The following is a 54191-nucleotide window of genomic DNA, read 5'->3' on the forward strand; positions in this document are numbered from 1 at the left end:
AAACGCTCGACTGGGACACCCCAGCCGAGCGTTTGCGTGATCTACTCACCACCTAGAACCCAAGGCGGTGTTGCGACGACCCCTTGAAACCGCCTTCTCCCGGGGCCTTTTTCGTTGGTCAGACGTCGGTGCGGTGGAAGTTCTTGAAGGAACGCGACGGCGTCGGGCCGCGCTGGCCCTGGTAGCGGGAGCCGTACTTGTCCGAGCCGTACGGGTGCTCGGCCGGCGAGGAGAGCCGGAAGAAGCAGAGCTGGCCGATCTTCATCCCCGGCCAGAGCTTGATCGGCAGCGTCGCGACGTTCGACAGCTCGAGCGTGACGTGCCCCGAGAAGCCGGGGTCGATGAAGCCCGCGGTGGAGTGCGTCAGCAGCCCCAGCCGGCCCAGCGACGACTTGCCCTCGAGCCGCGCCGCGACGTCGTCAGGCAGCGTGACCTGCTCGTACGTCGATCCCAGGACGAACTCACCGGGATGCAGGATGAACGGCTCGTCACCCTCCGGCTCCACCTGCCGGGTCAGGTCCGGCTGTTCCTCGGCCGGGTCGATGTGCGGGTACTTGTGGTTCTCGAAAACCCGGAAGAACCGGTCCAGCCGTACGTCGACACTCGACGGCTGCACCATCGCAGCATCGAACGGATCCAGCTGGACCCGTTTCGCGTCGATCTCGGCCAGGATGTCGCGGTCGGAGAGCAGCACGGTCGCACGTTAGCAGCGTGCTGCTCATCCGCACAGTTCACGAGGCGCGCAGGACGTCCTCATGGGCCACAGGTCCGTACCCGGTGACTGGTGGTGAATCGTCCGGAGCCCTCAGCTCTCCGGCGGAGACCGCACCACCAGACCGTGGGCCTGAGGCAACTAACCTCAGTTGGCCAGCTTGTTGAACTTCGACACCTGGGCGGCGAAGGTCTTCACCTGCGTCGGGGACCAGTCCTTGAGCAGGTCCTCGATCACCTTGTGCCGCTTCTTCCGGGCCGCCGTCAGCTTGCGCTTGCCGGCCGCCGTCAGCGTCAGCAGGGTCGCACGCGCGTCCGACTTGTCGGCCGCCCGCTTCAGCAGACCCTCCTCCTCCAGTCGCGCGCAGGCCCGGCTGACCGGACCCTTGTCCACCTCGAGCGCTGCCACCAGGTCGGCCATCCGCACCGGCGCCAGCTCTTCCACGTGGTTCAGCAACGCGTACTGTGCCGGCTCCAGATCCGGATGCGCCTCGTCGGACAGCGTCCGCTGCAGACCACGCAGCCGCCGCGCCAATGTGACGAGCTCCTTCTCCAGGTTGTCCACCGCGTCACTTGTGTCTGTTGCCACCGTTCACCCCTTCATAGTTGCCCCGCAACCATCTTGTCCGGTCCGTTCCAGGACCGCATCCTCACGTTGCGTCCATTGTTGCCCCCGGCAACACGTTCTAATCTGCCAGAAGATGACGAACCTGCCCAGCCCTGAACGCGTCCTTTGTCAGAAACTGCCCAAGAACCCCCCTGGCAAACCGCCCGCAGCGTGCTTTTCGATGCGTTCGGCACCAACTCCAGGGGTATCCCGTTGACGCCGCAGCAAACATCGGCCGGCGAGCGGCGGCGCCGGACCGGTCCGGCGCGCGGACCCGGCGTGGTTGTCCGCCCCCGAATCGGCTATGCTCGTCTCCGCTGCCGGGAGACCGGCACCACGCGGGTGTAGTTCAATGGCAGAACATCAGCTTCCCAAGCTGACAGTGCGGGTTCGATTCCCGTCACCCGCTCCAGATCAAAAACCCCAGGTCAAAGGCAACTTTCTGACCTGGGGTTTCGCCATCTCAGTGACCGGTTGCCCCCGCCGTGCCCGTTACGTGCCCGATGCCACCGGGAGATCGTCGTCCGGGTCGTCCCGCAGACCTTGAGCGACGAGTTCTGACATCGCCTTGGCTACGCCCTTGTGCCGTCCGTCGTTGGTGTGCAGATAGATGAGAGCTGCCCTGCTGCTGGCGTGACCCATGCGCTCCATCAGTTCCCGCAGGGTCGCGCCGGACTCGGCTGCCCAGGTGTTGCCGGTGTGTCGCAGGTCGTGGAAGTGGACCCGTCCGGTTAGACATGCTCCGTTGAGTCCCTTCCTCCAGTTCCGCTGGAACGTTGACCGACGCAACTGTGCACCCTTTCCTCCGATGAAAACGCATGCTTCAGGCGTTCGTTTGACATAGATGTCGAAGTGCACGCGCAGGTCCTGCATGACGATCTCCGGGAGGTACAAAGACGGCGGCCGGCCGCCGTCTTTGGTGGACTGATCTGCAGTTCACCGGTCGGCAGCTCGACGGCGGCCTGGCGAATCCTCAGCACCCCATTGACCAGATCGACATGTCGCCGCTGCAGCGCTGCCAGCTCGCCCCAGCGGAGGCTGCCCAATGCCGCTACCAGAATCAGGGCGCGAAACCTCGGGTGCATCGCGTCCGCCAGCTTGTAGACCTCGGAAGCGGTCAGCACCGGTCGCTCCGGACTGCGCTCCACAGCAGCTCCCTTGATGTAGCACGGGTTGGTTTTGATGAGTCGTCTTCGACTGCGGTCGAAAGAATCGACCGCAGCAGCCGGTACGCCTTGGCGGCTGTAACTGGTCCAAGGCCGCCGTCCAGTGCTGATTGCCGCCAGCCCCGCAGCATTGGCGCGGTGAGCTCACGGAGCGGCTTGGTGCCCAGCGTCGGGGCAATGTGGTTCCGCAGTAGACCGCTGTAAAGAACGAGCGTCTTCGACCGGAGGCCGGGTCGCTCTCGGATCCACTTCTGTGCGTAGTCTCCGAGCGGTCTCTCGCCTGCGGCCGGATCGATCCACTCGTCTTGAGCCAGCTCGGCTTCCCTCAGCGTCAGCCACCGAGCAGCATCCGTCTTGCTCGCGAATGTGTTCGGAGCTGGCCAGTCGATTCCGTCCGGGCCGGGATACCGCGCCTGGAACCGGCCGGACGGCAGCTTGCGGACACGTCCAAATCGCCTCTTGGCCGTCAGGCGGCGTTCCTTTCGAGAGCTACACGGATCGGCTCGACAGTGTTCTGTTCGATCAGCTCGCGGATCGCGGATTCGGGGATTCGCACCATCCGGCCGATGCGCACGAACCGGATGCGGCGCTCGGAGATCAGACGGCGGGGACAGCGGACTCCGCTGGTGTTGAAGGTGCCGAGCATGACCGCTGCCTCCTGTACGTCGAGCAGCCGGTCACTGTCACTCGTTGGGGTGGTCAACGTCGTTCTCCTCGGGGAGGTATTGGAGCTGTCAGTTGGTTGCGTCTGCTCATGCGCAGTCGGCGCGGTCGTTATCCTCGGCAAGATCCGGAACAGTCCTCGGGACCCTAGGCGTACCAGCCGTACCAGCCTCGTTTTGCCTGGTCAGGGTCGAGGAGGCTTGGGCGGTTGGTACGGCTTGAGTCGTACCAGGGGTGGAAGCCTCGTTGGGGCTGATCTGCGATAACGAGGCTGGTACGGCTGGTTCGGCTTCCCCACCGGAGGGTTTTGGCTCGGGGCAGTAGCGGTTCCATGCGTCGGTGAAATCGCTGCGGTGGTAGCCCTTGGCCTGCCCGGTCGGGAACCGGATGGTGTCGCTGCGGATCTCGAACTCGCGCAGCAGGTCGCCCATCCGCATCGCGGTGAGTCGGGCCGCGCCCATCGCTGCCCAGGGCGCTTCGGCGTCGCTGCGGAGCCGGTCGAGCAGGATCTGTGTCGGCAGCGCGTCGGCGTCTTGGAACGCGGTCCGGCAGTCGGCCAGCAGCCGAGTCGGAATCGATCCCTCGTCGCCCGCGTCACGGTCGCTGGTGAGCGCTACGGCGGCCTTCCTGGCGGCGCGGGGCCACTGCCCGCTTGCCAGGTCGGCAACGGCGATCATCGGCTCCCAGGTGTCAGCCGCGCGATCTTCGAGCGGCATGTCCGGGGTCGCGGCGCGCAGCGTCTTGATGTGGCCGGTGAGCCACTGGTTGAGCCGCTGCCGCAGCTCGTCCAGCTCGGGACCGTCGCGGCCGACGCGGTACGGTGCGACCTTCTCGACGGGTGCGCGGCGGCGCATTCGGATCACGGCAGCCCGGTCCTCGATCGTGTCCGGCATCGCCCCGATCCCTGCCAGGGCGGCCATCGCGAACGTGGCGATCTTCTCCACCGACCGGCTGCCAGCGTCGTACCGCAATGCTGGGCGGCCGCGCTGGTGACCGGCGTTGAGCAGGCCGCGCAGGTCTTCGTTCTCCCCGGCCTTGGGGCCAAAGATCGTGTCGGCCTCATCGATCAGCAACGTCGGCGGATCGCTCGGCGCGATACCGATGGATCGGTAGACCGCTGACGGGCTGGCGTTGACGGTCATCAACGGCCGGTGGCTCATCCCTTCCACCATGTCGAGCAGCCGGGACTTTCCGCAGCGTCGTTCGGGTGCCCGGATGACCAGCCGGAGCGCGCAGTTCCAGGCCGGTACGGCGTGCGCGGCGGCGATCCACAGCACGACCGCGATCGCGGCGGACGTGCTCGGCAAGACGACGTAGCGGGCGATGGTGGCGCCGACGTCGGCCAGCAGCTCGGCACCGTCGATCGGCTTGGGCGTGGTGTCGGTCGGGGTGATCATGCGGCGATCCCTTCGTCACGGAAGCCACCAGTGATGGCGGCTCGAATGTCGCGGGCGGTCTGCTCGGCTTGCTGCCCCACATCGGTCAGTGCGGCGATCGCGTCGGCGTGGGTGATCGCACCGGCCGCGACCATCCGGGCAACCCGCGGGGGCTGCGGATCAACGGTGCGGGTCGAAATCACCTTTGGGAGATGATGCCGGCGCGACCGGGCGAGGTGACGCTGGCTGTAGGTGGCCGGGCGGCCACGACCTGAACAGGGGGCACCCATCGTGGCAGATCGCAACTACACGCTGTTCGTCGCCGCGTACGACGACGAAGCCTCCGCACAAGCGGACTTCACGACCATCAAGGAGCTGGACGACACCGTCGTCATGGCCGCGGTGGTCCTCTCACGTGACTCCTCGGGCCAGGTGGAGGTCAAGGAGCACGGCGGCGGCTACGTCGCCGCCGGTACGACCCTGGGCGCGGTCGGAGGGCTCGTGGTCGGATTGTTCGCCCCGCCCCTGTTGCTTGCCGGTGTGGTCGGCGCCGGGATCGGTGCCGGTGCAGGGGCCATCGCCAAGCGTCACGCGGAGAAGTCAATCGGTGTGGACGCGGAGGAGTGGCTGCCTGCCGGTTCCTCGGCGATCGCCGCGGTCGTCGACGACCTCTACCTCGACCGTGTCGACAAGGCCGTCGGCAAGGCGACCAAGAAGGTCAGCAAGGCCATCGACAAGGGCGACTACGACGCCGTCGTCAAGGCCGTCAACGAGGGCGACGAGAAGGTCATCGAGGCCGCGGAGTCCTGATCCGGACCACACCGGCAGGGGGAGCACCCGCAGACGCTGAGGAGACGGTGCCGTGCCAGCTGAACCAGACGCCCCGCGGAGGCCCCGGGTTCTCGACAAGGGCCGGATGGAAGGATTCAGCGACGGCGTCTTCGGTTTCGCCGCCACACTGCTGGTACTGGATCTCGCCGTCCGTCCGCCGGGCACGCCTCTGGAGCAGGTGCTACGCGGCTGGCCCGGCTACCTGGCCTATCTCGTCAGCTTCCTGACCATCGGGGCCGCCTGGCTCCTGCACACCGCCATGACCGACCGGCTCAGCGGGACCGATCAGTTGTTCCTGCGGTTCAACCTGCTCCTCCTGCTCGCGGTGGTCTTCCTGCCGTTCCCGACCGGGCTCATCGCAGACGCGCTGCGGGACGACGACATGAACAGTGAACGCGTGTACGTCACCATGTACGGGCTCACCCTCCTGACCATCAGCCTGCTAGGTTCCGGCCTGGACGCCTACGCCCGGCGCGAGCACCTCTACGCGGTCAAAGCGGGCGAGGAACTGCGCAGCCCACGGCGAAAGTCCCTCCGGGGCGTCATCGCGTACGCGATCGCGATCCTCATCGGCCTCGCCCTGCCGATCCTGGCGGTGGCGATCTACTTCGGTATCGCGGTGTACCTCGTGGTGCCGTTCCGGGAGGCCGCACGAGTGCTGCGCAGACGTCATAGCACTCCCCAATGAGCACCGCTCACCGGACGTGACGAACGATCCGACGCCGACCACCGAACCACGGCGTGAACCACCGGTCAACAGCGGATAATTCGGACCGGGCGAGCCACTCGCCGCCCGTCAGGCTGAGCCGACTACGGCTGACAACTCTGTTCCCAAGCTGACAGTGCGGGTTCGATTCCCGTCACCCGCTCACTGCAGAACCCCGCAGGTCAGGAGCTGGTTTCCGAGCTGCGGGGTTCGTCTCTGTCCGGGCGCGGAAACGGACCGCGTGCCCGTGACCCGCCCAACATGACCTCCAACGCGCTGTCTCGATCGCGGCAAGCCGGATCGCCGCCAACTAAACAAGCGCTCGATAGTGGGCCACGTAACGAATGGAGTCCGCAGGGCGTCGGCTCAGACAGCTCGGAGCGTTTCCTGCAAGCCAGTCACTGCGCCTTCGCCCGGGAATCGCTGCCGCAACTCTTGGTCCAGCTCGCTCGCGATCATCCGCAGATGCACCTTGCTCTGGCGGCCGTCCTTCAGCCCCTCGACGCCAAGGTCAACGGCTTGCTCCAAGTCGCCCTCCCGCCCGGCGACGAACGCCAGTGTCAGCCTGCACTCGGACACCCGCATCGGGCTCAGCTCGGTGCCGTCAGGCGCGATGTTGTCGCGAATGACAGACGTCGCGTACTCACCGGCCTGGACGTTGTCCTCGGCCATGCGGTGAATGTCCATCGAGTAGTAATCCCACTTCGCGGGATCCACCTTGAAATGGTTGTCCGGCCGATCCGGGTAAGGCAGTACCGCGAGCAGATCACGGCCGGACTCCAGCAGCGTCGACAGACCCGACTCACCAAGCCGTGCCCGCGCCTTGGCCTCCTGGGCGAGGAGCTGCACCTGAACACTGGTGCCCTCAGCAACAGCCTGCCCGCGCCTCGAAGCCTCGACTGCATGCCGGAACCGGCCTTGTGTGAGCGCGAACCAGGCGGTCATCTCTTGACCCCATCCAACGATCTCCGGATGTCCGGCCTCCGCACCGAGCTGTGCGGCCGCTACACGCGTGGACTCCGCCGCCGTGCCCATCCCGAGGTCGTACTCAACACACCCCGCGAGCAACGCAAGCCAACCGCCGGCCACCAGGAGATCCGTATGCGCCCTCAGCCCAACGGGATGGCGTAAGAGGCTACCGACGTACTGCAGCCACTCGTGAGCCTCCTGACGCAGTTCCAGTGCATCGCGCCGGTTGTACTGACAGCACAGCTCCTCAACCGTCGAATGAAGCGCCTCGATCGTGTTCGGCGTCGTATCCGAGGACTGCAAGCGTGAGACCAGTTCGGCCGTCTGCCAGGGCGTCTCGTTGAGCTTCGCTGTCGCGTCCTGGCGGGCCGCAGCAATCAGTTCGCCCTTCGCGCGCAGGGCCGAGTCACATGCTCGCGCGACCTCTTCGGTCGCGGGCTTCCGGCCGTTCTCGATGTTCGAGAGGTAGGACCGGCTGACGTGCGTTGCTCGTGCCAGGTCACCAAGCGACCACCCGCGATGGTCGCGGTACTCCTGGAGGCGGCTCCCGAACGACATAAACCCCAGTGTCACCCACGCTCTGTATCCCTGTCTCCCGATGCTGAGGGATACGCGGGAATGATCGATCCGAGGGGCCGCGTCGATGAAGATCTGGACATGACCGAAACAACGCGGGGACCCGAGAGAGACACCGCAGGGTGGCCAATCCTGCGGGCTGCACAGGACATTGACTGCGATGGGAAGAACCCCACGAGCGGCCGGAGCTGCATCCTCGGTCGCCACCATGGTTACCACCGCGATGAGACCGGCGCAGAGTGGTTGGACGACTGATGCGCCGCAACATCCGCCGCCTCCTCAACCGCTACTCGCCCTGGCGACGCGGCTAAGACGAGGGTTTGACGGAGGCATCTGGGCAGCAGCCGAGTAGGTTGACCGGCTCGCGACCGCGCGCTCCGCCGCGATCATCACGCGCATCGACGTATGAAACCTCGCAGCCCAGATTCGCAGGGAGCTGCGCCCGTAGGCTGGTCAGGTCTCAACAGTTCGTCGCGCAGACCCTGGGGAAGGTGCCCCAGGGCCTGCTCCGGGTCGAGCGTCACGCCGACTTCTTGTCCTTCTGGACCGGCATCTCGTACTTGACGAAGTTGCGACCGACAGGAGTTGTCGCGAGCGCCTTCATGCTCGCGGCGTCGATCCAGTGGGTGTGGCGCTGCGCGTGAGCCGTCCGGTGGTGACAATTCTGTTCCCAAGCTGACAGTGCGGGTTCGATTCCCGTCACCCGCTCCATAGCCCTGGCACGCTCTATCGTTTGGCGGCATGAGCTACCCGCAGCAGCCGCCGCCGCCCGAGTTTCAGCCGGCGCAGTTTCAGCCGCAGCAGCAGTTCCAGCCGCCGGGTCCGATGGGGATGCTGCACCTGACCATCCAGGGCAGCGCGATGACGTCCAACATGATTCCGCCGACGGTGCACCTGAACGGCTACCCGGTGCCGGTCAAATACGGGCGGAACGACATTCCGGTACCTGCCGGACCGCTGCACATCGACATCCACTCGCAGTGGATTCGCGTCTACGGCAAGGCAGCGCTCGACTGCACGGTGCAGCCGAACCAGGCGGTACCGGTGTTCTACGCGTCGCCGTTCCACCAGTTCACCTCCGGAAGCATCGGCCACAGCCAGGTGAAGCGGAAGGGGATCGGCGCGCTCTTCGGCATGGTCGGGGCAATCGTCGCCGTGACCTTGCTGATCGCCGTGCTCGCGGCACTCGGATGATCAAACGGTTGACCCAGGCGGCAACTGTTGCCCGGGTCAACCGCTCGCTCGCCACGGAGAGCGTGGGCTTCTAAGGAAGCTCTAAAGCCGGCTGAAACCACACCTGAGGCCGCGTTGTTTGTCTGGTCCCCACAGCGCCGGTATCCGCCCGGCGCACCCAGGGGACGAAAGGACTCACGATGATGAAACGCCTACAGCTGGCCGTGGCCTCGGTATCGCTCGCGGCACTGGTCGCGACGGGTACGGCGTCGGCGGCGACGACCGGCTCCGATCCGAAGACCGGCGGCGCGAAAGCCGCTGCCGCCGCCAAGGCGGAGGGAAAGCCGAAGCCGGGCCGGAAGGCCGAATTCGCCGCGATGGCGGCGAAGCTCGGGGTGTCGGCAAGCCGGCTCGAAGCAGCATTCGTCGCGGCCAAGAGGTCGCTGGAGGGCTCGGCCAACGTCACGCCACAGGCATTCGCCGCGGCGGTCGCGGCCAACCTGGGGCTGCCTGTCTCGAAGGTCAGGTCCGTCGTCGAACCGGTGTTACTCGAGCCCGGGCGCACTCGCGGCGGCAAGGACCACAAGGCCGGACCGGACGGCAAGCGCGGCCACAAGGACAAGGGGGCGGACGCGCCGTTCGCGACCAACGCCGCGGCGGCCCACCTGGCCACGACGCTCGGCGTCTCTCGAGCCAAGGCCATGGCCGCCGTGCCGGACCGGCGCCCTGCTACGCCTGAAACTCCCGGTCTGCGCCGAGTACGCCGAGTTCTGAGCGGTCAGCTTCCGTAGACCTCGAGTTCGACGATGCGGGAGTAGGTGTGGTCGTTGCCATCGAGGCAGAGGACCCGTACGGCGTCGGCTTTCACGGGGGCGAACGTCGACGTGACGTGCCCCACGGTGTTGCCGCGGACCTGCGCGACGGTCTGCCAACTGCCGCCGACCCGGACCTGGATGTCCCAGTCCTTCAGCCCGTTGACCCGAGCCGGGTACTTCGCGGAGTCCAGCGTGTAGAGCTCCACCCGGTTCAGCGTGGCGGGCGCGGAGAGTGCGACGTCGTACGTGTCGGGGAAGGCGGCCCGGGTGCCGTCGTTCCAGCCGGTCAGGGTGTCCCAGTGCTCGGGGTCCTTGTCGCCGTCGACGGCGCCGCAGAGGGCGAAGTTGCCGTGCGTCGAGGATGCCGTCGCCTGTTCACCGAGGGCGAGGTCGTCACCGGCACCCTTCGCCGGCAGTGGGGTGACGGTGACCGGCACGTTCACGCGGGTCCGGTCGACCTCGACGCCGATCCGGTACGTACCGGGCTTGGCGTCCCGCGGGACCCGGACCTCGACCGGGGCGGTCACCGGCTGGTCCGGGGCGACCGCGGGCAGCCAGGACGAGAACAGAGTGCGGGACAGTTGCAGCGGACCGCTCGGGTCGAGCGTCAGGTCGGCGTACCGGTCCTGGCTGCCGGTGTTGGTCATGGTCAGGTTCAAGGTGCCGGGGAAGCACGGGAGCCCGACCACGCTCAGTTGCTCCGGGGTGACGCCGACCGTCACGTCGGAGGTTGCCTTTGGCATCGAACTGGAGCCGAGCAGGGCGGCCGCCAGGAGCGTGCCGGCGGCGACGACGGTCTGCCGGGGGATCCTCATCGCTGTACCTCCGAGATGCCGGGGCGGCCGTCCTCGACGAGGAGTTTGGCGCGGGTGCTGACGGTGCCGCCTTGGACGGACACCTTGTCGACGACGCGGTAGTCGGAGGTCCAGCGCTGCGGCGTGATGCTGCAGCTGACGTAGCCGCGCTGGAAGTTGCCGAACTTCATGTGCGGGTTCTCGCGCAGCAGTGTCGCGCCGCCGGCGTCCAGGTCCTCGCCGTCGATCCCGGACGTGATCGACGTACCGACGAACTCGGCGCCGACGGTTTCCGACGCCGGGTCGGTGAAGTCGAGTTTGAGGTCCGAGGCCACGCTGCGGTGCAGATCGCCGGCGATCGACACCAGGTTGCGAACCTTCCGTTGCGCGGCGCCACCGAGAATCCGGTTCCGGGACGCCTCGTACCCGTCCCAGGTGTCCATCGGGACCAGCACCTCCGGGCCGTCCTTGGTGTCCAGCCGGGCGATCGCGGTCTGGTGCGCCAGCACGTTCCACCGGGTCTGCGAGGCGGACCAGCCATCGAGCAGCCACTTCTCCTGGGCGTCGCCGGTGATCGTCCGCGCCGGGTCGGCGGTCTCCGGACCCGGCGCCTTCGTGCCGTCGCCGTACGCCTGGTCCGACCGGTACTGACGCGTGTCGAGCACGCTGAACTCGGCCAGCCGCCCGTACCTGATCCGCCGGTAGAGCTGCATGTCCGGCCCCTTCGGCAGTTGCGCGAGCCGCAGTGGCATGTGTTCCCAGTACGCGCGGAACGCGTTGGCCCGGCGTACCAGGAACTGGGCCGGTGGCGCGCTCGGGTGGGCCTCGTCGGCCCAGTTGTCGACCACCTCGTGATCGTCGAGCGTGACGACCCACGGCGCCCGAGCGTGGGCGTTCTGGAGATCCGGGTCCAGCTTGTACGCCGCGTAGCGCTGCCGGTACTCGTCCAGCGTCACGGTCTGCTGGGTGATGTACGGCTCGTTCGAGTGCGGCCGGATGCCGCGGTCGATCCCGAACTCGTAGATGTAGTCGCCGAGGAAGAACACCACGTCGTGCTCGCGCGCGGCCATGTCGGCGTACGCCGTGTACCAGCCCTCCCACCACGCCTGGCAGGAAGCGAAGGCCAGCGACAGTTCGGGCACCACCGCGTCGGCCGCCGGTGCGGTCTTGGTGCGACCGACCGGGCTGAGCTGCCCGTCGACGCGGAAGCGGTACCAGTAGTGCCGCCACGGCTGTAGTCCGCGGACGTCGACGTGGACCGAGTGACTCGCCTCGGGTCCGGTCCGCGCGGTCCCGTGGCGCACCACCCGGCGGAACTGCTCGTCCTCGGCGACCTGCCACTGCACCTCGACCGGTCGCCGATCCATCCCACCGAACGGCGCGAGTGGGTCAGGGGCCAGCCGTGTCCAGATCACCACCGCGTCCGGCAACGGATCGCCGGACGCGACGCCGAGGGTGAACGGGTCCCGCCGGTCGGGCCGGCCCGTCCATCCCGCGGCCGCGGATCTGATCTCCGGAAGACCTCCGGTCAACGCGAGCGCCGCCGCTGCTCCGCTGACGGTGAGGAAGTTGCGTCGTGTACTCCGCATCGGCATCCACCCACCCGATCATCCCGAGGTGATCACATCTGTAACGGGAGATTACGAGAAGTTCACACGAGGTGGTGGGAAAATGACCGATATCGGTCTACTTGGCGATCTTGCTCGCCGGCGGCGCGGTGATGCGCACCGGCTTGTTGTAGTCGGTCATCGACAGCTTCATCGAGATCCCCAGGTCCTCGAACCGCACCTGGCGGACCAGGTGCTGGGCGTCCAGTAGGAGCTCGTAGGACACCGTCTCCGGTGCGCCCGCGGGGACCGCCGTACCGGCTGTCTTCAGGGCCTTGGCGGTGTTGACGGTGACGACGTACCGCTCGAGCTTCTTGCCGGCGATCGTCTGCGTGCCGGTGTATCTCACGCCGACCAGCGCGGAGCTGAACGAGGAGAAGAGCTTCGTCGGGTCGCCGCTGTCGACCAGCGACCGGATCTGCATCGCGTCCGCGCCGCCGACCTTCTTGTACTTGCCGGTCGGTGAGAACCCGGGCGCCGACACGTAGAGCGTCTTGCCGACGAGCAGGATGTGCGCCTGCTGCCCACCGAGCGCCGCGCCGGTGGCGCGCACCGACATCGCGAGCGGCTTCGCGGTCTGTACGCCGTCCATCGTCATCACGGTGCTGCCGTTGGCCGACATCGTGCCGGTGATCCGCCAGGACTTCTGCTTGGTGAGGGCGGTGTTCATCGCCGGGACGAACGAGATCCGGTTCAGGTGCGCGGCCGGAGCCTGCTTGAGCGGCGCGGCCGTGGTGGGCTTCGAGTCAGTGACCTCAGCTGGTGCCGACGGGCGGTAGCCGGTGGGCTTTGCCTCGTGGTTGCAGGCGGCCAGCCCGAGAGCGAGTGGTACGGCGGCGACAGTGGCGATCGCGGCGCGGAGCTTCATGCTGTTGTTCCTCCCCAGGTGATGCAGCCGGAGGATCTTATGGTCTGGACCGCCTGGGGAGGAAGAGTTTTGCACCTAGTTGCAGGTCAGCTTTCCGCGCGCTTTACAGAGGCGAGGAGCAGTTGGGAGATGTCCTGGACCTCGACCTCTTCGCGGGCCGAGCCGTCGGCCTGCTTCGCGGTCAGCCCGTCGGACAGCATCACCCGGCAGAACGGGCAGCCGGTGGCGATCTTGTCGGCGCCGGTCTCGACCGCCTCGGTGGTCCGGTTCAGGTTGATCCGGGTGCCGACCTTCTCCTCCATCCACATCCGCGCGCCACCCGCGCCGCAGCAGAACGACTTGGTCTGGTTCCGCGGCATCTCGGCGTACTCCGCGCCCGGGATGATGTCGAGCAGTTCGCGCGGGGCGTCGTACACCTGGTTGTGGCGGCCGAGGTAGCACGGGTCGTGGTACGTGATCTTCTGGCCGTTGAGCGAGCTGTCGGCCGGGGCGACCGGGGTCAGCTTGCCGTCGCGGACCAGGCGGTTCAGCAACTGGGTGTGGTGGATGACGTCGAGCTCGACGCCCAGCTGGGAGTACTCGTTCTTCAGCGTGTTGAAGCAGTGCGCGCAAGTGGAGACGACCTTGCGGACCTTGGTCTCCTTGAAGACCTCGGCGTTCTGCATCGCGAGCTGCTGGAAGACGAACTCGTTGCCGGACCGGCGGGCCGGGTCACCGGTGCAGGTCTCACCGTCACCCAGGACGGCGAACGAGACGCCGGCGATGTTCAGCAGTTCGGCGACCGCCTGCGTGGTCTTCTTCGCGCGGTCCTCGAACGCGCCGGCGCAGCCGACCCAGAACAGGTAGTCGACCTCGTCCAGCGACTCGACGTCGGTGCCGACCTGCTTGACCTCGAACGGCAGGTCCTTGGCCCAGTCCATCCGGCCGGACGGGTTCATGTTCCACGGGTTGCCCTTGTTCTCCAGGCCCTTGAACAGCCCGTTGAGCTCGGACGGGAACGACGACTCGATCAGCACCTGGTACCGGCGCATGTCCATGATCGCGTCGACGTGCTCGATGTCGACCGGGCACTGCTGTACGCACGCGCCACACGACGTACACGCCCACAGTGCCTCTTCGTCGATCACCGCGACATCCGCGGGGCCGACCAACGGTTTGTCCTGCTCGGCGAGGACCAGCTCGGGCAGCGACTTGCGCGCGTCGTCGTCAGCGGCCAGCAGGTACGGCGCCTTCGCGTAGGCGTGCTCGCGCAGGCCCATCATGATCAGCTTCGGCGACAACGGCTTGTCGGTGTTCCACGCCGGGCACTGCGACTGGCACCGCCCGCACTCGGTGCAGGTGGTGAAGTCGAGCAGGCCCTTCCAGGTGAAGTCCTCGACCTTGCCGACGCCCAGCGCGGCGTCCTCGTCGAGCTCCTCGATGTTCTCGAAGTCGATCGGGGCGCCGTTGACCATGATCGGCTGCAGCGCGCCCAGCGCGGTACCGCCGTCGGCCTCGCGCTTGAACCAGATGTTCGGCCAGGCGGTGAACCGATGCCAGGCGACGCCCATCGTGGCGTTCAGCGAGATCGTGATCATCCACGCGAACGAGATCAGGATCTTGATCATCGCGACCAGGTAGACCGCGTTCTCCAGGCCCTGCTCGCTCAGTCCGCCGAACAGGCCGGTGCCGATGAAGAACGTCGTCGGGAAGTGGAACTTCGACGCGCCACTGAGCTCGTACTCGAGCCCGCGCAGCAACAGGATGCAGATCAGTACGCCGAGGATCGTGTACTCGACGTAGTACGCCTGCCAGGACGTCGAGCCGTAGAACCGCGACGAACGCGGGTGGTCGCCCTTCGGCAGGTGCATCAGCCGGTAGATCATCAGGCCGACGATCGAGATCAGGCCGGTCCAGGTGAGTGCCTCGCTGACCCACTCGAACACGAACCAGTGGCCGATCACCGGCAGCGCCCAATGCGGGTCGAACAGCTGCCCGAACGCGGTCACCAGGGTGAGGAACAGCCCGATGAACCCGAACGCCACGAACCAGTGCATCACCCCGATGTGGCTCCACTGCAGCATCCGGGTGTGGCCGAGACTCTCCTTGACCAGCGTGACGGTCCGGCTGCCCGGTTTGTCCGTTCGGCCGGCCGGCTGCCCGAGCTTGATCACAGACACGATGTACCCGATCGTCCTGCCGAACAGTGCGACAGCGACGAGCGTCACCGCGAGCGAGACGACGATGGCGAGGATCTGCATACCAGCGATGTTATTGGTTGGTTACTCGCGAGTCATGTCCATGCGGCGATCGTCACCCGCGTGTTCCACATCACCCGGTCAGCGACCGTGGCCGCCACGATCGCGCGGCGCCTTGTAGACACCCGCTTTTGCTGCGGCCTCTGGAGCGGTGACCGCTCCGGCCGCTCCGGCCGCGAGCGACGACGCCGGCCCAGCCGCCGCCGCAGCCGCCGCGCCAGCCGCAGCCCCGCCAGCCGCAGCCCCGCCGCCAGCCGCCCCAGCGCCGCCTGCGGCAGACCCGCCAGCCGCCGCCTCAGCGCCGCCTGCCGCAGCACCCGCTGCGGCACCGGCACCAGCCGCAGCGCCCGCACCCGCCGCGGTGCCGGCTGCAGCGCCGACACCCGCGGCGGGACCGCTCGTACCCGCTGCAGCGGCTGCTCCGGCCGCAGCTGCGGCGCGGTCGCTCGTCTGGGCGGGGCCTTCGTTGGCGTTCCGGAGCCGTTCCGCGAATTCCTCGGACATCTGGGGCTTGATCACGCCGCGGAGGTCGCTGATCCGGACCTGAACGTCAACCGGCGCGGGGTTCTCGATCGAGACGTTCGCCAGGCCGGTGCCAGAGTTGAACTGGTGCCTCTCCCCACCCGTGACCCAGGCCGTGATGGTCCCGCTGTCGGTGCGCACCTGACTGGTGTCCGCCGAGAGGTTCTCGATGTCGATGTGGCCTTCGCCGGTCTTGACCACCAGGTTGCGGGTGGCATCGCCGATCCGGACGCGGCTGCCCGTCGCCTCCACCTCGATGTCGGCGGCCCGGCCGATGACGACGTGGTCGTTGCCGTCGAACGGGGTCTGGTTCCGGACGACAACCTTGTCCGCGTAGCTGACCCGCACCGATCCGCCGACGGTCTCGGCCTGCACGTTGGTGGCCTCGTCGATGGTGATCGAACCGTACGTCGTCTTGACCGTCGCGGCAGCGAGCCCGCGCGGCCCGGTCGCCACGACGTTCGCGCCGTGCGTGGCGATGTCCAGCGTGCTGCCCGGCCGCACCACTGCCTCGACATCGACCGCCGACCCCGAGCGCGGATCGACGCCCGGCGTCTCGAGGTCCACCGTCAACTGCCGGTCGTCCTCGTCCCAATGCAGCTTCGCCTCGGCGATCGCGTCGGCCGACACACCGGTCGCATCGGCGGTGAGGATCCGGACCGACGGGTGCGTGCAGGTCGGGTCGACCCTGACCTGGACGGTTCCGTTCCGGTCGCGCAGCCCGACCTTCAGCGTGACCGGGCCTTCGGTGTCGGCGGTGCGTTCTCTTTCGGCCATTCGCCGAGGGTAGGGGGACGGGAGGTCACGATGAGTGAGATCTCGTCGTGAAGGAATCGACACAGAGCGTTACGGACAACTCGTTGCGGCCGTACTAGACCAATCCGTAAGTTTCCAACCACTGCAAACGCAGTACCTGTCAATCGGTTTCAGTGGGAGAGAGTCATGCGTGTTCGTCGAGGAATCGCTGCCGGCCTGCTGCTCACGACCGGTCTGGTCGTCCCGGCTGTCGCGACTGCGGCGCCGGCCGCGGCCAAGAAATGCGACACCAACGAGGTGAACTGGTACGCCAAGGGCGGCCACGAGGTGTACGTCGGGACCAACCTCTACAGCGACTGGATGGAGGGGCCCGGGCGGATCACGTACCAGAAGACGGCGACGTCGGAGTCGAACTCGTCCTGGACCGGTGATCTCGGGGTGAGCATCCCGTTGGTGATCGCGGAGATCCAGAACAAGTACGCGAAGACCGTGGGCAAGTCCCACTCTGTCACCGACAGCTGGTCGTACACGGCCGAGGTCCCGGCCAACAAGGTCCGGCGGCTGCATCAGCTCAAGCAGTCGTGGCGCGTTCAGGTGGTGCGCTGGAAGTACACGAAGTCGGACTGCAGCGCGACCAAGGAACTCAGCAACAAGACCGCCACCTTCCCCACCAAGAACAACGACTACATGTGGATCCTGGTGGGGCGGGAGTAAGGAACAAAGGCGGAGGGTGGGTGGTCGTGGATCCTGGTCGGGCGCGAGTGAGGGGTTAGTCGACGAGGCGGTTCAGTCGGGCGGCGACCGCGGCGTGCCGCGGGTCGTCGGCCGGCAAGAAGGCCTCGAGCGACTCGAAGATCTCCAGGTCCTCGGCGCCGGTCGACGTCTGCGCGAACGTCCACAGCGCGTCGGCGCTGCGGGCATCGAGGGCCGCGCGGCGCAACGTCGCGTCCAGTTCGTCGCGTTCGGCCCGGAGCGCGGGTGCGTCCGAGCGCGCGAGCAGCGGACCCCCGTACGCCGTCAGAGACTTCTGCAGGTCGCCGTCGCGGAGCGCAGTCTGTACGTCGGTCACGTCGCTGGTCACGTCCGCGATGATCCGGTACGGCTTGGTGTCGAGGACGCCGCCACCGAGCAGGTTCCGCAGCCGGTGCATCTCCGCGCGGACCGTGGTCGGGTTGCCCTCGTCGCCGTACAGCTGAAGCATCAGCTGCTCGGCGGTCAGCCCCGACGGATGCAGTAACAACAGCGCGAGTACTTCGGCCCGCCGCAGCGTCAGCGCGATCTCGCGGCCGCCGACGACCGCGATCGGCTGACCGGAGCCGAGGAGCTTCAGGCGCAACGACGGTCGCGAACGGCGGACCGGCGTACCGGGCATGCGGAGCAGGTAGCCCTCGTCGAGTCGCTCGACCAATCCTTCGCGGCCGTCGCCGAGATCGATGCGGTCGGCACCCTCTGGTACGACGAGGCGGTCGGGCAACCATTCGAGGGGCTGGACCGCGAGCACCCGGCCGGTCGGGGTGAGCAGTGCGCCGGGCGCGTCGCCGAGCGCCATCAGGTGCCGCATGTTGCGGGCGCGCAGCATCTCGTCGGCCGCGGCCATCCGGACCTTCAGCTGTCCCTCGGCGAGCTGCGCCGCCGCGGTCACCAGCGCGACCATCGCGGGATGGACGGTCCGCAACGGTCCGGAGACGTCGACCGCACCGAGCAGCTTGCCGGTGTCGGGATCGTGCACCGGCGCGGCGGCACAGGTCCATTCGTGGATCCGGCGGACCAGGTGTTCGGCGGAATAGATCTGCACAGGTTCACCGACCGCGAGCGCCGTACCCATCCCGTTGGTGCCGATCTGGTCCTCGGACCACACCGCGCCCTCCGACAACGCGATCCGGTCCGCCTGGCGTTTCACGTCCGACGCGCCCTCGCGCCACAGGATCGTTCCGCGCGCGTCGGTGATGATCATGATGTGCGACGCCTCGTCGGCGATCGTGGTCAGCGTCTGCCGGAGCACCGGAAGGACCGCCTGCAACGGATGGTTGTCGCGCAGCGCCGCGAGGATCTCGTCGTCGACCACGACCGGCGGCTGGTCGAGTTCGGGATCGACCGCGGCGGCGAGTGAGCGCTCCCAGGACGCGGCGACGAGCGGACGTGGCGCGCCCGGCACGCGGCCGCCGCCGAGCACCTCGTCGTACAACTCGCTCAGTCGGCGAGCCCGCTCCGGTTGGTCCATGACGCCTCACTTCGAGCCGCATCTGCAGTGTGCAACGTTCGTGCAACGTCCGGCTTACTAGCTTCGGGTCCAACGTCGCGGTGTCAAGGAGGACCTATGACGATCTTCGCAGCTCCCGGGCAGGATGGCAGCCCGGTCGCGTTCAAATCGCGCTACGAGCACTACATCGGTGGTGAATGGGTGCCGCCGGTCAAGGGCGGATACTTCGAGAACCCGACCCCGGTCACGGGCGAGAACTTCACCGAGATCGCCCGCGGGACGTCGGAGGACGTCGAGGCCGCGCTGGACGCCGCGCACGGTGCGGCGCCGGGCTGGGGGCGGACGTCACCGGCCGAGCGGGCCAACATCCTGAACAAGATCGCGGACCGGATCGAGGCCAACCTCGAACTGCTCGCGGTCGCCGAGAGCTGGGACAACGGCAAGGCGGTCCGCGAGACGCTGGTCGCCGACATGCCGCTCGCGATCGACCACTTCCGGTACTTCGCCGGTGCGCTGCGGGCCCAGGAGGGCTCGGTATCGGTGATCGACGACGACACGATCGCCTACCACTTCCACGAGCCGCTCGGCGTGGTCGGGCAGATCATCCCGTGGAACTTCCCGATCCTGATGGCGGTCTGGAAGCTGGCGCCTGCGCTCGCGGCCGGCAACGCCGTCGTACTGAAGCCGGCCGAGCAGACCCCGGCCTCCATCCACGTGCTGATGGAACTCATTCAGGACCTGCTCCCGCCGGGCGTGGTGAACATCGTCAACGGGTTCGGCGTCGAGGCCGGCAAACCGCTTGCCTCCAGCAACAGAGTGGCCAAGGTCGCGTTCACTGGTGAGACCACGACCGGCCGGCTGATCATGCAGTACGCGTCGGAGAACATCATCCCGGTCACCCTGGAGCTCGGCGGCAAGAGCCCGAACGTGTTCTTCGCCGACGTCGCCTCGTCGAAGGACGACTTCTACGACAAGGCGCTCGAGGGCTTCACGATGTTCGCGCTGAACCAGGGCGAGGTCTGCACCTGCCCGTCCCGCGCGCTGATCCAGTCGTCGATCTACGACGGGTTCCTCGCCGACGCGACCGCGCGCACCCAGGCCGTCAAGCTCGGCAACCCGCTGGACACCGACACGATGATGGGCGCGCAGGCCAGCAACGACCAGTACGAGAAGATCCTCGCCTACATCGGGATCGGCAAGGAAGAGGGCGCCCGGGTGGTCACCGGCGGCGGCAAGGCCGAGCTCGGCGGCGACCTGGCCGGTGGGTACTACATCCAGCCGACCATCTTCGAGGGCGACAACAAGATGCGGATCTTCCAGGAGGAGATCTTCGGTCCGGTCGTCGCGGTGACGAAGTTCGACGACTACGCCGACGCGATGAAGATCGCCAACGACACGCTCTACGGTCTGGGCGCGGGCGTCTGGTCGCGCGACATCAATACGGCGTACCGAGCCGGGCGGGAGATCCAGGCCGGCCGGGTCTGGACGAACAACTACCACGCGTACCCCGCGCACGCGGCGTTCGGCGGCTACAAGAACTCGGGCATCGGCCGGGAGAACCACAAGATGATGCTCGACCACTACCAGCAGACCAAGAACCTGCTGGTCAGCTACAGCCCTTCGAAGCTCGGGTTCTTCTGATCCGATGGTCGAGAAGGTGCTGCTCACCGACGAGGCGGCGGATCTGCTGCGTCGCCTCACCGACATGCACGGTCCGCTGATGTTCCACCAGTCCGGTGGCTGCTGTGACGGCAGTTCGCCGATGTGTTTCCCGGACGGTGAGTTCAAAACGGGGTCAGCGGACGTGCATCTCGGTGATCTGTCCGTCGACGGTCTGGACAAGCCGATCGGCTTCTGGATGTCAGCGAACCAGTACGAGTACTGGAAGCACACCCAGCTCACCGTCGACGTGGTGAAGGGCCGCGGCAGCGGATTCTCCGTGGAAGCCCCCGAGGGCGTCCGCTTCCTGATCCGCTCCCGTCTCTTCACCGACACCGAGTCCGCGGAACTGGGACTCCTCTGATCGAGTGCCGACCGTCCGGTGGCGTTGCCGGGCGGCCGGCACTCCTCCATGTCTAGGTGGTGATCACCAACGGCTGCCCGTGGTGGATGAGGCTGTCGACCGGGTGCACCGTGCCGTCGACGTGGACGGCTTGCAGGTCGAGATGGCCTGACTTGCAGTCGATGGTGAGAGTGGCGCCGGCCCGCGTCGCCACACCCCAGCCGGTGTTCGTCGTGAACGGGAAGTTCCAGTCGTCCGACGCTCGGCTGAGGGCCAGTGGCGCGAAGCTGACCGTGCTGGTGATTGCGTTGTAGCGGTAGCCGGTGAGGGCTTCCAGAACGGACCAGCCGGCGGCGTTGCGGATGTAGTGGTCGCCGCATTCGATCGGGTTGAACGGGTTGCGGCGCGTGCCGTCGTACCGAGCCCAGAGGCCTTGCAGGATGGACATTCCTTCGTCAGTGAGTCCTTCGTAGAGGCAGTGCGCCGCGACCTGGTACTCCGAGCCGGTCCACACCTCGTCGCAGTACCGCGTGGGGATGTCGGGGCGACCGCCGTGCGGCCAGGTGCACATCAGGAGACCGGTGTCGTCGCCGTCCGCGAAGACGCGGTACGGGTGGTCGAAGTCCTGGAAGCCGGTGCGCAGGTTGTGCCGTACGACGTTGCGCAGCGCGGTCTTCACGTGGTCCTCGGGGAGGACGTATCCGAGGTCGAGCTGGTGCGCCCACCACTGACCGATCAGCTGGTCAGCGAGGCACCCGTCACCCCATTGGAAGTCGCGTGTCTCGTCAGGGTCGAGGATCTGCCGGTAGTACTCGCCGGTGAACAGCAACTCGTCGTACGCCGTGCTGCCGGTCTCGAAGAGTGCCCTAAAGGATTTGGCGTCCTCACCGAGCAGCAACGCCATCTCCTCGGCGGCACGCAGCGCAGCAAGCCACAGCGTGCCCATGAACGAGTTGACGCCACAGAGGTCGATGTCGTGCGTGCTGGGCTGGATACCCCGCAGTACGCCGTCCCGTAGCCACTTGCCGTGGATGTGGTCGAGCAGCCGGACCACGTTAGGCCAACGGTGCGCCAGCCATTCCAGTCCGGCTCCTTGACGCACCTCGCGGTACGTCTTGAGTACGTTGCCCAGCATCCCGTCCAGCGCGGGCTCTTCCGGTCCGCCGATCACCACGTCCCACAGTTGCCTCATGTAGAGCGGTGCGCGCACCCGGTGCGGGATGTACCCTTCCGGTGCGTGCATCACGTCGTACTCCGTGTCGCGCATGTTCTGCTCGAGGGACGGGAAGAGGCGGGACAGCGTCTGCTCGTAGTTCCACACGTGTGTGCAGTTGAGCGGACACGAGCCGCCGTACCTACCGCCCCACATCACCGTCGACGCGCCAAGCACACCCTCAAACCCGAGTACGTCGCCCTGCGCTGTCTGAAAGACAGTCGGACTGCGTACGTCGGCCGCCAGTGCAGCGAGTCGGGTCCCGGCCTCACCCGGCAGACTGCTCGACTCGAACGCCTCAGTCCACCGAGCGGTCTGGTCCCGGAGCTCGTCCCACCGCGGCAGGAACGCCTCGGCCGCGGCGACCGCGTCGGGCGTGCGTGCGGTGTAGGCATTGCCCAGCCAGAACCGGCTGTGCCCGTACTCCGGATGCGGGCCGAACTGGTTGAAGTCGACATATCGGTTCGGGAAGTGCCACGCGATCAGGAACCGGACCTGCGTGGTCTCACCGGGGCCCAGGTCGAACGGCACCGCCAACCCACCGTTCCACGTGCTGCCCGGCGCGCTCGCCCCACTCGCCGGCGTCACCGGACCGTTGAGGAAGGCAACGAATTCGTCCGGGCGGGACCATTGCGGGTGCGCCAACGCGTCCGCGCCGTCGGTCGCCAGGACGAGCTGACCGGCACCCGGGTGGTCCGCGGGCAGCGAGCCGTTCTCGAGGACTAGCGCGGTCGACTCGCTGGTACGGCGGACGCGGTTCGTGTTGCCGCCGTACAGGCTGCACGCGACCCCGTCGATCGGGCTGACACCGTCCCAGCCGACGGAGTTCTGCAGCGCGGCAGCCAACTTGCCGTGGACGGCGATCTCGCCTGGGTTGCGGAGCGTGAAGGTGAACGCGACGACTGGCTGCGAGCTGGCGGCGGCGTCCGACGGCACCAGCGGGTTGAAGACGTCCAGACCGATCTCGATCGGGAGATCGGTGTCGTAGTCCACATGTGCCTGTGGATAAGTGGCAGTCACCTTCGTCGAACCGATCGGCCGGAGGAGCTCGTGCAGTCGTTGCTCGCCGGCGGGGACCACGTCGTCGGTCACCAGCGGAGTGTCGGAGGGATCTGCCGGCGGACCTTGCACCAGCCGGACCTCGTCCAGCGGCGGCTCGATGCGGGAGAGACGCAGTGCGAAGAAGCTGTCCGGTACGTGGCCCTCGTGGTTGCCGACGTTGTGCAGCTGCCACTGACGCAGCGCACCGTTGCCCGCGAGGGCGAGAGTGCCGGTACCGAGACCTCCCAGCGGCAGTGCGAAGTGTCGAAGGTTGTCACCGGTGTAGTGCATGGTTCTCCGTCCCATAGGAAGTCCAGGTGCCTGCGGAGGCGAACAACGCCACCGGACCGGGGGCGAGCAACAGCAGCGAGGCAGTCACGGAGGTACCGACGAGCACAGCGACGAAAGCCAGTGCGAGCACCCCCAGCGGTACGAGCGGTGCTCGCGAGACCAGGTGCAGTGCGGTGAACCAGAGCTGTTTGCCACGCAGTCCACCGCTCACACGGAGACTGAACGCGTAGCAGGAAGCCAACAGCAGCAGGACACTCGCACAGCAGCTCACAGCGAGCGGTACGGCGAAGACCGGGCCGGTGTGCAGATGCCAGTTGAGCAACGCCAGAGCGGCGACCGCACCGGGAACGATGGCCACGGCAGCGCCGGCCAGACCGTGCTGCTTGAGGTGCCGTAGCAACAGCAGTACGCCGCCGCGGTCGCGGCGCACCACTGAGTCAGTCGTCGCGATGACGGCGGCCCACACTGGCCCGACCAAGACTGCGAGCAGGAGAACGCTGAGCGGGGTGACCCCTGGCAGAAGCAGTACGACGACCGCGGACGCCGTACAGACGAGGGCTCCGGACGCGGCCAGCAGGGGGAGTTCGTGCCAGATGGCTTTGAAGGCTGTCGGTAGGTGGTCGGTCATGCGCGGAGGCCAGTCGACGCGATGGACGCGATGAACGAGCGCTGGAAGATCAGGAACAGCACCAGGATCGGCAGCACCACCATCGTGATCGCGGCGAACAGGACGACCGCCGGACCGCCGCCGACGGCGCCCTGCAGTGACACCAGGCCGACCGGCAGCGTCATCTTCTCCGGTGACGACAGGAAGATGTACGGCCAGAAGAAGTTGTTCCAGGACGCCTCGAACACGAAGATCCCGAGCGCGGTCAGGCCCGGCCGCGCCAGCGGCAGGATCACCCGGAACAGGATCCAGAAGTGCCCGGCGCCGTCCATGATCGCCGCCTCGTCCAGCTCCCGCGGGATCGACGAGATGTACTGCCGCAGGAAGAAGATCCCGAACACGTTCACCAACGCCGGAAGCCAGATCGCCACTGTCGTGTCGACCAGGTGCAGCCAGCGCATCATGATGAAGATCGGTACGACGGTCAGCTGCACCGGCACCACCAGCGCCGCCAGCAGCGCCGAGAAGATCTGGTCCCGCCCCGGGAACCGCAGCCGGTTGAACGCGTACGCCGCCAGCGCACTGGTGAGCAATGCGCCCGCGGTCGTGATCACCGCGATCTGCAGACTGTTCCACGCCATCTGTGCGAACGGGATCAGCCCCGGCACCTGCTGGAAGTTCTGCAGCGTCGGCGGACTCGGGATCCACCGCGGCGGCAGTTGGAACGCGTCGATCGGCTCCGACAACGCGTTCACGATCAGCCAGACCAGCGGCGCGATCATCAACACCCCACCGAGCACCAGCACGAGATCGAGCAGCTTGCCCTTCACTGGTGGACCCACCGTCGACTGAGGCGGAACTGGAGGCCGGTCACGATCATGATCACCACGAAGAGCACCAGCGACAGTGCCGCGGCGTACCCGACCTCGAAGGACTGGAAGCCCTTCTCGTAGGTGTACTGCACGATGCTCCGGGTGGCGCCGTCCGGGCCGCCCTGGGTCATGATCACCATCGGGTCGAAGATCTGGAACGCGCCGATGAACGTGATCACGGTCGCGAAGAAGATCGTCGGCGACATCACCGGCAGCGTCACGCCCCAGAACCGCCACCAGGCGTTCGCGCCGTCGACCCGGGCCGCCTCGAGCAACTGCGACGGCACGGTCTGCAGGCCGGCCAGCAGAATGATGAACGTGTACCCGATCGTGTGCCACCAGTCCACGACGATCAGCGTCGGCAGCGCCCAGGTCGGCGAGGCCAGCCAGTTCGTCGTCGCCGAGAGGTAGAAGTTCGCCAGGCCGAAAGCCGGATCCAGGACGTACTTCCAGATCAGCGCGACCGCGGCCCAGGAGATCAGGAACGGGAAGAAGTACGCGGTCCGGACGAAGTACTTCGTTCCGCGGGTCATCGTCCGGTGGACGCCGAGCGCGAGCAGCATGCCGACGCCGATGTGCGTGACCACCGAGGCGAGCGCGAAGACGAAGGTGTTGATCACCGCGCGAATGGTCGCGGAGTCGGACACCAGTTGCTTGAAGTTGTCGAGGCCGGCGAATTCCGGCGTACTCAGCAGGTCCCAGTGGAACAGGCTGAGGCCGAACGCGGCGACCAGTGGGAGCGCGACGAAGAGCAGGAAGAGCAGGACGGCCGGGCTGATGAACAGGTAGCCCGGCAACCAGTCCCGACGCTGGGGTTTCAGACCAACCCCTCCAGCGTGGTCTGCGCCTTGCCGAGCGCGTCGCCCGGCGCGGCGTTGCCGGTCAGGACCTGCTTCCAGCCGTCCTCGATCGCCTTCTGGATCGCGGCGCCCTTGTCCGGCGACGGGATCGGCGTCGCGTAGCTGAGCGCCTGGTAGAGGTACTCCGTCCCCTTCGGCGCGTCGGTGAGGAACGACTGGCTGTTCGCGATCGACTTCCGGGCCGGGACGATGGTGCCGCCGAGCTGGGCGAACGTCGACGAGCCTTCCTTGGAGATCAGGAACTTGATGAACGTCCAGGCGTCGTCCTTCTTCTTCGACGCTTTCAGGATCGGGTACCCGTTCCAGCCCACCGGTGAGCCCTGCTCGACCTTGGTCGGCCACGGCACGATGCCCATCTTCGTGGTCGCCTTCAGGTTCCGGATGCTGATGATCGGCCAGCGGCCGCCGCCGAACATCGCCAGCTTGCCCTGCGCGGCCGCGGTGAACGCGTCGAACGTGCCACCGGGCGGCGGCGACAACTTGTCGGCGACCAGCTTCCGGTTGAACTCGGCCGCCTCGATCGCCTTCGGGTCGTCGAACGTCGGCTTCGACCAGTCCTCGCTGAAGCTGCTGGTCCCGTTGGTGAGCAGCCAGGGCATGATCGCCGCGAAGTACGCCGAGTCCGCGGCGTACCCGAAGGCTCCGGTCTTGGCCTTGATCTGCTCACACGCGTGCCGGAAGTCGTCCCACGTCCACTTCGCCGTCGGCTCCGGTACGCCGGCCTTCGCGAACAGATCCTTCGAGTACCACATGCACATCGTGTTGAACTCGCCCGGCAGGTAGTACGTCTTCCCGTCGGTGGAGGCGTACTTCTTGTCCCACTCGATCAGGTTCGGGTCCATGTCGGCGTAGTACTCGTCGATCGTCGACTGGTCCTTCTTGATGTAGTCGTCGAGTGGTGCGAGCAGGCCCTTGGACGCGAACAGCCGCTGGCCCTCGGTGGCGATCTGGATGACGTCCGGGACCTGACCGCCGGCGATCCGGGTGGACAGCTTGTTGAAGAAGTCGCCCCAGTTCGACAGCGGGATGCCCTCGGCCTTGAGCTTGATCTCCGGGTGCTGCTCGGTGAACTTCGCGAACAGCTTGTTCCAGGTCGCCTGCTGCTCGGCGGTGCCCATGTAGACGAACGACAGTTCCTTCGACGAGGACCCACCGCCGCCACTGCTGCCACCACCACACCCGGCCAGCGTGGCGGCCAGCGCAGTACCACCGGTGGCCTGGAGGAAGCGTCGCCGATTGAGCAGGGGCTGATCCATGACCGTTCCTCCAGAGCGGGGAAATCGATTTCTCAGAAGTTCCCGGCAGCATAGCCCCGGCGGCCGAAACCGTGTCAAGGGTCGGACGCCCGGAAACTCAGGGGGAATCCTTCACTCCCGCCTGGTGGCTCGCGGGCCGCGCCACCAGGCGGAAAACCGGATCCGGCCGGGGCGGGTGTCACGGGTCCACCCATGACATTTGTCAGCGGTCCGACCGCTGGCCTCCGGGACCGCGACGGACGGACGATGCGAGGACCCCCACAACCGCCGGCCTCCGCCCAGCCGGCCGAACGGACTGCACGCGGAGGCCTGCCCAACCTCGAGGAGTCCTGTTGAGGCAACGGATTCTCGTGTCCGCCCTGGGCGCCGGCGCACTCGCCGTCGTCGGACTGACCGCCCCCGCACTGACCGCGTCGGGCGCCGTCACGGGCCCGACCCCCTACACCGCCGGGAAGCACGCCGCCAAGGTGTGCTCGGCAACCAAGTCCGCGCACACCGCGGTGTGTGACGCGATCAAACTCGTCAACGACAAGGGCGTCGCCCCGACGTCCACCGCGCCGCCGGCCACCGGACTCACCCCGACCGGCCTGCAGGACGCGTACAAACTCAAGGGCCTGAAGGCCGCAGGCCGCACCGTCGCGATCGTCGACGCGTACGGCTACCCGAACCTGGAGCGCGATCTCGGCGTCTACCGCAAGCAGTTCGGCCTCGGCGACTGTACGACGGCCAACGGCTGCCTGCGCGTGATCAACCAGACCGGCGGGACCTCGCTGCCGAAGTTCAACGTCGGCTGGGCCGGCGAGCAGGCGCTCGACGTCGACGCGGTCTCGGCCGCGGCGCCGGACGCGAAGATCGTCGTCGTCCAGGCCAAGTCGGCCAGCTTCGCCGATCTCGGGACCGCGGTGCAGACGGCCGCGAAGCAGCCCGGCGTCGTGGCGATCTCGAACAGCTACGGCGGCGGCGACGCGGACGACACGACGTACGGCAGCTACTACAACCACCCGGGGATCGCGGTCACCGCGTCCACCGGCGACAACGGGTACGAGGGCGGCAGCTATCCCGCGTCCTCGGCGTACACGACGGCCGTCGGCGGTACGTCGTTGGTTGCCGCGAGCAACTCGCGCGGCTGGAGCGAGAGCGTGTGGAGCGGCGCCGGCTCGGGTTGCTCGACGTACAACGCGGCTCTGAGCGCGGCGTCCTCGTTCGACACCGGATGCTCGAAGCGAGCGATGGCCGACGTCTCCGCGGCCGCCGACCCGGGCAAGGGCGGGATGGCGATCTACTACCCGACCAGCAAGACGGCGTCGACGTGGGCGCAGTTCGGTGGCACCAGTGAGGCGGCGCCGATCATCGCCGCGGTCTACGCGCTGTCCGGCAACACGGCCGGGTACGCGAACGCCGCGCCGTACGCGCACCCGGGCTCGCTGTTCGACGTGACCAGCGGCAGCAACGGCACCTGCCCGACGACCCAGTGGTGCAACGCCCGGGCCGGCTGGGACGGCCCGACCGGCCTCGGTACGCCGAACGGCGCCGGCGCTTTCTGATCCAGCGACACCGGTAGTGATCGGATGGTGGCTGTGCGCAACATTCCGATCACTACCGGTACTGTTCCGAGCACGAAGGACAACCCTCGACTCCAGGGCATTCCGGAGATTTCTCTTCCCCGGGAGCCCCGGCGGGCTTAATGTCAGCCCCCGGGACGGGTCGTGGAGGGCGATCCGCAGACACACGAACTCCATGGAGATTTGCTGTGACCACATCACGCAGAGGGCGGGGGCTCCTGGCAGTCTCCGCCGTCTCCGCGGCCGCCACCGTGCTGGCCATGACCGCCGGTGGCGCGGACGCCGCGCAGACCGCCGGTCCCGACAAGGGCAAGTCCGCCCAGTCGGAGAACTTCAACGGCAAGGAGCAGAAGGGCTTCTACGACGCCCGGACGCCGAACGCCAAGACGACGTACGCGCGGGCCGCCAAGGTGGCCGGCAAGGAGTCGGCGGCGTCGGAGAAGTTCCGCAACTCGCTCGGCGCCCAGGGTGTCGTCGAGCTCGACCCGAACACCGGTACGCCGGCCCAGGTGACCAAGCTGAACGGCTTCCTCACCGGCAAGAGCGGCAAGAAGGCGACCGAGATCGCGCTCGGCTACGTCAAGGCGCACCCCGAGGTCTTCAAGCTCTCCGACGCGGACCTGGCGACGCTGCAGCTGCGCAAGGACTACGTCGACGACCTCGGCACCCACCACATCTCGTGGTCCCAGGTGGTCGACGGCGTCGAGGTCTTCGGCAACGGCCTGAAGGCCAACGTCACCAAGCACGGTGAGCTGGTCTCGCTGATGGGTTCCCCGGTCTCCGGGCTGACCTCGGCCGCGCAGACCCGGTCCAACGCCGCGGCCCCGAAGCTGTCCGCGAACGCGGCCCGCAGCGCCGCCATCGAGGACATCGGCGCGACCGCGAAGACCGCGACCGCGAAGTCCTCCGGCGTGAACACCACCTTCAGCAACGGTGACACCGCGAAGCAGGTGTGGTTCCACACCGCCGACGGGCTGCGCAAGGGCTGGATGACCTACGTCAATGCCGGCGGCACCAAGGTCTACACGCACGTCATCGACGCGCAGACCGGCGGCCTCCTCTACCGCCGCAACCTGTCCAGCGCGGGCGTCGGAGACGCCCTCGTCCAGGACAACTACCCCGGTGCGCCCAAGGGCGGCACCCAGCGGGTCGAGAACCTGATCTACAACAAGTGGCTGCCGAAGAACGCCAAGACCCTCCTGGACGGTTCGTCGGTCGCGGCCTGGGCCGACCTCAACGACGACAACCAGCCGAACGCCGGCGAGACGGTCAAGGTGCCCGGCACCAAGACCGGCGCCGAGTACAAGCTGACCACCTTCCAGAACTCGTCCACGCTCTGTTCGGCCTCGTTCATCTGCACCTGGGACCCGGCCAAGCCGGACTCCTGGAAGACGAACATGAACCAGGACGTCACGAACGCGTTCTACCTGGCCAGCAACTTCCACGACTGGCTGGCGAAGCCGCCGATCAGCTTCACCCCGGCGGCCGGCTCGTTCGATGCCGCGGACGGCGACCCGGTGCTGCTGAACGCGCTGGACGGGGCGGCGACCGCCGCGAACGGCGGCCCCGACGCCAACCACATCGACAACGCGAACATGAACACCCCGCCGGACGGCACTCCGCCGACCATGCAGATGTACCTGTGGCACTACCCGGGTCTGACCGACGAGCAGGAGCCCCTGGTCCCGTCCAGCGGCGCCAACTCCGCGGACATCCTGTACCACGAGTACACCCACGGTCTGTCGAACCGCCTGGTCGTCGACGCCACCGGCAACTCGACGCTGAACAGCGTCCAGGCCGGCTCGATGGGCGAGGCCTGGAGCGACTTCTACGCGCTCGACTACCTGGTCTCCCACGGCCTGGAGAAGGACACCACCGCTCCTGGTGAGGTCCTCGAGGGCAAGTACGTGACCGGCGGTGGCACCATCCGCACCCAGGCGATCGACTGCCGCGTGAAGGCGGTCAGCGCGAACTGTGTCCAGCCGGACGGCTCGAAGGGCGGCTACACCTACGCGGACTTCCCGACGATCGGCGGCGCGCCCGAGGTGCACGCCTCCGGTGAGGTCTGGGCCCAGACGCTGTGGGACCTCCGCGAGCGCTTCGGCCGCAGCTACGCGATGAGCATCATCACCCGGGCGATGGAGCTCTCGCCGTCCGACCCGACGATGCTCGACATGCGCAACGCGATCGTCCAGGCCGACCTGGTCGCCAGTGGCGGCAAGAACGCCGACACGATCTGGACCGTCTTCGCCAACCGCGGCATGGGCTGGTACGCCGGTGTCGTCGACGGCGGCGACGCCTACCCGGTCGAGGACTTCCACAAGCCGCCGACGGGTGCGACCACCACGCTCAGCGGCACGGTGAAGGACAAGGACACCGGTGCCGCGGTGGCCGGTGCGCTGGTCTACATCGGCGGTCACTCCTCCGGTTACGCGGGTGACTACGCCGGCACGACCGATGCCAACGGCAACTACACCATCACCGGCGTCGCGCCGGGCACGTACCCGAAGATCGTCGTGTCCGCTCCGGGCTACGAGCTGATCGTCCAGTCGGTCAAGGTCACCCCGGGTACCAAGGCGAACTTCGTACCGCGTCGCAACTGGGCGGCCTCGTCCGGCGGCGGCACCGTGGCCGGCTTCAACGGTCCGGACTTCAGCCCGCAGTGCGGTCCGGACTTCGCGATCGACAACGCCCAGGGCACCGGTTGGGGCAGCACCACCGGTGACGACAAGGGCACGCCGACCAACACGATGATCGCCAAGCACGTCGATATCAAGCTGCCGGCGAAGGTCAACGTCAGCAACTTCAACGTGGACCCGTCGAACACCTGTGGCGACCCGGGCAGCGCGTCGACCGGTCAGTACAAGATCGAGACCTCGGCCGACGGCACCACCTGGGCCACCGCGGCGGAGGGCACCTTCGCCGCCGCGAACCGGGGCAAGTACAACCTGGTCACCCCGACCGGCAACGCGACCGGTGTCCAGTACGTCCGGTTCTGGATGCTCAGCCCGCAGGTTCCGGACTTCAAGACGAACTGCCCCGACGGCGCGTTCGGCGGTTGCCAGTTCACCGACATGACCGAACTCCAGGTCTTCGGCACCAAGTAACCCGCAGCACCCCCCGCAGTACCCCGCGAAGGCCGGTCGAGCACCCCTCGACCGGCCTTCCGGCGTTCAGCGCCGTTTCTTGCCGGGCTTGGCCGGCGGCACGGTTTGCGCCCACTGGGCCCAGTCGGCGAGGGCCGAGTAGAGGCGGACACCGGCCTCGATCGTGACGCGCATCGACTGGGTCTGCTCGCTGTAGCCGAACTCCCCGCGGTCCTTACGGTCGGCGTAGTCGCGGTAATGGTCGGCGAGTTCGCGGTAGTAGCGCTCCTCGGTCTCGAGGTGCCGTTGCAGTTCGTCGGTGTCCATCATCCAGAAGAACAACGACCGCAGCAGCGGCTGCAACCGCATCGTGTGGTCGACGTCGACCTCGGTCAGCCAGCGCTTGACCTCCGCCACCCCGGCGTCGGTGATCCGGTACGCCTTCCGTCGCCGCGGGCCCTCGCTCTCGACCTCCACCAGCCCCTCGGCGGCGAGCTTGTTCAGCTCGGCGTAGATCTTCGGGTGCTGGGCCGGCCAGATCGAACCGAGCACCTCGGTGAACCGCCCGGCCAGGTCGTACCCGCTGGCCGGCCCTTCCGCGAGCAGCCCGAGCAGCCCGTGCCGCAACGACATACCGCCTCCTCGATGTTTCGCCGTACGCCATCTTGACATGTCCCTACGGACATGTGCATGCTCAAATATGTCCCTAGGGACATGTCCTAAAGAACATCTCAAGCTGGGGAGTCGATATGACGGAGGAACGGGCGGTGCTCGTCACCGGGTCGACCGGCGGCATCGGTACGGCGACCGTGCGGCTGCTGCGACGCCGGGGTTTCACGGTGTACGCCGGAGCGCGCGGACGGGTCGAGTTCGAGCCGGGCGTGCGCGTGTTGCCGTTGGACGTGGCGGATCCGGAGAGCGTCGCGGCGGCGGCCAAGTGGGTCGCGGGTGAGGTCGACGGGTTGTGGGCGGTGGTCAACAACGCCGGGGTGATCGTGCAGGGTCCGCTGGAGCTGGTGCCCGCCGACGAGTGGCGTCGTCAACTGGAGGTCAACACGCTCGGGCCGGCGACGGTGATCCGTGAGTTCCTGCCGCTGGTCCGGGCCGGCCAGGGGCGGATCGTGAACGTGAGCGCTCCGACCGGCCGGGTCGCGATGCCGTTGCTCGGGGCACTGTCCGCCAGCAAGGCCGGGCTGGAAGCGCTGTCGAACGCGCTGCGGCTCGAGCTCGCGGTGTGGCGGATCCCGGTGGTGGTGGTCGAGCCCGGGACGACCGAGACGGAGATCTTCGCGCGCGCCGGCGCGGCCGCGGACGCCGCGCTGCAGCGGGCGGACCGCGAGCGGGTCGGGTTGTATCAGGCGCACCTCGAGGCGTACGAGAAGGCGATGGCCCGCTTCAAGCCAGGCCCCGTCGACAAGGTCGCCGAGACCATCGTCCGCGCGATCGAGGCCCGCCGACCCCGACGCCGGTACGCCGTCGCAGAAGCCCGCACCCTCGGCGCGATCCTCCCCAAGCTCCCGCCCACCCTCCGCGACCGCCTGATCAGCACCTCGGTAGGCCTCAATGGCCTCAAACCATGACCGCGATGGTGGGGTCCGGATGGTGGACTATGGGGGGTAAGTGTAGTGGATTAGTTTAGTTTCGAGGGCGTGGGAGCTCTCGTGGATCGGTGGTCGTCGCGCTCAGTGGGTGGGCGGGGCGGTGACCGAGCCGCGTTCGATCAGGGTGGGGGTGAGGGTGGTTCGGCGGACTCGGCGGTTGGTGTCGACGGCGGAGGTCACGCGGGAGACGACGTGGCTGACGAGGTCGTCGAGCGGCCAGTGGAAGGTCGACAGCGGGGGCGTGAGCAGCTGGGACATCGGCTGGTCGTCGTAGCCGAGCAGCGAGAGGTCGTCCGGGATGCGCAGGCCGAGCTCCCGACTCGCGGCGTACACGCCGAAGGCCATCGAGTCGGCGAGCGCGAGGATGCCGGTCGGGCGCGGGGTGCTGGTGAGCAGCGCCCGGGCCACCTCGGTCGCGCCGGCCAGGTCGTGGGGGCACTGCAGCAGGCGGATCGCCAGTCCGAGGTCGCCGGCCACCCGCTGGGCGATCTGCTCGGCCGGGCGTTCCACCTCGAGGCGGCGGGTCGGGCTCAGTACGGCGATGTCGCGGTGACCGGCGTCGGCCAGGCGGCGCAGCGCCGTACTCACGCCGGACTCGTTGTCCATGATCACTTCGGACTTCGCCTTCGCGCCGGGCAGCGCGTCGCCGATCGCGATCACCGGCGCCTGCTCCGCGATCGTCGCCCAGCCCTTGGCGGCCGGGTTGATCGGGATCACCACGATCGCGTCGGCGCGATGGTCGACCAGGTGCTGCGCGAGCTCGAGCTGCCGGTCGGCGTCGCCGGCCGAGTCGATGATCCAGGCGTTCCGGTCCGGGGCCAGCAGTTCGCGGCCGAGCGCGGCGGCGACGCGTTGCTGCCAGAGATCTTCGAGGGACGCGCACAGGACACCGACCGAGCCGCTGCGGCCCGAGGCGAGCGCGCGGGCGACCGGGTCGGCCTGGTAACCAAGTCGCTCGGCGGCGTCCTGGACGCGCTGTCTGGTCTCGGGGGTGCCGTGCAGGCCGCGCAGTGCGTACGACACGGCGGCCATCGAGAGCCCGGTCTCGGCGGCGATGTCCTTGAGGGTGGGCCTCCGGCCGGTTCCGGACATGTCCATGACCCTAGCCGGGCCGGCGGACAAAAACTTGACAACGGCACCTTTGAAGCGCTTCACTCTAGACATCCTGAAGCGCTTCAATCTGATCAAACCCGCGCTCACAACCCCGGTGAAGGGAGGGGCCGATGATCGACGTCCACCAGCACCTGTGGCCGGAGGCGTTCGTCGACCGGCTCCGCGCCCGCCGCGAACCGCCGTACCTGGACGGCTGGACGCTGCACACCACGACCGAGGCCCCGTACGACGTCGACCCGGCGGCGCACGAGATCGGCAAGCGGGTCGCACTCGAGCAGGACGCCGGGACCGGACTGGCCGCGGTGTCGCTGTCGAGCCCGCTGGGTGTCGAGGAACTCGGGGACGCCGAACTGCTCTCCGCGTGGCACGACGGGGCGGCGGAGTTCCCCGCACCGTTCCGCGCCTGGGCCTCCGTGGACCTGCTCGATCCGGACACGGCCGGGCTGGAATCCCTGCTGGACAAGGGTTTTCTCGGACTGCAGCTCCCGGCGCACGTCCTCGGTACGCCGACCGCGTGGGAAGCGCAGGCCGAACTGCTGCGCCTCGCGGAGCGGTTGGGTAAGCCGATCCTCGTGCATCCCGGTGCGGCGCGCACGACCGATGCGCCGGGCTGGTGGGCGCCGGTCGTGGACTACACGACGCAGCTGCAGGCGGCGTGGTGGGCGTGGCATGCCTTCGGCGGGCGACGCTCGTACCCGGCCCTGCGGTTGTGCTTCGTCGCCGCGGCCGGTCTGGCGCCGGTGCACCACGAGCGGCTGACCGCGCGCGGCGGCCGGCTCGGCACCATCGACCCCAACCTGTACGTCGACACCTCGAGCTACGGCCCGCAGGGGATCGACGCGGTCGCGCGGGTGCTCGGTATCGACCAGGTCGTGCACGGCACGGACCGGCCGTACGCCGACACCACCGACCTTCGCCAGGGCGACGCCGCGACTGCGGTGATCCGCCATGACAACCCGTACCGGCTGCTCTTCGGAAACGCCGGGACGACTACTCCTGAGAGGGGAGTGCAGTGACTGCTCAGCCGATCGACGTACCCGACGTTCCGGCGCGCCAGGCCAGCCGGCTCGTGGAGCTGAACAACTGTCTGTCGCTGGACGACCTTCCCGGTCGCGACCTGACGCCCGACGAGCTGTCCGAGCTCGCCGCCTCGATCGCCGCGCAGCCGCATCTGTGGGAGGACCAGGTCGCGTACAGCGACGAGGAGCGGGTCTTCGCCTCCCTGCACCGCGACGCGAACGTCGACGTCTGGCTGATCTGCTGGACCCCGGTCAACGACACCGGCTGGCACGACCACGACGTCTCCTCCGGTGCGGTCGCGGTCGCGAAGGGCAAGCTGGTCGAGCACAACCTCGCGATCGGGACCGAATCCATCGAGACCGAGGTCGTCGCCGGTGACGTCTACGGCTTCGGCCCGGACCACATCCACCGCCTGACCGGTCTCGACAAGGGCAGCGTCACGGTCCACGCCTACAGCCCGCCGCTGTGGCGGATGGGGCAGTACTCGGTCAAGGACGGCGTACTCCGCCGGGTCTCGGTCTCGTACGCCGACGAGCTGCGCCCGATCGACTGACTGTCGCCCGCCCATTCTCTGACTAGAGTCAGAGAATGGGCGTTGGGGTGGTACGGCGGTTCAACCGGCTCGTCACGCTGCGGGTCGGGGCGCTGCAGGACGACTATCTGGCGCGCGGCCGGCCCTTGGGTGCGGACCGGGTGCTGTGGGAGATCGGTGCGGACGGGTGCGACGTGCGCTCGCTGCGCGCCCAGCTCGATCTGGACTCCGGCTATCTGAGTCGACTCTTGCGCTCGCTGGAGAGTGCCGGGCTGGTTCGCGTCGAACGCAGTACGGCGGATGCGCGGGTGCGGATCGCCCGGTTGACGCCGGAAGGACTCGCGGAGCGGCAGGTCCTGGACGAGCGTTCGGACGAACTCGCGGCCTCGATCCTCGAGCCGCTCGACGAACGCCAGCAGAAGCGGCTCGTCACGGCGATGGACGAGATGAACCGGTTGCTGACGGCATCGATGGTTCGGGTCGAGATCGTCGATCCGCGCTCGCCGGCCGCGCAGTACTGCCTGGAGTCGTACTTCGGTGAACTCGGACGGCGGTTCGAGAGCGGCTTCGATCAGACCCGGAGCATCTCGGCCGACCACGCGGAGTTGACGCTGCCCGCCGGGTTGTTGCTGTTGGCAACGCTGCACTCGGAGCCGGTCGGGTGTGCGGCACTCAAGCTGCACGGTGCCGAACCGGCCGAGATCAAGCGGATGTGGGTGTCACCCGACGCGCGCGGTCTCGGGCTCGGCCGGCGCCTGCTGCACGAACTCGAGCGCGAGGCAGGCGCGTACGACGCGAGCGCCGTACGCCTGGAGACCAATCGCACGCTCACCGAGGCGATCGCGCTGTACCGCACCTCGGGGTACGCCGAGGTTGCCGCGTTCAACACAGAGCCGTACGCCGACCATTGGTTCGAGAAGACCTTGGGAGCGTGAGTCCTCCACCCGCCGACTCGTCCGCCGGCGGGTGGAGGTGGGTTGTCACGGCATCCGGAGGAGACCGACCAGACCGTGGCTCTCGCCGCCCGGTCCTGAGGAGAACCAGAGGGCATCGGTGCCGCCGGTGGTTGCGGTGCCCTGCAGGAGGGCCCACAGTCCGTCGATCACCAGAGTCCGGCCGTGCGTGTCACGGACCAGGCCCGCGAACGCGAACCGACCGTGTGACTTCGGCTGGAAGATGCTGATCCGACCGTCGCCGAAGTTGCCGACCAGCAGCGTGCCCCTGGGCTGGCCCCAGGCCCTGGGAGCCTGTGCGATACCCCACGGCGCGTTCAGCGTGCCGCGGGAGGCGACGCGGGTGATCAGCTTGCCGTCGACCGAGAACTCGTCGACGAAACCGAGACCGCGGCCGTCCACCTCGTCGTTGGTCTTCGGGTTGACCTTCGCGTAGGTGACGAAGACCCGGTCCCTCAGCGTCTGCACGTTGAACGGACCGAAACTCTTCGGCACGCGGTGGTCCCGGAACGCCCCCTTCGGCAGCCTCACCGGGGCGAACCTGCTGTTGAAGGCGTCGATCCGGTGCTGGGAGAAGTTGGCGGCGTACAGCCGGTCACCTCTCCTGGTCGACGCGAGCGCCAGGCCCTTGTAGACCGCACCGCGGGTGCTGGCCTTGACCTCGGCCGGGCCGGTCGGCGAGTCGACCACCTTGCTCCAGGCCGCGATCTTGCCTTCCTCGGTGGCGAAGATGAAGTTGGCCGGTGCGCTGGTCGTCTTGTTCCTGAGGACGAACCCGGGACCGGGGTTGTTCACCTGCCCGGTCGGTGCACCCACCGTGACCCGGATGGGCAGCTTCGTGACCGTGCTCGAGCCCGCCGGGACGGAGTACACCGTGGCGGTCGACGAGCCGTTGTTGGCCGACCACAGCGGGGTGGTCGCGCCGAGCGCCAGACCCCACGAGTTCACCAGGTCGGGATCCTGGAACGCGGCCTTCCCCTTCTGATCGGACACCAGGTTGACCTGCCGTACGTCGAGCTGCTGGGCCCGGTGTGCGCTGGCGGGGATCGCTGGAGCGACCAGGGCCAGGCCACCGACCAGTGCGGTCGCGACCGCGATCGGACGGCGTTTCGAACGAACTGACATCACACTTTCCCCCTCGATAGGAATACGAGACATAGCCGACACGGCTGGATCGGCGGGCCGGTTCAGAGGCCACTCGGTGCCGAAGTGGTTATGGAGCCCGGTCCGCCGCGACGGTTAGCGTCGGGGGCATGCGGATTCGGGTGGTGGATGCGTTCACGGAGCGGGCCTTCGCGGGCAACCCGGCAGGGGTGTGCGTCCTCGGGGCCGGTGACTGGCCGGACGTGAACTGGATGCAGAGCGTTGCTGCGGAGATGCAGCACGCGGAGACGGCTTTCACGCGCCCGAGCGAGACGCCCGGCGCGGACTGGGACCTGCGCTGGTTCACCCCGACGATCGAGGTGGACATGTGTGGTCACGCGACCTTGGCCACCACGCACGCGTTGGTCTCGGACGGTCTGGTCACCGACCACGTTCGGTTCAGCACCCGGAGCGGCATCCTGTCGGCCTCGGTCGCCGCGGGCCGGATCACTCTGGACTTCCCGATCTCCCCGGTGACGCAGATCGACGTACCGGACGGGCTGGTGGAGGCGCTCGGGGTGAAGCCGGACGAGCTGTACGGGACCGGTCCGCTGACCGACTTCCTGGTGGTGCTGTCCGGCGAGGCCGCGGTGCGCGCCGTCAACCCGGACCTGATCCGGCTGGAGTCGATCAACCGGCAGCACGGCAACCGGGGCACGATCGTGACCGCGCCGGCCGATGCCGAGTACGACTTCGTCTCCCGGTTCTTCGCGCCGGCCGCCGGGATCCCCGAGGACCCGGTCTGCGGAAGCGCCCACACCGCGCTGGCGTCGTACTGGTCGCAGCGCCTCGGACGGGACGCGATGGTCGGCCACCAGGTGTCCGCGCGCGGCGGCGTACTCCAGGTCACCGCCGCCGGCGACCGCGTCCTCCTCGGTGGTACCGCGGTGACCGTGCTCGACGGCGAACTACTGGTATAGACAGCGGCCCGGCGCCCGAAACCACCGGACGCCGGGCCGCTCAGTCTCGCTCTAGCTCGTCTGGGCCCAGGTCTCGGCGTGCGTGGCGACGCCGTTCGGGGCGATCAGTTCGGTGACGACGTCCTCCGCGTCGGCGTCCAGCGCCTCGAACGGAGCCTCCGGTACGACGTACGCGCGGGCGCCCGCGATCAGTTCGGTGCCGGGCAGCTCGAACCAGGCTTCACCGACCTCGCGGCTGATCTCGTAGATGGCCTGTTCGGCGGTGTCGACCGGGTCGCGGTCGCCGGACTCGTCCAGCTCGGCCGGGTGCCGCTCCTGCGCGGCGCGGCCGGCTTCGAGCAGCTCGTCCAGGTCGACGACGCGCAGGTCGAACCGCGACACCACGCTGATCACGTGGTCCGGCTCGGTCTCTTCGTCGTCCTCGTCGTCGGCCGGCTCGTCGAGCAGCAGCGGCGTCGTACCGGTGTGTTCGAAGACGGCGTCGTTCCAGTCCTCGACGACGCCCTCGAGCGCGGCGTTGTGCTCGAAGAGCGTGGAGTGGTCCTCGTCGCCCGTCATCGCGAGCAGCGCCTCGGTGTGGGCCTGGAGGCGCTCGGCCAGCTTCCGGCTCGCCTCGGCGAGGGCGGTCCGGGAGTCCGCGGAGAAGAACTGCTCTGCAGGGGCGGTGATGTCCATCTCGGTCACGTGGTTGTTCTTCCCTTGTCTGTCGGTGGGAATGCCAGCCGTAAGTATGTGAGAAGCCTGTGAGAGCTGCGTCAGCGGGTGTGAGAGGCCTGCGAGAACCCTCCTGACCGCGCAGCCAACGGTGTCCAGTGGAACCCATGAGCACATTCGCCCTGAGGTCGTGTCGTCGTGGGTGACGTCGTCTACCTCGCACTCACCGTCGTCGTGTTCGCGGCCGTCTGGTCCGCATTGCGTGGAGTGGAGAAGTTGTGAGCGCCGAGAACATCGCCGGCTTGGTCGTGGCCGCTGCTCTGGTCCTCTACCTGATCGCCGCCCTGATCTTTCCCGAGAGGTTCTGATGTCCGACACCGCGGCCGGCCTGTTGCAGGTCGGCTTCCTGATCGTGTGCCTGGCGGCGGTCTACCGGCCGCTCGGCGGGTACATGGCCCGCGTCTTCACGTCCGACAAGGACCTGCGGGTCGAACGTATGACCTACAAACTGTTCGGCGTCGACTCGAAGGCCGACCAGACCTGGGCCGTGTACGCCCGGTCGCTGCTCGCGTTCTCCGCGCTCAGCGTCGTCCTGCTGTACCTGTTGCAGCGCCTGCAGCACTGGCTGCCGCTGTCGCTCGGACTGCCGAACGTTCCGTCCGGTCTCGCCTTCAACACCGCCGCGTCGTTCGTCTCGAACACCAACTGGCAGAACTACTCGCCCGAGGTGACGATGGGCCACCTGGTCCAGTTCGCCGGCCTCGCGGTGCAGAACTTCCTGTCCGCCGCCGTCGGCATCGTCGTCGCGATCGCCCTGATCCGTGGCTTCGCGCGGTCCAAGACCGACCGGCTGGGCAACTTCTGGGTCGACCTGACCCGGACCACGCTACGGATCCTGCTGCCGATGGCGGTCGTCGGCGGGCTCGCGCTGGTCGCGATGGGCGTCGTCCAGAACTTCTCCGGCGGTCACGAGCTGACCTCGGTGGTCGGCCAGACCCAGACCGTTCCCGGCGGCCCGGTGGCCAGCCAGGAGGTCATCAAGGAGCTGGGTACCAACGGTGGCGGCTTCTACAACGCCAACTCCGCGCACCCGTTCGAGAACCCGAACGGCCTGTCGAACCTGTTCGAGATCTTCCTGCTCCTGGTGATCCCGGTGTGCATCACCCGCACCTTCGGCCTGATGGTGAAGGACAAGCGGCAGGGCTACGCGATCCTCGGCGTGATGGGCGTGCTGTGGGCGGCCTTCACGTTCTCCGCGACGCTCTTCGAGAACCTCGGCGCCGGTACGGCGACGCAGGCCGCCGGCGCCGCGATGGAGGGCAAGGAGACCCGCTTCGGCGAATGGGCCTCGGCACTGTTCGCCACCTCCACCACGGGGACGTCGACCGGCGCGGTGAACTCCGCGCACGACTCGTTCACCCCGTTGGGCGGCGGTACGGCGCTGTTCCACATGATGCTCGGTGAGGTGTCACCCGGCGGTACGGGCACCGGCCTCTACGGCATGCTGATCCTCGCCGTCCTAGCGGTGTTCGTCGCGGGCCTGATGGTCGGGCGCACCCCGGAGTACCTGAAGAAGAAGGTCACTGCACGCGAGATGAAGCTGGTCTCGCTGTACATCCTGACGACGCCGACCCTGGTACTGGCCGGTGCGTCGATCGCGATGGGACTCGCGGTGGCGCGGGCCTCGATCTTCAACACCGACAGCCCGCACGGGTTCTCCGAGGTGCTGTACGCGTTCACCTCGGCCGGTAACAACAACGGCAGCGCATTCGGTGGGCTGAGCGGCAACATCCCGTTCTACAACACCGCGCTCGGTCTGGTGATGCTGCTCGGCCGCTTCGTACCGATTGTGTTCGCGCTGGCGCTGGCGGGCTCGCTCGCCCAGCAGCAGCCGGTGCCGGTGACCCAGGGCACGCTGCCCACCCACAAGGCGCTTTTCGTGACGATGCTGGTCGGAACCGTCCTGATCGTCACGGGCCTGACGTACTTCCCCGCTCTGACACTTGGACCCCTCGCGGAGGGACTGTGACCACGCTGACGACGCCGCCCGTTTCACAACCGGCGGCTACCTCGAAGAAGGCACCCTCGGGCCTGTTCGACCCGAAGATGCTGCTTACCTCGCTGCCGGACGCCCTGCGCAAGCTCGACCCGCGGGTGATGTGGAAGAACCCGGTGATGTTCGTCGTCGAGGTCGGCGCGGTCGCGTCGACGATCTTCGCCGTCACCGATTCCAGCGTGTTCGTCTGGTGGATCGTCGTCTGGCTCTGGCTGACCGTCATCTTCGCGAACCTCGCCGAAGCCGTCGCCGAGGGCCGTGGCAAGGCCCAGGCCGAGACGCTGCGCCGGGCCAAGACCGAGACCACCGCGCGCCGGCTGGTCGGTGACCAGGAAGAAGCAGTCCCGGCCACCCAGCTGCGGCTCGGCGACCTGGTCGTCGTCGAGGCCGGCCAGATCATTCCCGGCGACGGTGACGTCGTCGAGGGCGTGGCGAGTGTCGACGAGTCGGCGATCACCGGCGAGTCGGCCCCGGTCATCCGGGAGTCCGGTGGCGACCGCAGCGCGGTCACCGGCGGCACCAAGGTGCTGTCGGACCGGATCGTCGTGAAGATCACCACCAAACCCGGTGAGAGCTTCATCGACCGGATGATCGCGCTGGTCGAGGGCGCGTCCCGGCAGAAGACGCCGAACGAGATCGCGCTGAACATCCTGCTGGCCAGCCTGACCATCGTGTTCCTGGTCGCGACGATCACGCTGCCGACGTTCGCGGCGTACGCGAAGGTGAACCTGAACATCGTGATCCTGGTGGCCCTGCTGGTCTGCCTGATCCCGACGACGATCGGCGCGCTGCTGTCCGCGATCGGCATCGCCGGCATGGACCGGCTGGTGCAACGCAACGTACTGGCGATGTCGGGCCGCGCGGTCGAGGCCGCCGGCGACGTGAACACGCTGCTGCTGGACAAGACCGGCACCATCACGCTGGGCAACCGGCAGGCGGCGGAGTTCATCCCGGTCCAGGGCGTCACCGACACCGACCTGGCCGATGCGGCGCAGCTGTCGAGCCTCGCGGACGAGACACCGGAAGGCCGGTCGATCGTCGTGCTGGCGAAGACCGGGTACGGCCTGCGGGAGCGGCACACCGGAGAGTTGCCGCACGCAACGTTCGTGGAGTTCACCGCGCAGACCCGGATGAGCGGCGTGGACGTCGACAACCGGCAGATCCGCAAGGGCGCCGCGGGTGCGGTGAACGCGTGGATCGGTCAGCACGGCGGGACCACCGACAGCTTGCTCGGTGAGATCGTCGACGGCATCTCGGCCTCCGGTGGTACGCCGCTGGTCGTCGCCGAGAGCATCGACGGCACGGCCCGGGCGCTCGGCGTCATCCACCTGAAGGACGTCGTCAAGGCCGGGATGCGGGAGCGGTTCGACCAGATGCGCGCGATGGGCATCCGGACCGTGATGATCACCGGCGACAACGCGCTGACCGCGAAGGCGATCGCGGACGAAGCAGGCGTTGACGACTTCTTGGCCGAGGCGACGCCCGAGGACAAGATGGCGCTGATCAAGAAGGAGCAGGAGGGCGGCCGGCTGGTCGCGATGACCGGTGACGGCACCAACGACGCGCCGGCGCTGGCGCAGGCCGACGTCGGCGTGGCGATGAACACCGGGACGTCGGCCGCGAAGGAGGCCGGCAACATGGTCGACCTCGACTCCAACCCGACCAAGCTGATCGAGATCGTCGAGATCGGCAAGCAGTTGCTGATCACCCGCGGTTCGCTGACCACGTTCTCGATCGCGAACGACGTCGCGAAGTACTTCGCCATCCTGCCCGCGCTGTTCGCGGCGGCGTACCCCGGTCTGGACAAGCTGAACATCATGGGGCTGCACTCGCCGGAGTCGGCGATCGTGTCCGCCATCGTCTTCAACGCGCTGATCATCATCGGGCTGGTCCCGCTAGCGCTGCGCGGCGTCCGGTACCGGCCGTCGTCCGCCTCGGCGATGCTCCGCCGGAACCTGCTGGTGTACGGCGTCGGCGGCCTGATCTCGCCGTTCGTCGGCATCAAGCTCCTCGACCTGGTGATCTCGATGATCCCGGGCCTGCGCTGAAAGGTAGTTGTCAATGACAAGCAGTTTCCGCCAGTTCGGGGTAGCGGTCCGGGTGCTTCTGTTCTTCACCGTCGTCCTGGGGATCGCCTACCCGCTGGTGATGACCGGCGCCTCCCAGGTGCTGTTCCACGGCAACGCCAACGGTTCGATCGTCAAGGTCGACGGCAAGCCGGTGGCGTCCGGCCTGATCGGTCAGGCGTACACGATGGACAGCGGGAAGAAGGACGCCGACGGCAAGGCGATCATGGTCGCCGACCCGAAGTGGTTCCAGACCCGCCCGTCCGCGGTCGACTACGACGCGATGGGCAGCGCGGCCTCGCAGTACGGGCCGAACAACCCGGAGTTGGTCAAGCTGGTCGACGAGCGCCGGCAGGAGGTCGCCAAGCTCGAGGGCGTCGACCCGTCGCAGGTTCCGCCCGACGCGGTCACGGCCAGTGGCAGCGGTCTGGATCCCGCCATCAGCCCGGCGTACGCCGCTCTGCAGGTCAACCGCGTCGCGCGCGAGCGTGGGCTCCCGGTGGACCGGGTCAAGGAGCTGGTGAAGGAGAACACGACAGGCCGCACGCTCGGTTTCCTGGGCGAGCCGTACGTCAATGTGGTGACGCTGAACGCCGCGTTGGCTGCCAGCTGAGAGCATGTTGGTATGAAGCGCGGGCATCTGCGGGTGTATCTCGGGGCCGCGCCCGGTGTCGGGAAGACGTACAAGATGCTGGGCGAGGGGCAGCGCCGTCTCGCCCGGGGCACCGACGTGGTGGTCGGGCTCGTCGAGACCCACGGCCGGGAGCACACCGCGGAGATGCTCGACGGGCTGGAGTCGGTACCGCGGCGCATCATCGACTACCGCGGCGCGAGCTTCACCGAGATGGACGTCGACGCGGTCCTGGCCCGGCGGCCCGAGGTCGCCCTGGTCGACGAGCTGGCGCACACCAACGTTCCGGGCAGCCGCAACGAGAAGCGCTGGCAGGACATCGAGGAGCTGCTGGCCGCCGGGATCGACGTGATCTCGGCGGTCAACATCCAGCACCTCGAGTCGATCAACGACGTGGTCGAGAAGATCACCGGCGTACCGCAGCAGGAGACGGTGCCGGACCGGGTGGTGCGGGCCGCGGACCAGATCGAGCTGGTCGACATGACGCCGGAGGCGCTGCGCCGGCGGATGGCCCACGGGAACGTGTACGCGGCGGACAAGATCGACGCTGCCCTGGGCAACTACTTCCGGGTCGGCAACCTGTCGGCGCTGCGGGAGCTCGCGCTGCTCTGGCTCGCGGACCGGGTGGACGCGGGGCTGCAGCAGTACCGAGCGGAGCACGCGATCGACTCGACCTGGGAGGCCCGGGAACGGGTCGTGGTCGCGCTCACCGGTGGGTCGGAGGGCGAGACGCTGATCCGCCGCGCGGCCCGGATCGCGGCCCGGTCGTCCGGAGGGGACCTGCTGGCCGTCCACGTCGCGCGGTCCGACGGTCTGACCGGGGCCAACCCGAGCGAGCTCGCCGGACAGCGGAACCTGGTCGAGAAGCTCGGTGGCACCTACCACCAGGTGGTCGGCGACGACATCCCGGCCGCGCTGCTGGCGTTCGCGAAGGCCGAGAACGCGACCCAGCTGGTCCTCGGCGGCAGTCGCCGGTCGTGGTTCGGTTCGCTGTTCACCGGGCCCGGGATCGGTGCGAGCACGATCCGTGAGTCCGGCGATATCGACGTACACATCGTCACGCACTCGCAGATGGGGCGTGGGCGGCTGCCGCGGCTGCGGGGGAGTCTGTCCCGGCGGCGGCGGATCCAGGGCTTCGTGCTGGCGGTCGTGCTGCCGCCGGTGCTCGCGCTCGTCCTCGGTCTGGGGGGCGACACGCTGAACCTGACCAGCAACGTACTGGCGTTTCTGCTCGCGGTGGTCGTGGTTGCGCTGGTCGGCGGGATGTGGCCGGCGATGGTGACGGCGGTAGGCGGATCGCTGGTCCTCAACTACTTCTTCACCCCACCGCGGCGGACGTTCACGATTGCCGAGCTCAACAACGCCCTGGCGTTGCTGATCTTCGTCCTGGTCGCGGCGATGGTCAGTTCGGTCGTCGACCGGGCGGCACGACGTACCAGACAGGCGGCCCGGGCGGCCGCGGAATCGGAGACGCTGGCGACCTTGGCCGGTTCGGTACTGCGTGGCGAGACCGCGCTGCCCGCTCTGCTCGAGCGGGTTCGCGAGGCATTCGGGATGAGCGGAGCGTGCCTGATGGAGCGCGTGGACGACGACGAGCTGACCGAGGTCTGGCGGCCGCTCGCCTCGGCCGGGGTGCTGACCTGCACCCGGCCGGAGGAGGCCGACGCGGAGATCCCCGCCCGCGACGACCTGGTCCTGGTGCTGCAAGGCCACCAGTTGGAGGCCGACGAGCGACGTCTGGTCGGTGCGTTCGCCGCGCATGCGGCGGCGCTCGTGGACACCGCCCGGCTGAGTGAGGCCGCGGCGGAGGCGAAGCCGCTCGCGGAGGCCGACAAGTTGCGTACGGCGTTGCTCCGCGCGGTCGGCCACGACCTGCGCTCCCCGCTCGCATCGGCGAAGGCGTCGGTGACGTCACTGCGCAGCGACGATGTGGAGTGGAGCGAGTCCGAGCGCGCCGAGCTGCTGGAGACAGCGGACGAGTCGCTCGACCGGTTGTCGCGACTGGTGGACAACCTGCTCGACCTCAGTCGGCTGCAGGCCGGCGTACTGCCGGTGTTCACCCGGCCGATGGCGCTGGACGAGATCCTGCCCGGTGTCCTGGGGGAGCTGGGCGACGACTCCGATCCCGTGACGGTCGACATCCCGCACACGCTGCCGCTGGTCGAGGCGGACCCGGCGCTGCTGGAACGCGTGGTCGCGAACCTGCTGGCCAACGCGATCCGGTACTCGCCGCCCGGGCGTCCGCCGCTGGTCACCGGCAGCGCCCTCGGCGCCACCGTGGAGATCCGGGTGATCGACCGCGGTCCGGGCATTCCGCGCGCGGACCGGGACCGGGTGTTCGCGCCGTTCCAGCGGCTCGGCGACACAGACAACACGGTCGGCGTCGGGCTCGGGCTGGCGCTCGCCCGCGGACTCGCCGAGGCGATGCGCGGCAGCTTGCAGCCCGAGGACACCCCAGGTGGTGGACTGACCATGGTGGTGTCGATGCCGACCGCCGCCGTACGCCCCACCGACGCACCGGTCCCCGGCGCCCGCGAACGATCGGAGCAAGAGTGACGAGGGTGTTAGTCGTCGACGACGAGCCGCAGATCGTGCGGGCGTTGCAGATCAATCTGAAGGCGCGCGGGTACGAAGTGCACCTGGCCGGTACCGGTACGTCGGCGTTGAAGGTCGCGGCGCAGCACCCGCCGGAGCTGGTGATCCTCGACCTCGGGCTGCCGGACTTCGACGGCGTCGAGGTGATCCGCGGGCTGCGCGGCTGGACCGACGCGCCGATCCTGGTGCTGTCCGGGCGGACCGACCAGACCGACAAGGTCGAGGCGCTGGACGCCGGCGCGGACGACTACGTGACCAAGCCGTTCGGGATCGACGAGTTGCTGGCCCGGATGCGCGCCGTACTGCGGCGCAGCAATATCGCCCAGGACCAGCCGGTCGTGACGGTCGGCGGCGCCGTCGTCGACCTGGCCGCGAAACGGGTGACCTTGGAGACCGGCGAGGACATCCGCCTCACCCCGACCGAGTGGCACCTGCTGGAGGTCCTGGTCCGCAACCCCGGCAAGCTGATGTCCCAGCGCCAGCTCCTCACCGAGGTCTGGGGTCCGGGCTACGAGACCGCCGGCGGCAACCTCCGCTTCTACATGGGTCAGCTCCGCCGCAAACTCGAAGCCGACCCCGCCCGCCCCAAACACCTCCTCACCGAACCCGGCATGGGCTACCGCTTCGAGCCGTGAGGACCGCCAGGCCATCACAATCGCGCGGATCGGGCCGTCGCACGCTCGGCTCGGCGCCAGAACGCGGATTGTGATGGCCTGGCGGTCCGCGTGTCCGTTTCGTGCAAGACGGTGGACCGGGATCTGCGGGAGGCTCAGGGCATGGACATCTTCAGCGCAGGTCGGGACTTTGTACGGCGGGACGCTCGCGTGCTCGAGCGGCGGGTCTTCGCGACGGTCTTCGAAGGGGCCGACGCGCAGGGCGTGGTGGACGCGCTGCGGGGCTACCAGAACGCCGACGGCGGGTTCGGGCACGGGCTGGAACCGGACAAGCGCTGCCCGGACAGCCTGCCGCTCGACGTCGAGGTCGCGTTCGACACGCTCCTCGGGGCCGGCGCCCGGGACGAGGACATGATCCGCCGCGCCGCCGACTGGCTCGGCCGGACCGCCGACGAGAACGGCGCCGTCCCGCTGTGCGGCCCCGCGGTCGAGGGGTACCCGCGTGCCGAGCACATCACCGAGTGGACGTACAAGCCCGGCCTGAACCCGACGGCGGGACTGGTCGGCCGGCTCGGCAAGCTCGGCCTCGACCACCCGTGGCGCGACAAGGCCGCCGCTTGGTGCGCCTCGGAGTTGGCCAAGGGCTTCCCGGAGGACGCGCACGGCATGAGCGAGGCGCTGGTGTTCCTCGAGCACACCGACGACGTCGACTTCGACCGGATCCGCGAGTGGCTGCCCAAACTCCAGCACTACCGCGGTGACGCCGCAGACCCGTCGTACGGCGTGACGCCGCTGAGTTTCGTACCGACGCCGGACAGCTTCTGGCGCCCACTGTTCACCGACGAACAGCTCGAGGCGCATCTCGACCGGCTGATCGCCGACCAGCAGGACGACGGCGGCTGGGCGATCACCTGGGAGCCACCGGGCCCGGCCGCGACGCTGGAGTATCGCGGTGCCGTCACGGTCGGTTCGCTGCGCACCTTGAAGGCCTACAACCGGCTGTAAGCAAAAAAGGCCCTCCGCCACCCGCGGAGGGCCATTCGCTGTAGTACCAGGAGGACTTGGTGATCCCGGGCAGTTCGCCGCGATGGGCCATCGCCCGGAAGCGGACCCGGGAGATCCCGGCCTTCCCGACGTACCCACGCGGACGGCCGTCGACCGCGTCCCGGTTGCGGACGCGGATCGGGCTGGCGTCGCGCGGCAGCTTCTGCAGCCTCAGCTGCGCCGCCGCGCGGTCGGCCGCGGGCGTCCCCGGATCGGCGATCACGCGTAACAGGTCGGCCCGGCGCTCGGAGTAGCGGGCGACGGTACGGCGGCGCTGGTCGTTCTTCGCGATCTTCGCCGTGGTGGCCATCCGGCGCTCCTACCGCTCTTCGCGGAAGTCGACGTGCTGCCGGATCTGCGGGTCGTACTTACGGATCACGACCCGGTCGGGATTGTTCCGGCGGTTCTTGCGCGTTACATAGGTGAAGCCGGTTCCGGCGGTGCTGCGGAGTTTGATGATCGGGCGGAGGTCGTTGTGCTTGGCCATGCTGTCCTTGCTGTCCTTTCTCGGATCACCTGGCGGGTGACCCTGCCAGGAAGAACGCCGGCCGGGTGGCGGCTATTCCGGTTCAGAGGGTACTTTGTACTGGTTATCGTTTTCAACAAGACGGGAGAGTCGATGCTGCCGGTGACCTTGCTGACAGGCCTCGACGAGGGGTTCCGCGGCGCCGTCGCGGCGAATCTGCTGGCCGCCGCCGGCCCGACGGGCGTCCTGGTGGAGTACGACGTGAGCGCGCTGACCAGCGGCTCCGTCGTCCGGACCGCGAGGACTGCGACCGGCGTGATCGACCGCGAGGTGATCACGATGGGCCACCCGTGTGTCTCGTGCGCGCTGCGTGGCTCACTCGTCCAGTTATTCGCGAGCATCGCCGCCGTCGAGCGGTACGAGGCCGCGATCGTGAGCGTCCCGGCCGCCGGTGACACCCAGGCGATCGCCAGCGAGATCGACGCCGACGCCGACCTGCTCGTGGACGCTGTCGTCACGACCGTCGACACGACCACGGTCGTCGCAGACCTGACCGGCGAGGACCTGATCCGCGACCGCGGCATCCCGACCGCCGCCGAGGACGGTCGCGCGATCGCCGAGGTGATCATCCACCAGCTCGAGTACGCCGACGCCGCGATCCTCACCGACGACTCGGTGGCGCTGGTCCAGGCGATCAACCCGCGTCTCCTCGTGAAAACCACGCCGACGGGGATGCTCGGCGTACGGCTGCATGTTCCTGGCCGGGTTCTCGAGGCCGGCTCGATCGCGGCGCCCGGTGAGCAGACGTTGGTGTGGCAGTCGGACCGGCCGTTCCATCCGGAGCGGTTGTACGACGCCCTCGAGGACCTGGTCGCCGGGACAGCGCGCGGTCGCGGCACGTTGTGGATCGCGACCCAGCACCGCCACCGCATCGGCTGGGACAGTTTCGGCGCGAACATCTCCCTAGGTGTCCTCGGCCCGTGGCTGGTGGACCTGCCAGCGGACCGCTGGGCCGGCGTCGGTCAGCAGCACCAGGCCCGTTCGGCCCTCGAATGGCACCCGCAGTACGGCGACCGCGCGTCGTACCTGTCCTTCACAGGGCCCGGTTTGGATCTCCGGGAATTACGGGGCCGCCTCGACGGTTGTGTCCTGCGTGCGGACGAAGCGGTCCACCCCCTGACCGATCCGTTCGCTCCCTACTTGGAAGGAAGTACCGCAGCATGAAGAACGGCATTCACCCCGACTACCGCCGGGTCGTCTTCCGGGACAAGTCCGGCAACTTCAGCTTCCTCACCGGTTCGACCCGCGAGAGCAACGAGACGGTCGTCTGGCACGACGGGAACACCTACCCGGTCGTAGACGTCGAGATCTCGGCCGCGAGTCACCCGTTCTACACGGGCCAGCAGCGCGTGATGGACACCCAGGGCCGCGTGGAGAAGTTCAAGAAGCGCTACGGCCAGAAGTAACGGTCTGGTCCTTGACGGCCCGCCGCCCCCACCGAGGGCGACGGGCCGTTTTCTTTGGTCGTGGCACTCGCGACGGAAGCTGGACCTGTGCCACTCACCAACCTCAGGCTTCGGCGCGGTTTCACGCCTGGAGTCGCCCGGGTGACTGGTGGTTGGCGAGGTTGGTGAGTAGTGGCGGTCCGGGTGCGCGACTGTCTCGGATCTCAGACGGCGAGGTGGGCGCGTCGCTTACCCGCGGGGCAGGCCCGGTTCCACACTGAGGGGATGGAACCGGTCGAGCTCACGGGTGCCGGGCTGACGCCGCTCGAGGCGGTGGCGCTCGGGCAGCGACGTACGGCGGTCCGGCTCGGCGACATCGCGCGGAAGCGGATGGCGGCGTCGGCGGCGGTCGTGGCCGAGGTGGCTGAACACCGGCCCGTGTACGGGCGAACCACCGGGGTCGGCGCGAACCGCGACGTACTGACGGCCGATCCGGAGCACGGCGCGCGGTTGCTGGCGTCGCATTCGACGACCGGTACGACGTCGTACCCGAAGGACGTGGTGCGGCTCGGGCTGCTGATCCGGGTCAATCAACTGGCGGCCGGCGGTTCGGGACTGGACCCCGCGGTGGCCGACGCGATCGTTGGGCTGCTCAACGACGACGACCTGCCGGACCTGCACCGCGGCGGCGCGATCGGGACCGGCGACCTCGGTCCGCTCGCCGAACTCGGGCTCGCGCTCGGCGACGTGATCGACGGGACGAGCGCCCTCCCGCTGCTGTCCAGCAACGCGTTCACGCTGGCCGAGTGCTGTCTCGCGTACGTCGAGGCATCGACCCTGATCAACGTCGTACCGCTGGTGGGCGCGCTGTCGCATGTCGCGCTGCGCGGCAACGCCGAGGTGTACGACGTCCGTGTCCACGAGGCGCGACCGCAGCCGGGGCAGGTTCGGGTCGCGCGCCGGATGCGGGACCTGCTCGACGGTTTGCCGTTGCCGGCCGCGCGGATCCAGGACCCGTTCGGATTGCGCGCGTTCGCTCAGGTACTCGGGCCGGCCGTCGACCATTCCGATGCCTTGGGCAACAGTGTGCGGATCGACATCAACGCGGCCGCGGAGAACCCGCTGGTGGCCGGCGACACCGTGCTGCACAACGGAAACTGGCACGCGATGCCGATCGCGCTCGCGCTCGACTCGCTCCGGCTCAGCCTGCACAGCGTCGCGACCCTCTCGACGACGCGGGTGGCGAACCTGGTCGACCCGGATTACACCGGCCTCAGCCGGTTCCTCGCCAGCGGTGCGGAGGCGAGCTCGGGCGTGATGATGATCGAGTACGTCGCCCACGACGCGCTCGCCGCGGTCCGGTCGTCCGCGCAGCCCGCGACGCTCGGTACGGCGACCTTGTCCCGCGGTGCCGAATTGCACGCGAGCTTCGCGCCGCAGGCCGCCGCGCTGACCAAGCAACTCCTGGACGCGCTCCGCGAGGTCCTCGCCAGCGAATTCGTCACCGCGGTCCGGGCGATCCGCCTGGCTGGGCTGCGGCCCGCCAATCTCGCACCTGCCTCGATCGGGCCGTGGCTCGCCGACGCGCTCGCGGCGCTCCCCGGTGACCTGGCGGACCGCTCGCTCCGGGAGGACCTGGAGATCGCCCGCGGGGTTCTCACCCAATGGGGCGACCGCCAGGTCGAACACCCGGCCGAGTCGGGTTAGAGCTGCGTGAGGTCGAACGCCGCCGCCATCGCCTGGAAACCGGTGGCGTTCGGGTGCAGGTGGTCGCCTGCGTCGTACGCCGGGAGGAACTTCGACGGAGCGGCCGGGTCGCGAGTGGCCTTGTCGAAGTCGACGACACCGTCGTACTCACCAGAGGTACGGATCCAAGTGTTCAGCGCCTGCCGGTCGGCCTCGCCTTCAGGGGTGTAGTAGCCGGCGCCTTCGTAGGGTGTGAGGGTCGCGCCAATGACCTTCAGACCCGCCTGGTGCGCGCGCTGGATGAACTGGCGATGCACCGCGATCAGGTCCGCCGGGTCGGTGGCGCCGCGGCTGCCGCCGATGTCGTTGATGCCCTCGAGGAGCACGACGGTCCGTACGCCGGCCTGTGCGACGACATCCCGATCGAAGCGGGCGAGAGTCGAGTCTCCCGCCGTACCCGCGTTGCTGAGCAGGCGGTTGCCGCTGATGCCGGCGTTCAGGACACCGAGGTCGCGGGACGCCGGGCCGGCGAGGATGCGGTCGGCCAACTGGTCCGGGTACCGGAGGTTCTTGTCGGTCGGGGAGACGACGCCGTCCGTGATCGAGTCGCCGAACAGCACGACGGCACCACGCGCGCGGCTCTGCACGTCCACACCTTCGATCACGTACCGGGCCGCGCCCGGGATCGCCTGGTACGACGACCCGTCGCCGCCGATCTGATCACCCGCGGACGAGAAGCCGGTGGCGTACCCGGCCGGATGCTGCGTGAGCGGCCCGGTCGGCCCCGGGAAGTACGTGCTGATCACCAGATCGGTGTCATCCGGTACGGCGACCCGCACCGGGTCCGACACCCACTCGGTACCGACCGGGATCGTGACCGACGCGCGGCCGTTGAACAGCACCGGGACGAGCTTCGCCGGGTCGACGGTCGGCGTACCCGCCTGTGCGTCGGCCCGTGGCGTCACGGTGACCTTGCCGACGACGAGCGGTTGGGTTCCGTAGACGTTGGACAACCGCACTCGGAGCTGCGGTCCCCCGATGGACAGATGAGCGACTTGCCGAAGAGTCGTATCGGTGACACCGGTCGCGGAGAGTCCCGACGTACCCGGTGGGGTGACGGCGACCGACCAACTACCGACCCATCCGGTGGGCGGGGCGGCGTTGGCGGTCGGCGTGAGGGGAATGGCGAGTAATGCGAACGCGACGATCAACTGCTTGAGACGGCGCATGAGATCACCTTCGTCTGGGCGGATGGAAGATGTTCACCACCACTCCACCCGGAGTAGTCACTCACCTGCAACCCGTCATCGACCAGCGGTAGACCCCCTGCGACCGACGGTCCGGCGGTCCACACGACCGGAGACAGGAACCGGTGACTGGAGACAGGAACCGGTCGGTGGAGACCTGCTATGACAGGTCTCCACCCACCACAACCTGTCTCCACCCCCGCAACACCGCCAGCAGCAGCTGCCGCAAGCCGCACGCTGGCTGGAGTGACGTGACGGGGGCCGCAGACAGCAACCGGTCACTGAGGACAGGCAATACCGGGTCTCCAGTCCCCAGTACCTGTCCCACCCCACGCCTCCTCGCACCGCACGCGGGTGTACGGCGTGTTGGGCGGGAATAGGTCTCGGGGGAGGGGGGTTACACGTGGTGCCGTCCGGTTCATGACCCCGGGCCTCAACTTTTGCCGCTTCGAGCGGCCACTCGCCGAGAGGCGTCTGCTGGACGGTGCAGTGCGTGACAGGTGGGAGCTGGGCTGACCGGCTCCCACCTCGTCGTCTCACCCGCCGGCGAAAACGGCTTGTGTGGGTGAGGCATGATGGAAGTGTCGCTCGGGAGACCGGGCGAGTGTGGTGACCAGAGGAACGAGCGCTGCTTCCCTCGACGCCGGATCACCGGTGTCGAGGACGGGTGCCGAGGGCCTCGGACAAGCGTCCAGGACCCCGATTTGCATCCGCACCATGAATGTCAGTAATGTTCTTCTTGTTGGACGGAAGCGCAGGACGCGAAAGCGGCCGGCCCGCCAACAAACTCCCTGAAGGTCTTGGTAACTGAAACACGCCCCGGTGGGTTTCAGGCACTGAGTCACGCAGAGAGACTGGATCGAAAAAGGCCGATTTGACCGGCTGGAAGCGAAACAGTAAAGTTGGGCGAGTTGCCCCGGAGCTTCAAACGAAAGTCTGAAGCGCGGTGAGCGTCCGATTCTTGAGAACTCAACAGCGTGCCGAAAGTCAATGCCGAAAGATGCATTAACCCCGTCCACAGGCGTTGAACGTCTTCCT

The 54191-nt window shown here is 68.1% G+C and carries 51 protein-coding genes, 1 tRNA gene and 1 pseudogene; 26 read left to right on the plus strand and 27 right to left on the minus strand.

Annotated features, from left to right (window positions below; translation table 11 throughout):
- Positions 1-118 precede the first annotated feature (118 nt).
- Positions 119-694 carry a dCTP deaminase gene (gene dcd / locus ACWGID_RS38295; protein WP_452204271.1) on the minus strand — a complete coding sequence of 192 codons (576 nt, stop codon included), beginning with the start codon at positions 692-694 and terminating at the stop codon, positions 119-121.
- A 165-nt stretch (positions 695-859) separates the two neighbouring features.
- Positions 860-1300, minus strand: a complete 441-nt coding sequence (locus ACWGID_RS38300) for a MarR family winged helix-turn-helix transcriptional regulator (protein ID WP_387769313.1) — start codon at positions 1298-1300, stop codon at positions 860-862.
- A gap of 356 nt (positions 1301-1656) precedes the next feature.
- On the opposite strand from ACWGID_RS38300, the gene ACWGID_RS38305 reads away from it, so the two are divergent.
- A tRNA-Gly gene (locus ACWGID_RS38305) sits at positions 1657-1730 on the plus strand.
- A gap of 80 nt (positions 1731-1810) precedes the next feature.
- Here the strand turns inward: ACWGID_RS38305 and ACWGID_RS38310 are convergent.
- The 5 genes from ACWGID_RS38310 to ACWGID_RS38330 all read right to left on the minus strand — a co-directional run bounded on the left by ACWGID_RS38310 (position 1811) and on the right by ACWGID_RS38330 (position 4726).
- The gene (locus ACWGID_RS38310; protein WP_452204272.1) at positions 1811-2191 is read right to left on the minus strand and encodes a tyrosine-type recombinase/integrase; all 381 of its coding nucleotides are present in this window, start codon (positions 2189-2191) and stop codon (positions 1811-1813) included.
- Between the two features lie 244 nt (positions 2192-2435).
- The gene (locus ACWGID_RS38315; protein WP_452204316.1) at positions 2436-3026 is read right to left on the minus strand and encodes a tyrosine-type recombinase/integrase; all 591 of its coding nucleotides are present in this window, start codon (positions 3024-3026) and stop codon (positions 2436-2438) included.
- Positions 2951-3187 carry a helix-turn-helix domain-containing protein gene (locus ACWGID_RS38320; protein WP_452204273.1) on the minus strand — a complete coding sequence of 79 codons (237 nt, stop codon included), beginning with the start codon at positions 3185-3187 and terminating at the stop codon, positions 2951-2953. Before ACWGID_RS38320 ends, ACWGID_RS38315 begins: the two co-directional genes overlap by 76 nt.
- Positions 3188-3236: 49 nt before the next feature.
- A complete protein-coding gene (locus ACWGID_RS38325; RefSeq protein ID WP_452204274.1) occupies positions 3237-4544 on the minus strand; it encodes a DUF3631 domain-containing protein in 1308 nt (435 codons plus the stop codon).
- Positions 4541-4726: a hypothetical protein gene (locus tag ACWGID_RS38330; RefSeq protein WP_452204275.1), complete on the minus strand. Its 186-nt coding sequence runs from the start codon at positions 4724-4726 to the stop codon at positions 4541-4543. Before ACWGID_RS38330 ends, ACWGID_RS38325 begins: the two co-directional genes overlap by 4 nt.
- 88 nt (positions 4727-4814) lie before the next feature.
- On the opposite strand from ACWGID_RS38330, the gene ACWGID_RS38335 reads away from it, so the two are divergent.
- Positions 4815-5333 (plus strand): DUF1269 domain-containing protein, encoded by a 519-nt coding sequence (locus ACWGID_RS38335; protein WP_405068941.1) that lies wholly within the window; start codon positions 4815-4817, stop codon positions 5331-5333.
- 52 nt (positions 5334-5385) lie between these two features.
- Positions 5386-6042 carry a TMEM175 family protein gene (locus ACWGID_RS38340; protein ID WP_452204276.1) on the plus strand — a complete coding sequence of 219 codons (657 nt, stop codon included), beginning with the start codon at positions 5386-5388 and terminating at the stop codon, positions 6040-6042.
- Between the two features lie 384 nt (positions 6043-6426).
- Here ACWGID_RS38340 and ACWGID_RS38345 read toward each other — a convergent pair whose 3' ends face one another.
- Positions 6427-7815, minus strand: a complete 1389-nt coding sequence (locus ACWGID_RS38345) for a helix-turn-helix domain-containing protein (protein WP_452204277.1) — start codon at positions 7813-7815, stop codon at positions 6427-6429.
- Between the two features lie 281 nt (positions 7816-8096).
- Between ACWGID_RS38345 and ACWGID_RS38350 the strand changes: the two genes are divergently transcribed.
- The 3 genes from ACWGID_RS38350 to ACWGID_RS38360 all read left to right on the plus strand — a co-directional run bounded on the left by ACWGID_RS38350 (position 8097) and on the right by ACWGID_RS38360 (position 9569).
- Positions 8097-8249, plus strand: a complete 153-nt coding sequence (locus ACWGID_RS38350) for a hypothetical protein (RefSeq protein WP_452204278.1) — start codon at positions 8097-8099, stop codon at positions 8247-8249.
- A gap of 97 nt (positions 8250-8346) precedes the next feature.
- Positions 8347-8799 carry a hypothetical protein gene (locus tag ACWGID_RS38355; RefSeq protein ID WP_452204279.1) on the plus strand — a complete coding sequence of 151 codons (453 nt, stop codon included), beginning with the start codon at positions 8347-8349 and terminating at the stop codon, positions 8797-8799.
- Between the two features lie 179 nt (positions 8800-8978).
- Positions 8979-9569, plus strand: coding sequence for a hypothetical protein (locus ACWGID_RS38360; RefSeq protein WP_452204280.1), 591 nt, complete (start codon positions 8979-8981; stop codon positions 9567-9569).
- On the opposite strand, the gene ACWGID_RS38365 is transcribed toward ACWGID_RS38360, so the two are convergent.
- The 5 genes from ACWGID_RS38365 to ACWGID_RS38385 form a co-directional block, all read right to left on the minus strand.
- A complete protein-coding gene (locus ACWGID_RS38365; RefSeq protein ID WP_452204281.1) occupies positions 9557-10408 on the minus strand; it encodes a galactose-binding domain-containing protein in 852 nt (283 codons plus the stop codon). The two genes, ACWGID_RS38360 and ACWGID_RS38365, sit on opposite strands and share 13 nt — an antisense overlap.
- Positions 10405-11976 carry an alkaline phosphatase D family protein gene (locus tag ACWGID_RS38370; RefSeq protein WP_452204282.1) on the minus strand — a complete coding sequence of 524 codons (1572 nt, stop codon included), beginning with the start codon at positions 11974-11976 and terminating at the stop codon, positions 10405-10407. Before ACWGID_RS38370 ends, ACWGID_RS38365 begins: the two co-directional genes overlap by 4 nt.
- A 97-nt stretch (positions 11977-12073) precedes the next feature.
- Positions 12074-12862, minus strand: a complete 789-nt coding sequence (locus ACWGID_RS38375; protein WP_452204283.1) for a hypothetical protein — start codon at positions 12860-12862, stop codon at positions 12074-12076.
- An 86-nt stretch (positions 12863-12948) separates the two neighbouring features.
- Positions 12949-15102: a (Fe-S)-binding protein gene (locus ACWGID_RS38380; protein ID WP_452204284.1), complete on the minus strand. Its 2154-nt coding sequence runs from the start codon at positions 15100-15102 to the stop codon at positions 12949-12951.
- 78 nt (positions 15103-15180) lie between these two features.
- Positions 15181-16398: a DUF4097 family beta strand repeat-containing protein gene (locus ACWGID_RS38385; protein ID WP_452204285.1), complete on the minus strand. Its 1218-nt coding sequence runs from the start codon at positions 16396-16398 to the stop codon at positions 15181-15183.
- 165 nt (positions 16399-16563) lie between these two features.
- On the opposite strand from ACWGID_RS38385, the gene ACWGID_RS38390 reads away from it, so the two are divergent.
- Positions 16564-17091: a hypothetical protein gene (locus ACWGID_RS38390; RefSeq protein ID WP_452204286.1), complete on the plus strand. Its 528-nt coding sequence runs from the start codon at positions 16564-16566 to the stop codon at positions 17089-17091.
- Positions 17092-17146: 55 nt separating this feature from the next.
- Here ACWGID_RS38390 and ACWGID_RS38395 read toward each other — a convergent pair whose 3' ends face one another.
- Entirely contained in the window at positions 17147-18598 is a 1452-nt protein-coding gene (locus ACWGID_RS38395; protein WP_452204287.1) for a GAF domain-containing protein, read from the minus strand.
- 96 nt (positions 18599-18694) lie between these two features.
- On the opposite strand from ACWGID_RS38395, the gene adh reads away from it, so the two are divergent.
- Entirely contained in the window at positions 18695-20218 is a 1524-nt protein-coding gene (adh, locus tag ACWGID_RS38400) for an aldehyde dehydrogenase (RefSeq protein ID WP_452204288.1), read from the plus strand.
- Between the two features lie 4 nt (positions 20219-20222).
- Positions 20223-20600, plus strand: coding sequence for a DUF779 domain-containing protein (locus ACWGID_RS38405; RefSeq protein WP_452204289.1), 378 nt, complete (start codon positions 20223-20225; stop codon positions 20598-20600).
- A gap of 52 nt (positions 20601-20652) precedes the next feature.
- Here the strand turns inward: ACWGID_RS38405 and ACWGID_RS38410 are convergent, their stop codons facing one another.
- From ACWGID_RS38410 to ACWGID_RS38430, 5 genes are read right to left on the minus strand one after another with little or no spacing between them, the layout of a single operon-like run.
- Entirely contained in the window at positions 20653-23124 is a 2472-nt protein-coding gene (locus tag ACWGID_RS38410) for a GH116 family glycosyl-hydrolase (RefSeq protein ID WP_452204290.1), read from the minus strand.
- Complete coding sequence (locus ACWGID_RS38415) at positions 23108-23752, minus strand: hypothetical protein (protein ID WP_452204291.1); 645 nt, start codon at positions 23750-23752, stop codon at positions 23108-23110. Before ACWGID_RS38415 ends, ACWGID_RS38410 begins: the two co-directional genes overlap by 17 nt.
- Positions 23749-24561, minus strand: a complete 813-nt coding sequence (locus ACWGID_RS38420; protein ID WP_452204292.1) for a carbohydrate ABC transporter permease — start codon at positions 24559-24561, stop codon at positions 23749-23751. Before ACWGID_RS38420 ends, ACWGID_RS38415 begins: the two co-directional genes overlap by 4 nt.
- Positions 24558-25400: a carbohydrate ABC transporter permease gene (locus tag ACWGID_RS38425; protein ID WP_452204293.1), complete on the minus strand. Its 843-nt coding sequence runs from the start codon at positions 25398-25400 to the stop codon at positions 24558-24560. Before ACWGID_RS38425 ends, ACWGID_RS38420 begins: the two co-directional genes overlap by 4 nt.
- 20 nt (positions 25401-25420) lie before the next feature.
- A complete protein-coding gene (locus ACWGID_RS38430; RefSeq protein ID WP_452204294.1) occupies positions 25421-26719 on the minus strand; it encodes an extracellular solute-binding protein in 1299 nt (432 codons plus the stop codon).
- Between the two features lie 332 nt (positions 26720-27051).
- Here ACWGID_RS38430 and ACWGID_RS38435 point away from each other — a divergent pair, with 332 nt between their 5' ends.
- Together ACWGID_RS38435 and ACWGID_RS38440 are read left to right on the plus strand one after the other, a co-directional pair.
- On the plus strand, positions 27052-28263 hold the full coding sequence (locus tag ACWGID_RS38435) for a S53 family peptidase (protein WP_452204295.1): 1212 nt from the start codon (positions 27052-27054) through the stop codon (positions 28261-28263).
- A gap of 278 nt (positions 28264-28541) precedes the next feature.
- A complete protein-coding gene (locus ACWGID_RS38440) occupies positions 28542-31388 on the plus strand; it encodes a M36 family metallopeptidase (protein WP_452204296.1) in 2847 nt (948 codons plus the stop codon).
- Between the two features lie 66 nt (positions 31389-31454).
- Here the strand turns inward: ACWGID_RS38440 and ACWGID_RS38445 are convergent, their stop codons facing one another.
- Positions 31455-32000: a helix-turn-helix transcriptional regulator gene (locus ACWGID_RS38445; RefSeq protein ID WP_452204297.1), complete on the minus strand. Its 546-nt coding sequence runs from the start codon at positions 31998-32000 to the stop codon at positions 31455-31457.
- 116 nt (positions 32001-32116) lie between these two features.
- Between ACWGID_RS38445 and ACWGID_RS38450 the strand changes: the two genes are divergently transcribed.
- Positions 32117-32947 (plus strand): SDR family NAD(P)-dependent oxidoreductase, encoded by an 831-nt coding sequence (locus ACWGID_RS38450; protein WP_452204298.1) that lies wholly within the window; start codon positions 32117-32119, stop codon positions 32945-32947.
- 102 nt (positions 32948-33049) lie between these two features.
- Here ACWGID_RS38450 and ACWGID_RS38455 read toward each other — a convergent pair whose 3' ends face one another.
- Positions 33050-34060: a LacI family DNA-binding transcriptional regulator gene (locus ACWGID_RS38455; RefSeq protein ID WP_452204299.1), complete on the minus strand. Its 1011-nt coding sequence runs from the start codon at positions 34058-34060 to the stop codon at positions 33050-33052.
- Positions 34061-34191: 131 nt separating this feature from the next.
- Here ACWGID_RS38455 and ACWGID_RS38460 point away from each other — a divergent pair, with 131 nt between their 5' ends.
- From ACWGID_RS38460 to ACWGID_RS38470, 3 genes are read left to right on the plus strand one after another with little or no spacing between them, the layout of a single operon-like run.
- Positions 34192-35097, plus strand: a complete 906-nt coding sequence (locus ACWGID_RS38460; protein ID WP_452204300.1) for an amidohydrolase family protein — start codon at positions 34192-34194, stop codon at positions 35095-35097.
- Positions 35094-35654: a cysteine dioxygenase gene (locus ACWGID_RS38465; protein ID WP_452204301.1), complete on the plus strand. Its 561-nt coding sequence runs from the start codon at positions 35094-35096 to the stop codon at positions 35652-35654. The genes ACWGID_RS38460 and ACWGID_RS38465 overlap by 4 nt, the downstream gene beginning before the upstream one ends.
- 35 nt (positions 35655-35689) lie before the next feature.
- Positions 35690-36568, plus strand: coding sequence for a GNAT family N-acetyltransferase (locus tag ACWGID_RS38470; protein WP_452204302.1), 879 nt, complete (start codon positions 35690-35692; stop codon positions 36566-36568).
- A gap of 45 nt (positions 36569-36613) precedes the next feature.
- On the opposite strand, the gene ACWGID_RS38475 is transcribed toward ACWGID_RS38470, so the two are convergent.
- Positions 36614-37711, minus strand: a complete 1098-nt coding sequence (locus tag ACWGID_RS38475) for a TIGR03118 family protein (RefSeq protein WP_452204303.1) — start codon at positions 37709-37711, stop codon at positions 36614-36616.
- A 128-nt stretch (positions 37712-37839) separates the two neighbouring features.
- On the opposite strand from ACWGID_RS38475, the gene ACWGID_RS38480 reads away from it, so the two are divergent.
- A complete protein-coding gene (locus ACWGID_RS38480) occupies positions 37840-38649 on the plus strand; it encodes a PhzF family phenazine biosynthesis protein (RefSeq protein WP_452204304.1) in 810 nt (269 codons plus the stop codon).
- Positions 38650-38700: 51 nt separating this feature from the next.
- Here ACWGID_RS38480 and ACWGID_RS38485 read toward each other — a convergent pair whose 3' ends face one another.
- Positions 38701-39324 carry a hypothetical protein gene (locus ACWGID_RS38485; protein ID WP_452204317.1) on the minus strand — a complete coding sequence of 208 codons (624 nt, stop codon included), beginning with the start codon at positions 39322-39324 and terminating at the stop codon, positions 38701-38703.
- 257 nt (positions 39325-39581) lie between these two features.
- On the opposite strand from ACWGID_RS38485, the gene kdpF reads away from it, so the two are divergent.
- The 7 genes from kdpF to ACWGID_RS38520 all read left to right on the plus strand — a co-directional run bounded on the left by kdpF (position 39582) and on the right by ACWGID_RS38520 (position 48270).
- Entirely contained in the window at positions 39582-39671 is a 90-nt protein-coding gene (gene kdpF, locus ACWGID_RS38490; RefSeq protein ID WP_137256202.1) for a K(+)-transporting ATPase subunit F, read from the plus strand.
- A complete protein-coding gene (gene kdpA / locus ACWGID_RS38495; RefSeq protein ID WP_452204305.1) occupies positions 39671-41332 on the plus strand; it encodes a potassium-transporting ATPase subunit KdpA in 1662 nt (553 codons plus the stop codon). The genes kdpF and kdpA overlap by 1 nt, the downstream gene beginning before the upstream one ends.
- 62 nt (positions 41333-41394) lie before the next feature.
- Positions 41395-43407, plus strand: coding sequence for a potassium-transporting ATPase subunit KdpB (gene kdpB / locus ACWGID_RS38500; protein WP_452204318.1), 2013 nt, complete (start codon positions 41395-41397; stop codon positions 43405-43407).
- Between the two features lie 7 nt (positions 43408-43414).
- Positions 43415-44038, plus strand: a complete 624-nt coding sequence (kdpC, locus tag ACWGID_RS38505; protein WP_452204306.1) for a K(+)-transporting ATPase subunit C — start codon at positions 43415-43417, stop codon at positions 44036-44038.
- Positions 44039-44050: 12 nt separating this feature from the next.
- The gene (locus ACWGID_RS38510) at positions 44051-46612 is read left to right on the plus strand and encodes a DUF4118 domain-containing protein (RefSeq protein ID WP_452204307.1); all 2562 of its coding nucleotides are present in this window, start codon (positions 44051-44053) and stop codon (positions 46610-46612) included.
- On the plus strand, positions 46609-47286 hold the full coding sequence (locus ACWGID_RS38515; RefSeq protein WP_452204308.1) for a response regulator: 678 nt from the start codon (positions 46609-46611) through the stop codon (positions 47284-47286). The genes ACWGID_RS38510 and ACWGID_RS38515 overlap by 4 nt, the downstream gene beginning before the upstream one ends.
- Before the next feature lie 141 nt (positions 47287-47427).
- Positions 47428-48270 carry a hypothetical protein gene (locus tag ACWGID_RS38520; RefSeq protein WP_452204309.1) on the plus strand — a complete coding sequence of 281 codons (843 nt, stop codon included), beginning with the start codon at positions 47428-47430 and terminating at the stop codon, positions 48268-48270.
- A gap of 46 nt (positions 48271-48316) precedes the next feature.
- On the opposite strand, the pseudogene rpsN reads toward ACWGID_RS38520, so the two are convergent.
- Positions 48317-48619 (minus strand): annotated as a pseudogene (gene rpsN, locus ACWGID_RS38525) (30S ribosomal protein S14); the annotation flags it as partial.
- A 9-nt stretch (positions 48620-48628) separates the two neighbouring features.
- The gene (gene rpmG / locus ACWGID_RS38530) at positions 48629-48796 is read right to left on the minus strand and encodes a 50S ribosomal protein L33 (RefSeq protein WP_452204310.1); all 168 of its coding nucleotides are present in this window, start codon (positions 48794-48796) and stop codon (positions 48629-48631) included.
- Positions 48797-48928: 132 nt separating this feature from the next.
- On the opposite strand from rpmG, the gene ACWGID_RS38535 reads away from it, so the two are divergent.
- The 3 genes from ACWGID_RS38535 to ACWGID_RS38545 all read left to right on the plus strand — a co-directional run bounded on the left by ACWGID_RS38535 (position 48929) and on the right by ACWGID_RS38545 (position 51927).
- Positions 48929-49999 (plus strand): GTP-binding protein, encoded by a 1071-nt coding sequence (locus ACWGID_RS38535; protein ID WP_452204311.1) that lies wholly within the window; start codon positions 48929-48931, stop codon positions 49997-49999.
- A complete protein-coding gene (locus ACWGID_RS38540) occupies positions 49996-50241 on the plus strand; it encodes a type B 50S ribosomal protein L31 (protein ID WP_452204312.1) in 246 nt (81 codons plus the stop codon). The genes ACWGID_RS38535 and ACWGID_RS38540 overlap by 4 nt, the downstream gene beginning before the upstream one ends.
- Before the next feature lie 264 nt (positions 50242-50505).
- On the plus strand, positions 50506-51927 hold the full coding sequence (locus ACWGID_RS38545) for an aromatic amino acid lyase (RefSeq protein WP_452204313.1): 1422 nt from the start codon (positions 50506-50508) through the stop codon (positions 51925-51927).
- Here the strand turns inward: ACWGID_RS38545 and ACWGID_RS38550 are convergent.
- On the minus strand, positions 51924-53135 hold the full coding sequence (locus ACWGID_RS38550; RefSeq protein ID WP_452204314.1) for an SGNH/GDSL hydrolase family protein: 1212 nt from the start codon (positions 53133-53135) through the stop codon (positions 51924-51926). The two genes, ACWGID_RS38545 and ACWGID_RS38550, sit on opposite strands and share 4 nt — an antisense overlap.
- Before the next feature lie 859 nt (positions 53136-53994).
- The coding region (locus tag ACWGID_RS38555; RefSeq protein WP_452204315.1) for a hypothetical protein at positions 53995-54191 on the minus strand (197 nt) is incomplete at its 5' end.

This window comes from Kribbella sp. NPDC054772 (assembly GCF_053611945.1).

Bases quoted from the DNA above. Each gene is read 5' to 3' on its own strand.
- ACWGID_RS38380 (WP_452204284.1), bottom strand. From the start codon at position 15,102: ATGCAGATCCTCGCCATCGTCGTCTCGCTCGCGGTGACGCTCGTCGCT.
- ACWGID_RS38475 (WP_452204303.1), bottom strand. From the start codon at position 37,711: ATGTCAGTTCGTTCGAAACGCCGTCCGATCGCGGTCGCGACCGCACTG.
- ACWGID_RS38345 (WP_452204277.1), bottom strand. From the start codon at position 7,815: ATGGTGGCGACCGAGGATGCAGCTCCGGCCGCTCGTGGGGTTCTTCCC.
- ACWGID_RS38520 (WP_452204309.1), top strand. From the start codon at position 47,428: ATGGACATCTTCAGCGCAGGTCGGGACTTTGTACGGCGGGACGCTCGC.
- ACWGID_RS38430 (WP_452204294.1), bottom strand. From the start codon at position 26,719: ATGGATCAGCCCCTGCTCAATCGGCGACGCTTCCTCCAGGCCACCGGT.
- ACWGID_RS38410 (WP_452204290.1), bottom strand. From the start codon at position 23,124: ATGCACTACACCGGTGACAACCTTCGACACTTCGCACTGCCGCTGGGA.
- ACWGID_RS38310 (WP_452204272.1), bottom strand. From the start codon at position 2,191: ATGCAGGACCTGCGCGTGCACTTCGACATCTATGTCAAACGAACGCCT.
- ACWGID_RS38545 (WP_452204313.1), top strand. From the start codon at position 50,506: ATGGAACCGGTCGAGCTCACGGGTGCCGGGCTGACGCCGCTCGAGGCG.
- ACWGID_RS38325 (WP_452204274.1), bottom strand. From the start codon at position 4,544: ATGATCACCCCGACCGACACCACGCCCAAGCCGATCGACGGTGCCGAG.
- ACWGID_RS38460 (WP_452204300.1), top strand. From the start codon at position 34,192: ATGATCGACGTCCACCAGCACCTGTGGCCGGAGGCGTTCGTCGACCGG.
- ACWGID_RS38415 (WP_452204291.1), bottom strand. From the start codon at position 23,752: ATGACCGACCACCTACCGACAGCCTTCAAAGCCATCTGGCACGAACTC.
- ACWGID_RS38355 (WP_452204279.1), top strand. From the start codon at position 8,347: ATGAGCTACCCGCAGCAGCCGCCGCCGCCCGAGTTTCAGCCGGCGCAG.
- ACWGID_RS38365 (WP_452204281.1), bottom strand. From the start codon at position 10,408: ATGAGGATCCCCCGGCAGACCGTCGTCGCCGCCGGCACGCTCCTGGCG.
- ACWGID_RS38455 (WP_452204299.1), bottom strand. From the start codon at position 34,060: ATGTCCGGAACCGGCCGGAGGCCCACCCTCAAGGACATCGCCGCCGAG.
- adh (WP_452204288.1), top strand. From the start codon at position 18,695: ATGACGATCTTCGCAGCTCCCGGGCAGGATGGCAGCCCGGTCGCGTTC.
- ACWGID_RS38540 (WP_452204312.1), top strand. From the start codon at position 49,996: ATGAAGAACGGCATTCACCCCGACTACCGCCGGGTCGTCTTCCGGGAC.
- ACWGID_RS38390 (WP_452204286.1), top strand. From the start codon at position 16,564: ATGCGTGTTCGTCGAGGAATCGCTGCCGGCCTGCTGCTCACGACCGGT.
- kdpA (WP_452204305.1), top strand. From the start codon at position 39,671: ATGTCCGACACCGCGGCCGGCCTGTTGCAGGTCGGCTTCCTGATCGTG.
- rpmG (WP_452204310.1), bottom strand. From the start codon at position 48,796: ATGGCCAAGCACAACGACCTCCGCCCGATCATCAAACTCCGCAGCACC.
- ACWGID_RS38375 (WP_452204283.1), bottom strand. From the start codon at position 12,862: ATGAAGCTCCGCGCCGCGATCGCCACTGTCGCCGCCGTACCACTCGCT.
- ACWGID_RS38470 (WP_452204302.1), top strand. From the start codon at position 35,690: ATGGGCGTTGGGGTGGTACGGCGGTTCAACCGGCTCGTCACGCTGCGG.
- ACWGID_RS38395 (WP_452204287.1), bottom strand. From the start codon at position 18,598: ATGGACCAACCGGAGCGGGCTCGCCGACTGAGCGAGTTGTACGACGAG.
- ACWGID_RS38385 (WP_452204285.1), bottom strand. From the start codon at position 16,398: ATGGCCGAAAGAGAACGCACCGCCGACACCGAAGGCCCGGTCACGCTG.
- ACWGID_RS38485 (WP_452204317.1), bottom strand. From the start codon at position 39,324: ATGGACATCACCGCCCCTGCAGAGCAGTTCTTCTCCGCGGACTCCCGG.
- ACWGID_RS38535 (WP_452204311.1), top strand. From the start codon at position 48,929: ATGCTGCCGGTGACCTTGCTGACAGGCCTCGACGAGGGGTTCCGCGGC.
- ACWGID_RS38450 (WP_452204298.1), top strand. From the start codon at position 32,117: ATGACGGAGGAACGGGCGGTGCTCGTCACCGGGTCGACCGGCGGCATC.
- ACWGID_RS38440 (WP_452204296.1), top strand. From the start codon at position 28,542: ATGACCGCCGGTGGCGCGGACGCCGCGCAGACCGCCGGTCCCGACAAG.
- ACWGID_RS38550 (WP_452204314.1), bottom strand. From the start codon at position 53,135: ATGCGCCGTCTCAAGCAGTTGATCGTCGCGTTCGCATTACTCGCCATT.
- ACWGID_RS38370 (WP_452204282.1), bottom strand. From the start codon at position 11,976: ATGCGGAGTACACGACGCAACTTCCTCACCGTCAGCGGAGCAGCGGCG.
- ACWGID_RS38480 (WP_452204304.1), top strand. From the start codon at position 37,840: ATGCGGATTCGGGTGGTGGATGCGTTCACGGAGCGGGCCTTCGCGGGC.
- ACWGID_RS38445 (WP_452204297.1), bottom strand. From the start codon at position 32,000: ATGTCGTTGCGGCACGGGCTGCTCGGGCTGCTCGCGGAAGGGCCGGCC.
- ACWGID_RS38360 (WP_452204280.1), top strand. From the start codon at position 8,979: ATGATGAAACGCCTACAGCTGGCCGTGGCCTCGGTATCGCTCGCGGCA.
- ACWGID_RS38510 (WP_452204307.1), top strand. From the start codon at position 44,051: ATGAAGCGCGGGCATCTGCGGGTGTATCTCGGGGCCGCGCCCGGTGTC.
- ACWGID_RS38405 (WP_452204289.1), top strand. From the start codon at position 20,223: ATGGTCGAGAAGGTGCTGCTCACCGACGAGGCGGCGGATCTGCTGCGT.